Source organism: Subtercola sp. RTI3 (genome assembly GCF_035018625.1).
Taxonomy (GTDB): Bacteria; Actinomycetota; Actinomycetes; order Actinomycetales; family Microbacteriaceae; genus Subtercola; species Subtercola vilae.
Genome location: NZ_JASJXO010000018.1, coordinates 1 through 56,638 on the forward strand (window position 1 = coordinate 1; position 56,638 = coordinate 56,638).

Annotated in this window: 56 protein-coding genes, 3 tRNA genes and 1 pseudogene (1 of these 60 cut by a window edge); 28 read left to right on the forward strand and 32 right to left on the reverse strand. The window is 63.0% G+C overall.

The features are described from left to right. The 3 genes from QN358_RS08790 to QN358_RS08800 form a co-directional block, all read right to left on the reverse strand. Positions 1-1,165 (reverse strand): ice-binding family protein (locus QN358_RS08790; RefSeq protein WP_323512128.1); only part of this gene is annotated, 1,165 nt, incomplete at its 3' end. A gap of 11 nt (positions 1,166-1,176) precedes the next feature. Beyond that, positions 1,177-2,727, reverse strand: coding sequence for a polysaccharide biosynthesis tyrosine autokinase (locus QN358_RS08795; RefSeq protein WP_323512129.1), 1,551 nt, complete (start codon positions 2,725-2,727; stop codon positions 1,177-1,179). 225 nt (positions 2,728-2,952) lie between these two features. Further along, positions 2,953-3,909 carry a helix-turn-helix domain-containing protein gene (locus QN358_RS08800; RefSeq protein ID WP_136640221.1) on the reverse strand — a complete coding sequence of 319 codons (957 nt, stop codon included), beginning with the start codon at positions 3,907-3,909 and terminating at the stop codon, positions 2,953-2,955. Between the two features lie 132 nt (positions 3,910-4,041). On the opposite strand from QN358_RS08800, the gene QN358_RS08805 reads away from it, so the two are divergent. After that, positions 4,042-5,067 (forward strand): helix-turn-helix domain-containing protein, encoded by a 1,026-nt coding sequence (locus QN358_RS08805; RefSeq protein ID WP_323512130.1) that lies wholly within the window; start codon positions 4,042-4,044, stop codon positions 5,065-5,067. An 18-nt stretch (positions 5,068-5,085) separates the two neighbouring features. Here QN358_RS08805 and QN358_RS08810 read toward each other — a convergent pair whose 3' ends face one another. The 7 genes and pseudogenes from QN358_RS08810 to rpsF form a co-directional block, all read right to left on the reverse strand. Beyond that, positions 5,086-5,382: a hypothetical protein gene (locus tag QN358_RS08810; RefSeq protein ID WP_323512131.1), complete on the reverse strand. Its 297-nt coding sequence runs from the start codon at positions 5,380-5,382 to the stop codon at positions 5,086-5,088. Continuing rightward, a complete protein-coding gene (locus QN358_RS08815) occupies positions 5,379-6,026 on the reverse strand; it encodes a hypothetical protein (protein ID WP_136640218.1) in 648 nt (215 codons plus the stop codon). Before QN358_RS08815 ends, QN358_RS08810 begins: the two co-directional genes overlap by 4 nt. 78 nt (positions 6,027-6,104) lie before the next feature. Then, a complete protein-coding gene (gene dnaB, locus QN358_RS08820; protein ID WP_136640217.1) occupies positions 6,105-7,481 on the reverse strand; it encodes a replicative DNA helicase in 1,377 nt (458 codons plus the stop codon). Positions 7,482-7,801: 320 nt separating this feature from the next. Then, complete coding sequence (gene rplI, locus QN358_RS08825; RefSeq protein WP_136640216.1) at positions 7,802-8,254, reverse strand: 50S ribosomal protein L9; 453 nt, start codon at positions 8,252-8,254, stop codon at positions 7,802-7,804. Positions 8,255-8,263: 9 nt separating this feature from the next. After that, entirely contained in the window at positions 8,264-8,527 is a 264-nt protein-coding gene (rpsR, locus tag QN358_RS08830; RefSeq protein WP_136640215.1) for a 30S ribosomal protein S18, read from the reverse strand. A gap of 30 nt (positions 8,528-8,557) precedes the next feature. After that, entirely contained in the window at positions 8,558-9,088 is a 531-nt protein-coding gene (locus tag QN358_RS08835; protein WP_136640214.1) for a single-stranded DNA-binding protein, read from the reverse strand. Positions 9,089-9,276: 188 nt separating this feature from the next. Next, positions 9,277-9,627 (reverse strand): annotated as a pseudogene (rpsF, locus tag QN358_RS08840) (30S ribosomal protein S6); the annotation flags it as partial. A gap of 163 nt (positions 9,628-9,790) precedes the next feature. On the opposite strand from rpsF, the gene QN358_RS08845 reads away from it, so the two are divergent. Next, positions 9,791-10,990, forward strand: coding sequence for a glycosyltransferase (locus tag QN358_RS08845; RefSeq protein ID WP_323512132.1), 1,200 nt, complete (start codon positions 9,791-9,793; stop codon positions 10,988-10,990). Here the strand turns inward: QN358_RS08845 and QN358_RS08850 are convergent. Next, complete coding sequence (locus QN358_RS08850) at positions 10,965-12,389, reverse strand: CCA tRNA nucleotidyltransferase (protein ID WP_136640211.1); 1,425 nt, start codon at positions 12,387-12,389, stop codon at positions 10,965-10,967. The genes QN358_RS08845 and QN358_RS08850 overlap by 26 nt on opposite strands. A gap of 90 nt (positions 12,390-12,479) precedes the next feature. On the opposite strand from QN358_RS08850, the gene QN358_RS08855 reads away from it, so the two are divergent. Both QN358_RS08855 and murJ read left to right on the forward strand, forming a co-directional pair. Then, positions 12,480-14,816 carry a DUF6049 family protein gene (locus tag QN358_RS08855; RefSeq protein WP_323512133.1) on the forward strand — a complete coding sequence of 779 codons (2,337 nt, stop codon included), beginning with the start codon at positions 12,480-12,482 and terminating at the stop codon, positions 14,814-14,816. Beyond that, entirely contained in the window at positions 14,809-16,425 is a 1,617-nt protein-coding gene (murJ, locus tag QN358_RS08860) for a murein biosynthesis integral membrane protein MurJ (RefSeq protein WP_323512134.1), read from the forward strand. The genes QN358_RS08855 and murJ overlap by 8 nt, the downstream gene beginning before the upstream one ends. Here murJ and QN358_RS08865 read toward each other — a convergent pair. Beyond that, positions 16,417-17,220, reverse strand: a complete 804-nt coding sequence (locus QN358_RS08865) for an alpha/beta hydrolase (RefSeq protein ID WP_323512135.1) — start codon at positions 17,218-17,220, stop codon at positions 16,417-16,419. The two genes, murJ and QN358_RS08865, sit on opposite strands and share 9 nt — an antisense overlap. A 112-nt stretch (positions 17,221-17,332) precedes the next feature. On the opposite strand from QN358_RS08865, the gene trxB reads away from it, so the two are divergent. The 4 genes from trxB (at position 17,333) to QN358_RS08885 (ending at position 21,143) form a co-directional block, all read left to right on the forward strand. Further along, the gene (trxB, locus tag QN358_RS08870) at positions 17,333-18,292 is read left to right on the forward strand and encodes a thioredoxin-disulfide reductase (RefSeq protein WP_136640207.1); all 960 of its coding nucleotides are present in this window, start codon (positions 17,333-17,335) and stop codon (positions 18,290-18,292) included. Positions 18,293-18,386: 94 nt separating this feature from the next. Further along, the gene (gene trxA / locus QN358_RS08875) at positions 18,387-18,713 is read left to right on the forward strand and encodes a thioredoxin (protein ID WP_136640206.1); all 327 of its coding nucleotides are present in this window, start codon (positions 18,387-18,389) and stop codon (positions 18,711-18,713) included. Positions 18,714-18,843: 130 nt separating this feature from the next. Next, positions 18,844-20,166: a PLP-dependent aminotransferase family protein gene (locus QN358_RS08880; protein WP_136640205.1), complete on the forward strand. Its 1,323-nt coding sequence runs from the start codon at positions 18,844-18,846 to the stop codon at positions 20,164-20,166. Between the two features lie 2 nt (positions 20,167-20,168). After that, the gene (locus QN358_RS08885; protein ID WP_323512136.1) at positions 20,169-21,143 is read left to right on the forward strand and encodes a D-alanine--D-alanine ligase; all 975 of its coding nucleotides are present in this window, start codon (positions 20,169-20,171) and stop codon (positions 21,141-21,143) included. A gap of 16 nt (positions 21,144-21,159) precedes the next feature. Here QN358_RS08885 and QN358_RS08890 read toward each other — a convergent pair whose 3' ends face one another. From QN358_RS08890 to rpmH, 8 genes are all read right to left on the reverse strand, one after another. Continuing rightward, the gene (locus QN358_RS08890) at positions 21,160-22,137 is read right to left on the reverse strand and encodes a ParB/RepB/Spo0J family partition protein (RefSeq protein ID WP_323512137.1); all 978 of its coding nucleotides are present in this window, start codon (positions 22,135-22,137) and stop codon (positions 21,160-21,162) included. Beyond that, entirely contained in the window at positions 22,130-23,041 is a 912-nt protein-coding gene (locus QN358_RS08895) for a ParA family protein (RefSeq protein WP_136640202.1), read from the reverse strand. The genes QN358_RS08890 and QN358_RS08895 overlap by 8 nt, the downstream gene beginning before the upstream one ends. Positions 23,042-23,377: 336 nt before the next feature. Next, positions 23,378-24,004, reverse strand: a complete 627-nt coding sequence (rsmG, locus tag QN358_RS08900; protein WP_136640342.1) for a 16S rRNA (guanine(527)-N(7))-methyltransferase RsmG — start codon at positions 24,002-24,004, stop codon at positions 23,378-23,380. A gap of 340 nt (positions 24,005-24,344) precedes the next feature. Continuing rightward, the gene (locus QN358_RS08905; RefSeq protein ID WP_237280196.1) at positions 24,345-24,848 is read right to left on the reverse strand and encodes a protein jag; all 504 of its coding nucleotides are present in this window, start codon (positions 24,846-24,848) and stop codon (positions 24,345-24,347) included. Between the two features lie 140 nt (positions 24,849-24,988). Continuing rightward, a complete protein-coding gene (gene yidC / locus QN358_RS08910) occupies positions 24,989-25,963 on the reverse strand; it encodes a membrane protein insertase YidC (protein WP_136640201.1) in 975 nt (324 codons plus the stop codon). A gap of 8 nt (positions 25,964-25,971) precedes the next feature. Continuing rightward, positions 25,972-26,283: a membrane protein insertion efficiency factor YidD gene (gene yidD / locus QN358_RS08915; RefSeq protein WP_136640200.1), complete on the reverse strand. Its 312-nt coding sequence runs from the start codon at positions 26,281-26,283 to the stop codon at positions 25,972-25,974. Beyond that, entirely contained in the window at positions 26,280-26,708 is a 429-nt protein-coding gene (gene rnpA, locus QN358_RS08920; protein WP_136640199.1) for a ribonuclease P protein component, read from the reverse strand. The genes yidD and rnpA overlap by 4 nt, the downstream gene beginning before the upstream one ends. A gap of 25 nt (positions 26,709-26,733) precedes the next feature. After that, complete coding sequence (gene rpmH, locus QN358_RS08925; protein ID WP_055810406.1) at positions 26,734-26,871, reverse strand: 50S ribosomal protein L34; 138 nt, start codon at positions 26,869-26,871, stop codon at positions 26,734-26,736. A gap of 324 nt (positions 26,872-27,195) precedes the next feature. On the opposite strand from rpmH, the gene dnaA reads away from it, so the two are divergent. The 10 genes from dnaA (at position 27,196) to QN358_RS08975 (ending at position 38,070) form a co-directional block, all read left to right on the forward strand. Further along, positions 27,196-28,617 carry a chromosomal replication initiator protein DnaA gene (gene dnaA, locus QN358_RS08930; RefSeq protein WP_136640198.1) on the forward strand — a complete coding sequence of 474 codons (1,422 nt, stop codon included), beginning with the start codon at positions 27,196-27,198 and terminating at the stop codon, positions 28,615-28,617. Between the two features lie 353 nt (positions 28,618-28,970). Then, the gene (gene dnaN / locus QN358_RS08935; protein ID WP_323512138.1) at positions 28,971-30,116 is read left to right on the forward strand and encodes a DNA polymerase III subunit beta; all 1,146 of its coding nucleotides are present in this window, start codon (positions 28,971-28,973) and stop codon (positions 30,114-30,116) included. Between the two features lie 11 nt (positions 30,117-30,127). Then, positions 30,128-31,015: a phosphogluconate dehydrogenase (NAD(+)-dependent, decarboxylating) gene (gene gnd, locus QN358_RS08940; RefSeq protein WP_136640196.1), complete on the forward strand. Its 888-nt coding sequence runs from the start codon at positions 30,128-30,130 to the stop codon at positions 31,013-31,015. 30 nt (positions 31,016-31,045) lie between these two features. Continuing rightward, positions 31,046-32,230, forward strand: coding sequence for a DNA replication/repair protein RecF (recF, locus tag QN358_RS08945; RefSeq protein ID WP_136640195.1), 1,185 nt, complete (start codon positions 31,046-31,048; stop codon positions 32,228-32,230). Continuing rightward, complete coding sequence (locus QN358_RS08950; RefSeq protein ID WP_136640194.1) at positions 32,223-32,729, forward strand: DUF721 domain-containing protein; 507 nt, start codon at positions 32,223-32,225, stop codon at positions 32,727-32,729. Before recF ends, QN358_RS08950 begins: the two co-directional genes overlap by 8 nt. A 122-nt stretch (positions 32,730-32,851) precedes the next feature. Continuing rightward, positions 32,852-34,813, forward strand: a complete 1,962-nt coding sequence (gene gyrB / locus QN358_RS08955) for a DNA topoisomerase (ATP-hydrolyzing) subunit B (RefSeq protein WP_136640193.1) — start codon at positions 32,852-32,854, stop codon at positions 34,811-34,813. Between the two features lie 27 nt (positions 34,814-34,840). Further along, positions 34,841-37,402, forward strand: a complete 2,562-nt coding sequence (gene gyrA, locus QN358_RS08960) for a DNA gyrase subunit A (RefSeq protein WP_323512139.1) — start codon at positions 34,841-34,843, stop codon at positions 37,400-37,402. Then, entirely contained in the window at positions 37,395-37,802 is a 408-nt protein-coding gene (locus QN358_RS08965) for a DUF3566 domain-containing protein (RefSeq protein WP_136640191.1), read from the forward strand. The genes gyrA and QN358_RS08965 overlap by 8 nt, the downstream gene beginning before the upstream one ends. Positions 37,803-37,859: 57 nt before the next feature. Beyond that, positions 37,860-37,933: transfer RNA gene (locus QN358_RS08970), tRNA-Ile, on the forward strand. Between the two features lie 64 nt (positions 37,934-37,997). Next, positions 37,998-38,070: transfer RNA gene (locus QN358_RS08975), tRNA-Ala, on the forward strand. A 97-nt stretch (positions 38,071-38,167) separates the two neighbouring features. Here the strand turns inward: QN358_RS08975 and QN358_RS08980 are convergent. Next, the gene (locus QN358_RS08980) at positions 38,168-38,686 is read right to left on the reverse strand and encodes a hypothetical protein (RefSeq protein WP_136640190.1); all 519 of its coding nucleotides are present in this window, start codon (positions 38,684-38,686) and stop codon (positions 38,168-38,170) included. A gap of 142 nt (positions 38,687-38,828) precedes the next feature. Between QN358_RS08980 and QN358_RS08985 the strand changes: the two genes are divergently transcribed. Together QN358_RS08985 and QN358_RS08990 are read left to right on the forward strand one after the other, a co-directional pair. Further along, positions 38,829-39,368 carry a peptidylprolyl isomerase gene (locus QN358_RS08985; protein ID WP_323512140.1) on the forward strand — a complete coding sequence of 180 codons (540 nt, stop codon included), beginning with the start codon at positions 38,829-38,831 and terminating at the stop codon, positions 39,366-39,368. After that, positions 39,369-40,247, forward strand: a complete 879-nt coding sequence (locus QN358_RS08990; protein WP_323512141.1) for a rhomboid family intramembrane serine protease — start codon at positions 39,369-39,371, stop codon at positions 40,245-40,247. Positions 40,248-40,332: 85 nt separating this feature from the next. Here the strand turns inward: QN358_RS08990 and QN358_RS08995 are convergent, their stop codons facing one another. After that, positions 40,333-40,572, reverse strand: coding sequence for a cell division protein CrgA (locus tag QN358_RS08995; RefSeq protein ID WP_136640187.1), 240 nt, complete (start codon positions 40,570-40,572; stop codon positions 40,333-40,335). A 104-nt stretch (positions 40,573-40,676) separates the two neighbouring features. Here QN358_RS08995 and QN358_RS09000 point away from each other — a divergent pair, with 104 nt between their 5' ends. Genes QN358_RS09000 through QN358_RS09010 form a run of 3 tightly spaced genes read left to right on the forward strand, consistent with a single transcriptional unit; the run spans position 40,677 to position 42,373 of the window. Next, the gene (locus QN358_RS09000; protein WP_323512142.1) at positions 40,677-41,573 is read left to right on the forward strand and encodes a class E sortase; all 897 of its coding nucleotides are present in this window, start codon (positions 40,677-40,679) and stop codon (positions 41,571-41,573) included. Between the two features lie 3 nt (positions 41,574-41,576). After that, a complete protein-coding gene (locus QN358_RS09005; protein ID WP_162849192.1) occupies positions 41,577-41,738 on the forward strand; it encodes a hypothetical protein in 162 nt (53 codons plus the stop codon). Continuing rightward, the gene (locus tag QN358_RS09010) at positions 41,735-42,373 is read left to right on the forward strand and encodes an anthranilate synthase component II (RefSeq protein ID WP_136640185.1); all 639 of its coding nucleotides are present in this window, start codon (positions 41,735-41,737) and stop codon (positions 42,371-42,373) included. The genes QN358_RS09005 and QN358_RS09010 overlap by 4 nt, the downstream gene beginning before the upstream one ends. On the opposite strand, the gene pknB is transcribed toward QN358_RS09010, so the two are convergent. From pknB to QN358_RS09045, 7 genes are all read right to left on the reverse strand, one after another. After that, on the reverse strand, positions 42,370-44,067 hold the full coding sequence (gene pknB, locus QN358_RS09015) for a Stk1 family PASTA domain-containing Ser/Thr kinase (RefSeq protein ID WP_136640184.1): 1,698 nt from the start codon (positions 44,065-44,067) through the stop codon (positions 42,370-42,372). The two genes, QN358_RS09010 and pknB, sit on opposite strands and share 4 nt — an antisense overlap. Before the next feature lie 70 nt (positions 44,068-44,137). Then, positions 44,138-45,913 (reverse strand): serine/threonine-protein kinase, encoded by a 1,776-nt coding sequence (locus QN358_RS09020; protein ID WP_136640183.1) that lies wholly within the window; start codon positions 45,911-45,913, stop codon positions 44,138-44,140. After that, positions 45,910-47,364, reverse strand: a complete 1,455-nt coding sequence (locus QN358_RS09025; protein WP_136640182.1) for a penicillin-binding transpeptidase domain-containing protein — start codon at positions 47,362-47,364, stop codon at positions 45,910-45,912. Before QN358_RS09025 ends, QN358_RS09020 begins: the two co-directional genes overlap by 4 nt. Positions 47,365-47,368: 4 nt before the next feature. Continuing rightward, entirely contained in the window at positions 47,369-48,754 is a 1,386-nt protein-coding gene (locus QN358_RS09030; protein WP_323512150.1) for an FtsW/RodA/SpoVE family cell cycle protein, read from the reverse strand. 10 nt (positions 48,755-48,764) lie between these two features. Continuing rightward, complete coding sequence (locus QN358_RS09035) at positions 48,765-50,009, reverse strand: PP2C family protein-serine/threonine phosphatase (protein ID WP_136640180.1); 1,245 nt, start codon at positions 50,007-50,009, stop codon at positions 48,765-48,767. 16 nt (positions 50,010-50,025) lie between these two features. Then, positions 50,026-50,715 (reverse strand): FHA domain-containing protein, encoded by a 690-nt coding sequence (locus QN358_RS09040; RefSeq protein ID WP_323512143.1) that lies wholly within the window; start codon positions 50,713-50,715, stop codon positions 50,026-50,028. Then, on the reverse strand, positions 50,712-51,479 hold the full coding sequence (locus QN358_RS09045; RefSeq protein ID WP_323512144.1) for a DUF3662 and FHA domain-containing protein: 768 nt from the start codon (positions 51,477-51,479) through the stop codon (positions 50,712-50,714). The genes QN358_RS09040 and QN358_RS09045 overlap by 4 nt, the downstream gene beginning before the upstream one ends. A gap of 209 nt (positions 51,480-51,688) precedes the next feature. On the opposite strand from QN358_RS09045, the gene QN358_RS09050 reads away from it, so the two are divergent. Beyond that, positions 51,689-51,775, forward strand: a tRNA-Leu gene (locus QN358_RS09050). Between the two features lie 329 nt (positions 51,776-52,104). On the opposite strand, the gene QN358_RS09055 is transcribed toward QN358_RS09050, so the two are convergent. Together QN358_RS09055 and QN358_RS09060 are read right to left on the reverse strand one after the other, a co-directional pair. Then, a complete protein-coding gene (locus QN358_RS09055) occupies positions 52,105-52,320 on the reverse strand; it encodes a hypothetical protein (protein WP_136640177.1) in 216 nt (71 codons plus the stop codon). 53 nt (positions 52,321-52,373) lie between these two features. Then, entirely contained in the window at positions 52,374-53,081 is a 708-nt protein-coding gene (locus tag QN358_RS09060; protein WP_136640176.1) for a peroxiredoxin-like family protein, read from the reverse strand. A gap of 139 nt (positions 53,082-53,220) precedes the next feature. Between QN358_RS09060 and QN358_RS09065 the strand changes: the two genes are divergently transcribed. The 3 genes from QN358_RS09065 to QN358_RS09075 all read left to right on the forward strand — a co-directional run bounded on the left by QN358_RS09065 (position 53,221) and on the right by QN358_RS09075 (position 55,166). Further along, positions 53,221-54,081, forward strand: a complete 861-nt coding sequence (locus QN358_RS09065; protein ID WP_136640175.1) for an aldo/keto reductase — start codon at positions 53,221-53,223, stop codon at positions 54,079-54,081. 117 nt (positions 54,082-54,198) lie between these two features. Beyond that, a complete protein-coding gene (locus tag QN358_RS09070) occupies positions 54,199-54,531 on the forward strand; it encodes a hypothetical protein (protein WP_136640174.1) in 333 nt (110 codons plus the stop codon). A gap of 221 nt (positions 54,532-54,752) precedes the next feature. Continuing rightward, positions 54,753-55,166, forward strand: a complete 414-nt coding sequence (locus QN358_RS09075; RefSeq protein WP_323512145.1) for a hypothetical protein — start codon at positions 54,753-54,755, stop codon at positions 55,164-55,166. On the opposite strand, the gene QN358_RS09080 is transcribed toward QN358_RS09075, so the two are convergent. After that, complete coding sequence (locus tag QN358_RS09080; RefSeq protein ID WP_136640172.1) at positions 55,163-55,855, reverse strand: HAD hydrolase-like protein; 693 nt, start codon at positions 55,853-55,855, stop codon at positions 55,163-55,165. The genes QN358_RS09075 and QN358_RS09080 overlap by 4 nt on opposite strands. A gap of 165 nt (positions 55,856-56,020) precedes the next feature. Here QN358_RS09080 and QN358_RS09085 point away from each other — a divergent pair, with 165 nt between their 5' ends. Next, on the forward strand, positions 56,021-56,638 hold the 5' portion of the coding sequence (locus tag QN358_RS09085) for an SLC13 family permease (protein WP_323512146.1). Its footprint extends 561 nt past the window's final position; only the first 618 of its 1,179 coding nucleotides appear in the window; its start codon is at positions 56,021-56,023; its stop codon lies off the right edge, out of view.

Here is a 56,638-nt window from a genome sequence, read left to right on the forward strand (position 1 = left end):
AGATGTGTATAAGAGACAGGGCCGTGACGTTGCTGATGGTCACGTCGGCGATGGTGGTGAGCAGGCGGCCCACAACAGTAGCGCCCTCACCCACGGTGATGGCGGCGCCGCTGAGAGCTGTGCCGTAGAACGTGGCCACGCCGCCGATGTCGACCGCCCCCACAGACACCCAGAAGATATTGGCGGCCGATGCGCCATTCTTCAGAATCATCGAACTGGCCGCTGCCGTCGTGATGGCGCCGTCGCTCTGAATGATGAACGAGGCAGTGGGGTCTCCCAACGCATCGAATTTCAGAGTGCCGGTGAGGCCGAGCGCTGCCGTCTGGTGATAGACGCCGGGGCTCAGGGTGAGGCCTCCCATCTGTGCCGCCACCAGAGTCGCCGGCCCCGCCGCCCGAGCCGCGGCGTAGGCCGACTCGGTGTCGGTCTTCGCCTGGGCGTTCTGCGCGCTGGTGCCCTTGACGGCCACCACGGGCGGGATGTTCGTGTACGGCCCGTTCTCGACGCCGACCAGCCCACCGTTGAGTTTCGAGGCGGTTCCGACAACCGTCAACGCACCCTTGGCCAGAATCAGGTACGAGGCAGCCTCACCCAGCGCGATTGAACCGGGTGACGCAGTGGTCACGAACGGCAGCGACACGGCGTTCGAACCCGCGGTCTGCGGGGAGAGCTGCGCCGTCGAGCTGCCGCTGTAGGCGGCCTGCACGCCCTTGGTGACAGTCCAGGTTCCGCTGTAGAGATCTGAACTCGCGCCCGCGGCGAGGCCTGCTCCGAAGACGAAGACAAAGTCGTTGGCGTCTGCGGTCATGCTCCAGCCGCCCATCGTGGCCGGGCCCATGTCGTCAGTGAGTCCCGAGAAACCGGTGAGGCGCGAGACCCACACCGAGAGCGGGCCGGTCGCCACAGCGCTGGGGTTGGTCAGCTGCAGCGTGAAGGGTGAACTACCACCGCCGCTGGGGATGCTGCCGAGGTTGTCTGCGGTTGCCGCGATCTGAACGGCCGACGGGCCACTCGCCGCCATAGCGGGGCTCGCCACCGCCAGAGCGATCACGGGTACTGACCAGGCCGCCGTGGTGAGAACAGCGCGACGGCCGATAGGGCCGAACCCGCGTGGGGCGTCTGCAGATTCGGGAGCATCCGGGCTCTGGTCAAAAGGCCTCGTCACGGTGGTCATCCCTAGAGTGAGTGTGCGTGGGAGCGTGAGGTGGAGCGGGTGGCTGAGTGGGTGGCTGAGTGGGTGCCGCTCTGCTCGACTTCGCGCTCGCTTCGACTCGCGGCAGCGGTGGCTGCGCTCGTGGTCCGCGCAGTCGACTCGGCAACGTAGGAGCCGTAGTAGTAGCCGTAGCCGCGGCCGTTCGCGGCACCGCGCGGTACGCGGTTCAGAATGAGGCCGAGCACCTGACCGTTGGTCTTCGCGATGTTCGCGAGTGCCAATTCGAGTTCGTCGATGGTGGTCTTGCCTGCCGATGCCACGATGATGGCGCCGTCGGCGATGGTTGCCAGAATCGCCGCGTCGGTGACGGGCAGCAGGGGCGGTGCATCGATCAGAACCATGGCGTCTTTCGACAGTTCACGCAGCAGGGCTTCCATGCCCCTGGTGCCCAGAAGCTCACTGGGGTTCGGAGGAATGGCACCGGCGCCGAGCACCGAGAGATTGCCGCTGGTTCCCCAGTGCTGAAGCAGGTCGTCGATCTCGGCGCTGCCGATCAGAAGATCTGTCACCCCCACCTCGGCCACCAGGCCGAAGGCGGCCGCAACGGAGGGCTTGCGAAGGTCGCCGTCGACGACGATCACCTTCTGCCCTGAAGCGGCGAGAGCGACCGCCAGGTTGGCCGTGACTGTCGACTTTCCGTCGTTCGGCGACGGGCTGGTCACCACAATCACCCGCGGCGGGTTGTCGACGTGCATGTACCGCAGGTTCGTGCGGAGTTCACGAAACGCTTCGCCCAGTGCATAGTCATGCCTCGTCGGCGTACCGATCGGCGCGGCATCTGGGTCGGGCAGTATCCGATTCAGGTCGGTGAGACGGCGGTCGACCGGCAGCTTGCCGATGACCGACAAGCCGAACTTCTCTTCGACGGCGGATGCGCTGCGGATGCACCGATCGAACACATTGCGAACAAACGCATAGAGCAGGCCCAGAACGAGGCCGATCAGCCCACCGATCACCACTGCGAGCCTCACGTTCGGCCACACCGGCTCAGACGCGACAACGGCCGATTCGACCGGCACCAGAAAAGTGATGGGTGTGGCCGCGGCGGTGCCTGTCGTCGAGCTCTGTGCAAGCGCCTCGTTTTCAATGATGGCGATCTGTTTCGTCATCCCGGTGATCCACGCGTCAGCCAGTTCCTTCGCCTGTGTTCCCGTTGCCGCCCGCGCCGTCACGTTGAGGGTAGGCGTGTCTTTGATGTTCGTGACCGTGATCGACTGCACGAGCACCTCGGGCGTCGTCGCCAGGCCCAGCTGGGTGATCACCAGTTGAGCGACCGCTCGCGACTGGCCGATGCCCACGAATGTCGTTGCCTCAGACTTAGCCAGTGAATCAGAGGCAAGAGTCGCGCCGATGGTGTTGTCGGAAACCAGCTTGACGATGCCGCTCGAGTTCGCGTTGTAGACCCGAGTCTGAACGAGGCTCCAACCCCAGGCCGCACACGCACCGAGAATCACCAGAAGCACGAGAGCTATCCAGTGCGCGCGGATCACGCGCACATAGTCGTGGATAGTCATCGTCACCTTTCGCTGCGAGCGCCGAATAGTCGGTTCGCTGCACAGCGCCGGCAGCAGATAGAGAGTAGGGGTGAACCGCCGAAAAGCTTCGCTCAGGGCACTAAGGGAGGTCAGCTTGCCGCTTCTGGCACAGAACGTCGTAGAAACCCCCCACTCGGGGGCATCCGCCCTAGAATCAGGCGACGTTACAAAATCCACTCGCCAACATCACCGTGGTGGGGCACTCTATGGCCGGGTCGAGCTGCGATAGGAGCTCATGCTGACGCCGTATTTGCGCCGAAAGGCGCGGGCCGCCTGATCTGCACCGGTAAACCCCGCACGCACCGAGATGTCAGCGAATCTGTTGCGGTTCGATGGGTCAGTCAATGCTGCCGCGATCAACTCGAGCCGAGTGTCACGAATGAGCTCTGCGATGCTCACGTTCTCTGCTCCGAAGATGCGATAGAGGCGACGCAGGTCGACACCGGTGTCGTCGGCTACGTCGCGGGGGCCATAACCACGAGTCGAGGAATGTGCTGCGATCGACGAAGCAGCGGCCGCGAGCACTGAAGAATCGCTGGTCGGGCCGCGCTGACGAGAACCGAAATTCTCGACCAGCAGTCCTGAAATGAGAAGCAGAAGCTGTTGTTCGAGCTGTTTGGCCTCAACGCCGTTCGGTGTATTGATCGAGGCCGCGATCGCTTCGACGAAGGCGAGGGCCGAACGGGTGAGAACGGAGTCGGGCAGCGCTGTCGCTGTCACGTTCTTGAGCGTGCGCACCAGGCCCAGCGGCAGCGCGAGCGATGGGCTGGTCACCGAGACGAGAGAGACCCGCCCGCCAGCCGAGTAGTGATAGGTGGCACGCGACCTGAGGGCGAAGAGCGTTCCGGTCGGGGCGCGAAGCACGCGGCCGTCTTGGTAGACCGTCACAGCCCCCGAGCGAACGAAGATCAGACTCACACAATCGCGGTCGTCGGTTGCCATGAGTTTTGCCGTGCGCGCACCGCGATGGCGCGACGCGTCGAGTACGGCGAGGTCGACCGAACCGAGCGAAGAGACAATGAGTGCGGCCGAGAATGTCGACGCATCGCGTGCGCTGAGCTCGGCGTGGTTCGCGAACATGCCCGTTGCCGCGCTCACACTGACCCGCGAACGAACGCGCCAAGGAATCTCTGGAACGATTGCTCGGTGAGTGTCACTCATTATGGGCACATGATATCCCTTAGCTTCGATAGTCAGCCCCGTCGCAGTGATTGAAGACGACTTTGCGTGCCACACCCGACTTTGCGTACGAACGTTTTCGCGCGACGTGTGCTGTGTGGCGATGATAAGGCTATGCCCAATGTCAGGCAGTTTCGTGGCGCAGCGGGTGCCGCGCAGATGTCGCCAGAGGCGACCTGCACCGCACACACCCCAGCGACGTTTGCGGCGACCCTGACGACGGTGAAGTCAGCTTCGGTTGAAATCGCCCAGGTCGATGCCACCGCCTATGGTGCCAAACGCTCTCTGGCGCAGGTGGCAGCCGTGCCCGTCGACTTTGTTCGACTGATCATTGTTCTGCGCGGCGCCCTGCGCGTGCGGCAAGACGGCCGAACGAACATTGTCGATGCGGGCGCCGCGACGCTGGTTCGAACTGACGCACCGTATCAATTCGCTCTGAGCAATGAAAGCTCGATGGTGGTGGTGAGCGTGGCCCGCCCCCTGACCACCCCTCACGCACGTCGACATCTGCGCTCGGTGACCGCCGAGGTGATCTCAGATTCGATGCTGGTCGAGACCATTCTCGCCTTCGTTCGCCCGCGCCTCGACCGGCTGAGCCTGGTGGATCGCGCCGCGCCAACGGCGTTCGAATCGGTGGTGATATCGTCTCTGAGCGCCATCATCAGCAGTGCGATCGTCGGTGGCGACCCGTCAGGGAATGACCCACATCACGAGCCCGCCAGCATGCCGACGAGCTCCGCGGCACCGATTTTCGATGCCGGCACCACCACGGCCTCTGCCGCCGCGAGTGCACAACTCGTATCGAGCGCCACGACCCTGCTGATCGATCGCATCCGCTCGCCCGACCTCACAGCGGCCAGTCTGGCCGCTGACCTCGGCGTCAGCGTGCGCAACCTCTACCGCGCATTCGAGGCTGCGAACATCAGTGTGGGCGATCTCATTCGCTCGACCCGGCTCGACATGATCGCGGCGAGGCTCCGCGTGCACTCCGACAACCGAACCCTCGACCAGCTTGCGCGCGCGTACGGCTTTCGATCTGCCGATGTGTGCGCCAGAGCGTTCAAGTCACGCTTTGGAATGACGATGACGGCCTACGAACTGGCACGACCCCGGGTTCGATCGGGTTTCGCGGCTCTGTGATGGGGCTAGACGGCCTGATCAGTGGCCCTTGGGGCCCGGCCCGAGGTAGGGGCGGGATGCACCGCCAGTGCCTGCCTCGTCGTCGTCGTTCATCTCCTGGGTCTCGGCCTCGTTCGGCTTGAACGTCAGCGCGAACATCGCCGTGATGACAAGCGAGACGATGAACGCGATGCCGAAGAAGATCACCGCCAACAGGGGCTGGCGGGTCGACAGCAGCACCGTGAGCCCGACGAACGCAGCGAGTATCGCTGAGATGACGACGAGCTCGACAGGCTTCAGCACTTCGCGGCGGGTGGGGGGAGTGTGATCGGTCACGATGTCGTCTCTTGGTTCAGCGATTCTGTGGTTCGGGGTGCGGTACCGGATACGTGCCGCGTGGGTTGCGGCCCCCAGCGAAGCGAAAGACCGCCGATCACGAGGTAGAGGCCGAGCATCACGGCGTACCCGCCGAACAGCCCAATCGCCGTCACGACATCGAGCGGGATGACCAGAAAGACCAGTGCGAGCAGAGCGGTGAAGACACCGGCGGCCAGCCAGTCTTTTGCCAGCAGTCTCTGCTCGACGACAGCCGAGTTGCGCGAGCGCAACCCGCTGTACAACTCGATGAAGCCGGTGAGCGCCCCGAAAAGGCTCACCAGGTAGAGAAAGAGCGGTACTCCGCCGGTGTTGAAAACAAGGGCAGCGGCACCCAGAACGACCCCGATGAGGCCCTGCAGCACGAAGAGCCGCCGCGTCAGTCGCTCGACCACGAACCGAGCCGACAGACCGGCCACGAACAGGCCCGACACCACGGCGTAGCTGCCGAAGACGAAGAGGCTCACCTGCGACGAGTGATTTTCGGTGAACGTGAGGTAGGCGGCAACCACGAAGGCCGGAATGGCACGCGCGACCGGCACACCCCAGTAGGGCGAACGCCCTTGCGTGCGGTTCTGCTGGATGCTCACCAGGAGGGGCCTCATTTCAACGAGATGACCCTCTATTGTACGGCTCGCCACCTGAGTGCCGGCTCGCCTCGGAGCTTCACGCACCGAGAGCACTCAGGCGTGTGGCATGTCTGCGAACCGCGAGAAGTGGCCGTGGAAACCCACCGTCACGGTGGCCGTCGGGCCGTTGCGGTGCTTGGCGACGATGAGGTCGGCTTCGCCCGCGCGCGGGTTGTCTTTCTCGTAGGCGCTCTCGCGGTGCAGCAGAATCACCATATCGGCGTCTTGCTCGAGCGAACCACTCTCTCGCAGGTCTGAGAGGGCCGGTTTTTTGTCGGCTCTCTGTTCGGGCCCACGGTTCAGCTGTGAGAGGGCGATCACCGGAACCTGCAGTTCTTTGGCCATCAGCTTCAATGCACGTGAGAACTCGCTCACCTCTTGCTGGCGCGACTCTACGCGCTTTCCCGAGGTCATCAGCTGCAGGTAGTCGATGATGACCATCTTCAGCCCAACCCGTTGCTTCAGGCGGCGGCACTTGGCCCTGATTTCGACCAGCGTCATGTTGGGGCTGTCGTCGATGTAGAGCGGCGCGTCGTTGATGCGGCCACGTGTCGCAGCAATTGTCGTCCAGTCACGGTTCTCGACGGTGCCCTTGCGCATGTTCTGCAGGGGAACAGATGCTTCGGCCGACAACAGTCTCATGGCGATCTCGCTGCGGCCCATTTCGAGCGAGAAGAAGATCGAGGGCATGTCGTGTTTGATCGAGGCGGCGCGGGCGAAGTCGAGCGCGAGCGTCGATTTTCCGAGCGCAGGGCGTGCGGCGACGATGATCAGCTGCCCGGGGTGCAGCCCGTTCGTCAGCGAGTCGAGCTCAGCGAAGCCGGTCGGCACACCGGTCATCTGACCTTCGCGGCCTTTCGCCGCCTCGATCTCGTCGATGGCAGCGCTGACGGCCGTCGTGAGCGGAACGTAGTCTTCGACCTCGGTGTTGCCGTTCACGGCGTAGATCTCGGCCTGCGCGTTGTTCACGAGATCCATAACCTCGCCCTCGCTGGCATAGCCCATCTGCACAATGCGTGTGCCCGCCTCGACCAGCCGGCGCAGGATGGCCTTCTCGGCCACGATCGAGGCGTAGTATCCGGCGTTCGCGGCAGTGGGCACGAGACCCGTCAGGGTGTGCAGGTACTCAGCCCCGCCCGCGCGAGTCAGTTCACCCGACTTGGTGAGCTCATCTGTCACCGCGATCACATCGGTCGGCTCACCGTGCGAATACAGATTCAGAATCGCATCGAAGACGAGCTCGTGCTTCGGGATATAGAAGTCGGCGCCGCGAACAACCTCGACGACGTCAGCCACCGCGTCTTTGCTCAGCAGCATGCCGCCGAGGGCACTCTGCTCTGCGAGCAAATCGTGGGGCGGGGTACGCTCGTGGCCCCGGCTCTCGCCGCCGCCTCGCTGGTCACTCGTCAGACCGAGATGCGCAATCGACACCCGAACTCCTTACGTCTGGTACCTGTTTATCGGGGCCCACTGACATCGACAAATTGGGCTGTGGATAACTCTGTGGAATAAATCGGCGAAACGCCGCGTCTCTTGTGCAGAACCTGTTGAAACCGATGTGGATAACAAACGACTTTTTACGCCAAGCTAGCCGCTGATCAGGTTATTCACATTTCCACAGGGTGTGGATAATCGAATGTTTAGACCGCTGCTTGAATGTTGAACCAATCCACAGACCTGTGCACAAAAAGCTTGACAACGGGCGCGAAAAAGGGAGCCGTGCCGAAGGCACGACTCCCTTTAGGGGGGTACTACTTTGCAGCTACCACCTGAATGGTGATGGTGGCGCTGAGATCTTCACGAAGGCGAATCGACGCCTCGTGGGTACCGGTCACCTTGATGGGCGAAGTGATCTCGATCTTGCGCTTGTCGAGCGAACCGAAACCGGCAGCCGAAACCGCGTTGGCGATGTCGCTCGTCTTGACCGAACCGAACAGACGACCCTCTTTGCCGGCTTTGACGCTCAGCTTGACGGTGTTGTTCTCGAGAACCTGCTTGAGGTGCTGCGCTTCTTCGATCGTCGCGAGTTCGCGAGCGGTGCGGGCAGCCTTGATCGATTCGATCTGCTTTTCGCCGCCGCGGCTCCACGTCACCGCGAAGCCCTGGGGAATCAGGTAGTTGCGTGCGAAGCCGTTCTTGACCTCGACGACGTCACCAGCTGAACCGAGGCCGGAGACCTCGTGGGTGAGAATGAGTTTTGACATTGTGAGTTCCTACCTGCCCGAACCGGCGTAGGGCAGCAGGGCCATTTCGCGGGCATTCTTGACTGCACGGGCGATGAGGCGCTGCTCCTGAACCGAGACGCCGGTGATGCGGCGTGCGCGGATCTTTCCGCGATCGGAGATGAACTTGCGCAGGGTGTTGACGTCTTTGTAGTCGATGACGCCGACGCGAATCGACTTCGCCGGGGCGGCATTCTTGCCGTCTTTCCCCTTGCGGATCGGCTTGCGGCGGTCGCCGCTGCTCTTTCCAGCCATGGTTATTCTGCTTTCTGAAGAATGTGAAGTTTAGAAGGGGGTTTCGTCGCTGTAGCTGCCCGGAGTGTTCCAGACATCAGCGGCGGCACCTGAGGAGTTCGCCGAGGCAGGGGCACTTGCGGCCCACGGCTCGTCGCCACCGTTGCTCTGGCCACCACCGACCTGGCCTCGTTGGCCGCCACCGGATGCTCCCGATGACGACGCACGAGTGACCTGCGCCGTGGCGTACCGGAGGCTGGGGCCGATCTCGTCGACCTCGAGCTCGATCGAGGTGCGCTTTTCGCCCTCTTTCGTCTCGTAGCTGCGCTGACGCAGGCGCCCGGTCGCAACGACGCGAGAGCCCTTCGTCAGCGAGCCGGCCACGTGCTCGGCGAATTCACGCCACACGCTTGCACGAAGAAACAGCGCTTCGCCGTCTTTCCAGTCATTCGACGCACGATCGAACGTGCGAGGAGTGGAAGCGATGGTGAAGTTGGCAACGGCCAGCCCGTTCTGCGTGTAACGCAGTTCGGGGTCACCGGTGAGGTTGCCCACCACGGTGATGATCGTTTCGCCAGCCACGGTGACTACTCAGCGGGAGCGGCAGCAGGGGCCGGGGTGGCCTCGGTTGCAGCGGCGTCAGCAGCAGGCTTGGTCGTTGCAGCCTTGACAGCAGCGGCAGCGCGAGCGGCCGGAGCGACGGGTGCAGCAGCCTTGGCGGTGCTCGAAGAGGCCGGCGCGCTCGAGGCGGCAGCGGGTGCCGACTTGGGTGCAGAGGCGGTCTTCGGGTTGGCGGCCGCGCGGGCTGCCTTCTCTTCGGCGCGCTTTGCGGCTTCGGCAACCTGTGCCATGGCCTCTTCGGCGCGAAGCACCTTGGTGCGCATGACGGCTTCAGAAAGCTTCAGCTGGCGGTCGAGCTCCTTGGTGGAGTCTGCCGTAGCGGTCAGCTTGACGACGGCGTAGATGCCTTCGGTCTTCTTGTTGATCTCGTAAGCCAAGCGGCGACGACCCCAGATGTCGACGTTGTCGACAGTGCCACCATCTTTGCGGATGACGTTGAGGAACTTGTCGAGGCTCGGAGCCACGGTGCGCTCATCGATTTCTGGATCGAGGATGACCATGAGTTCGTATTTGTGCGTCACTAACCCACCTCCTTTGGACTAGATCGGCCACAGAATTTCTGTGGCAGGAGGGTGTGTGCATACGTCGGCACCCGCGTGGAAGATCTCCACTGAGTACAGACAACCTATAGAGCCTAACAGAAGCACCGGTAGAGTGACAGACGTGAGCGATCTGCGAGTGGCCCTGGTGTCACTTCATACGTCTCCGCTTGCCAACCCGGGCTCGGGGGATGCCGGGGGTCTGAACGTCTATGTTGTCGCGCTCGGCGAGGCTCTGGCCCGCCAGGGCGTCGAAGTCGAGCTCATCACGCGCTCATCGAGCGAAGACCAGCCGGCCACCGAATACACGGCAGGCGGCCTGCCCGTGCGCTTTCTGAAGGCCGGCCCTCCGCGGGTCGTACAGAAAGAGGAGGTACCCGCCGTCATCGGCCGGTTCCAGTCGGCCCTCGCCGAGCTGCCGCGTTTCGACGTGCTGCACTCGCACTACTGGCTGTCGGGTCTCGCCGCGCTGCCCGTGGCTGTGATGGAGAGCATCCCGCACATCCAGACCCTGCACACCGTGGGGGCCGTGAAGAACGCCGAACTGCCCCCCGGTGACGAGCCCGAGCCCGAGAGCCGGTTGAACGGTGAGCGGCTGCTCGTTGCCAAATCGCTCACCACCATTGTTTCGACCAGCGCCGAACAGGATGCCCTCATCGAGTTGTACGGAGCCCAGGAGCCCCGCATCCGCATCATCGAGCCTGGTGTCGACGGCGCACTGTTCCACCCCCTCTCCGGTCTCCCCGGGCCGGCGCGCCCCTTTCTCGTGCAGCTCGGCCGGTTGCAGCCGCTGAAGGGGCACGACCTCTCCATTCGGGCGCTCGCGCTTCTGCCCGAGCACCTGCGCCCCGACCTCGTCATCGCCGGCAGCGCAACGCCCGGCCAGGAGCACTACGCCACCGGGCTCGCCGAACTCGCCGCGTCACTCGGTGTCGCGTCGCGCGTGAACTTCACCGGAACGCAGTCGCGCGCGCAGTCGGCCGCACTGCTCCGCGAGGCCTCGCTGGTGCTCATGCCCTCGCACTCCGAGACCTTCGGGCTGGTCGCGCTCGAGGCGGCCGCGTCGGGCACGCCGGTGATCGCCTTCGACACCTCAGGCCTGCGGTCAAGCGTCGCCGACGGCGTCAGCGGCATACTGCTGGCGAGCCGTCAACCGAGCGACTGGGCTGCTGCGATCGGCGCACTGCTCGAGCATCCGGCAACCCTCAGGCGGCTGTCGAACTCGGCCGCCAAATTCGGGGCACGGCACACCTGGGAGAAGACCGCCAAGGCGACGCTTCGCGCGTACCGAAGCGCGGTCAGCGCGTCGACCACCACTCGGTGAGTCGGCGGGTGGCCTCTTCTTCGCCCAAGGCACCCTCTTCGAGTCGCAGCTCGAGCAGAAAACGGTAGGCCTCGCCCACCTCGCGCCCCGGCGAGAGGTTCAGGATGCCCATGATCTGCTCCCCGTCGAGGTCGGGCCTGGTCGAGTCGAGTTGCTCCTGCTCTGCGAGCTCAGCGATACGCGATTCGAGGTCGTCGTACGCGAATGACAGGCGATCGGCCTTTCGCACGTTGCGAGTGGTGACATCGGCGCGCACCAGCATGTGCAGTCGTTCGAGCTGGCTGCCGGCGTCACGCACGTAGCGTCGCACGGCCGAATCTGTCCACGCACCGTCGGTGTAGCCGAAGAAGCGCAGGTGCAGCTCGATGAGGCGCGCGACGTCGGCAATGGTCTCGTTGTCGTAGCGCAGCGCGCGCAGGCGCTTTTTGGCGAGTTTCGAACCGACAAGATCGTGGTGGTGAAACGAGACCACGCCGCCCGGTTCGAGTCGGCGGGTCGCAGGCTTTCCGATGTCGTGCAGCAGCGCGGCCAGGCGCAGCGTCAGGTCGGGTTCTTCGCCGGCGTGGCGTTCGTGCTCGAGGTCGATGGCCTGCTCGAGCACGGTGAGGCTGTGCTGGTAGACGTCTTTGTGATGGTGGTGTTCGTCGATCTCGAGGCGGAGGTCGGGCACCTCTGGCAGAACGTACGCCGCCAGTCCGCTGTCGACCAGCAGCTCGATACCCCTCCGAGGTTCGGGTGAGCGCAGAAGCTTTGACACCTCTTCATTCACCCGCTCGGCCGAGATGTTCTCGATGCGCCCGGCCATCTCGCCGAGCGCCACGCGGGTCTCCTCGTCGACGTCGAAACCCAGCTGCGCGGTGAACCGCACGGCCCGCATCATGCGGAGGGGGTCGTCGCCGAACGAGACCTCGGGGGTAGAGGGAGTTCGTAGCGTGGAGGCGAGCAGATCATCCATGCCGCCCGATGGGTCGACCAGAATCTGGGCGGGCAGGGTGAGGGCGAGGGCGTTGACCGTGAAGTCGCGGCGCAGCAGATCGGTTTCGAGCGACGTGCCGAACTCGACAGCGGGTTTGCGGGTGACCTGGTCGTACGTGTCGGAGCGATAGGTGGTGATCTCGACCGTCTCGCCGCCGATGCGGGCGCCGATGGTGCCGAAGGCGCGGCCGATGTCCCAGTGGGCATCGGCCAGCGGGGCGACGATGGCCAGAATCTGGTCGGGGGTCGCGTCAGTGGTGAGGTCGAGGTCGTGCACCGCTCGGCCGAGAAACGCGTCACGCACCGGCCCACCCACCAGAGCAAGCTCGTGACCGGCCGCCGCGAAGGCTGCCGACACCACCGAAACGGGCGGTTTTGTCGCCAGTTCGGCGAGGGCTTTGAGGGAATCCGCGACCGATTGCACCTTGACACTGTACTTGGCCGACCTCTTCTTTCGTGCTGGCTCCGGCTCGCCTGAGCGAGCCCCCAGCCGCAAGACCCTAGAATCGGGCGTATGGAGCGGTCAGTGTATTCGGGCGTTCATCGCCGCCTGAAACTCCCGTTCGGGCAGGGCGGCGCCGCGCAGGCTGGCCGGTTCGGGGCCTCGTTCGTGCTGGCCGCGGGCCTTCTGTTGGGCTCGATCGCCGGCGGCGGTGCCGCGCTGGCCGACGACACCCCGGCCCCCACTGCGTCTTCGACAGGCTCGGCAGACAGCGCGCCGACAAGCTCGGCCGCAGCCGACCCCGGGTCGGTCACGCTCACCGTCGCGCCCGATGACGCGGGAACCCTCGCCGCGGGCCAAGACCTCGGCATCACGGTGGCCCTGGCCAACACCACGGCCCACAGCGTGCCCGCGGGAGCGATGCACGTGTGGCTCGACCGCACCCCCCTCAGTACCCGCAGCACTCTCTCGGCGTGGCTCGACCCGGCCACCGCTGTCAGCCAGGCCAAAGACAGCGTTGCAGTCGACGTGGCGACCCCCGCCGCGGCCGCCGGCCAGACGGTGAGCCTTCGCGCGGTGATTCCCGCGGCCCAACTCCGCCTCTCTGCGTGGGGTGCGTACGGCATCGAGGCGTCCCTGGCGGCAGGCCAGAGCGTCGTCGGTTCACGCAGCGTCGTCGTGTGGTCAGTGGGTGCGCCCGCTGTAGAGGCCTCGCTGGGTGTCATCATGCCGCTCACGGTGCAGCCGAGCAGCTCGGGCCTGATCAACGCCGCAGACCTCGCGAGCGCCACCAGCGAGACCGGGGTTCTCACCAAGAAACTCGACTCGAGCCTCGGCCGCCCGATCACACTCGCCATCGACCCCATGGTCATCGTTTCGATCAGGGTGCTCGGTACGGCGGCTCCACAGTCGGCGCTCGACTGGCTGGCCCGCCTGGCCGCAGCACCCAACGCGACCTTTCCCCTCACCTACGCCGACTCCGACCCGGCCGTGCAGCGCGCGGCTGGTGCGCCGAACGTGCTGAGCCCCATCTCGTTCTCGTATGCGCTCTCGAGCGCGAACTTCCAGTCGCTGCCGAGCCCCGACCCGTTCGCCCTGCCCGGGCAGGCGGTTCCTCCCGCCGCGGGTACCGGGGCCGCCGCGGGCGCCGCAACAGCTGCCGGCACGCCCGCGAGCCCTGTACCGACCCCCTCAGCCACTCCCTCGGCCGGGCAGCTGCCGAGCCAGAGCGACCTGACCTCGTGGCACTACACCCGCACCGACATCGCGTGGCCGCAGTCGGGCACAGCGAGCACTGCCGACCTCGACTTCTTCGCTGCGAGCGGCATGCCCACGAGCATCCTGAGCTCTGACAATCTGACTCAGCCCGATTCGAGTGTCGTTCCGAACGCTGCCTCGAACGTGGGCGACAAGCGGGTGATCGTGCTCGATTCGTCAGTCAGTACCGCCCTGCAGAGTGCCGCCGATGCGGCCAACGAGGTGCCGCGCGATGCGGCTCTGGCCGCGGTCTCCGCCACTCTCGCCGTCATCACGGCCACCGCCCCCGCGGGCACGACACCGACGGTTGTCGCGAGCCTCGGCCGGGCCGAACCCGCCTCCACGTTCGGCGTCAGCCGAGCCCTCGACACAGTGGAGGCGCTGCCCTGGGCCGTCGAACGCCCGCTGGCCGAGGTGCTGAGCACCCCCGGCAAGGGCGTGAGCATCAGTGACAGCCCTGAACCCGCCGACTGGGTGGCGAACGTGGCCACCATGATTCAGACCGAACGTGACGTCAGTGGATTCTCTGTGGTCGCGCCGAAGCCCGAACTGATCACCGGCAGACAGCGTGTGAACCTGCTCGCCGTACTCGCCCAGTCGTGGTCGACTGACGTCGATGACCGAACGGCCGCGGCTGCCGACTATGCCAAGGCCTCGACGACCCTGCTCTCCTCGGTGCAGATCGTCGACGGCAGCAACATCAACCTCGTCGCGGCTGACGCCAATGTGCCGGTGCTGATCAGCAATGCCCTGAACCAGTCGGTCACCGTCTCGCTGCACGTCACGCCGTCGAACGGCCGCCTCGTGGTCGAACCGAACACCATCGAGGTGACGGTCGCGGCGAACTCGCAGAAGACGGCCCAGGTTCCCGTCAAGGCATCGGTCGCATCGGGCGAGGTGAGCCTGCGGCTCGAGCTCTACAACTCGGGCGGTGTGTTGGTCAGCAGCGCCGCGCCGAAAGAGATCAACGTGAGCGCCGACTGGGAGGGCATCGGCACCCTCATCGTGGCCATCGTCGCCGGCGCGTTTGTGGTGTTCGGCGTGGTGCGCGTGGTGCTTCGGCGTCGCAATGCCCGCACGGCCGCTCAGCAATCGACCCCCGAGCCATCGGGCCCCGAGCCGTCGACACCGGATGCCCCCTCCCATGACTGAGCGCAGCATCGGCCGCTCGAGCGCGCTTCTGGCCGGCGGCACCATCGCGTCGCGCATCCTCGGCTTTCTCAAGGCCATCGTTCTCATCCAGGCCATCGGCACCTTTGCCAGCGCAGACGCGTTCGCCGTAGGAAACCAGCTGCCGAACACGATCTATGTGATCGTCGCCGGAGGCGCCCTCAGCGCGGTACTCGTGCCCCAGATCGTTCGCAGCGCCCGGCACAGCGACGGCGGAACCGCGTACATCAATAAACTCGTCACCATCGCGCTACTCGTGCTGGCCCTCGCGGCCGCGGTGGCCACCCTGTTCGCGCCCCAGCTCGTGGGCCTCACCTCCTCGTTCGGCCCAGAGAAGGCGGGGTTGGCGACGGCGTTCGCCTATTGGTGCCTGCCGCAGATCTTCTTCTACGGCGTCTACACGATTCTGGGCGAGGTGCTGAACGCACGCAATTCGTTCGGGCCGTTCACGCTCGCCCCCATCCTGAACAACTTCGTCGCGCTCGGCGGCCTCATCGTCTTCATCGCGATCTTCGGCTCCGACCCCGACTCGCTCAGGCAGGTCTCGTGGTGGAGCCCCTCGGCGATCGCCGTGTTGGCGGGTACCGCAACCCTCGGCATCGCCGTGCAGGGCCTCGTGCTCTTCGCGTTCTGGCGCCGTGTGGGCCTACGCTACCGCCCCGACTTCCGCTGGCGCGGCGTCGGGCTCGCGGCCACCGGCAGGATCGCCGGCTGGTCGTTCGGCATGATTCTCGTCACCACCGCGGCCGGAATCGTCGAGACCCGCGTGGTGTCGACAGCGTCAGGTGTCGACAGCCCCTCGGTGGCAGCCCTCGGAAACGCCTGGCTTGTCTTCATGCTGCCGCACTCGGTGGTGGCCGTGTCGATCGCAACCGCGTACTTCACCCGCATGAGCGAGAGCGCCGCGGCGGGTCAGTTCGAGAGGGTGCGCCGCGACATCGCCGCGTCGATCCGCCAGATCACCGTGATCATGGTGCTCGCCGGTGTCGTGCTCATGGTCGTGGCCTACCCGTTCGGCCGCGTCATGTCAGACACAGCCGGCGGTTCGGCGGGCATCGGTGACGTGTTGCTTGCCTTCCTCGTGGGCTTGCCTGCCTTCAGTATTCTGTTCGTGCTGCAGCGTGCCTTCTTCGCCCTTGGCGACACACGAACGCCGTTTCTCACCACCATCTTCCAAGCGGTGATCTTCACCATCGGCAGCCTTCTGGTGCTGGCGTTCGTGCCGAAAGACCAGGTGGGCGTCGGGGTTGCACTGATGCTGTCGTTCGCCGGCATTCTGCAGGCCGTGCTGGTGGGCATCCTGCTGCGGAGAAAACTCGGTGGGCACGCCCGCCGCACCCTCGTCAGTTTCGCGAAGGATGCCCTGGCCGCGCTACCCGCGACGGCCGTCGGCATCGTGGTGTTCGCTCTCTTCGGTGGTATCGACGACGGCAGTTTTGCGCTGTCAGGGCGTTTTCAGTCGATCGTGACGATGGCGGTGGTCGGGGTGGTGATGGCTGCGGTCTACGCGGGCACGCTACGGCTGCTGCGTTCGTCGGAGCTCAGCGACGCGCTCGTGCCGATCCTCGCGCGGCTGCGCCGCTCACGCTGACGCGCGGTCGACGCTCGCCAGAAACTCGCGCACAGGCTCGATGACTCCGGTCGACGGCCGAAGGGTGTCGCCGTGGCCGCGGCCCGGCAACGCCACGAAGCACGCATTCGGCATGATGGCCGCCGCGTGCTCTGAGTCGAGGTAGCGCTGCCGGTCATCCGTGCCCGCCAGCAGCAGTGTGGGGGTCGAAATGGCCCGGATGCGCTCGTCGTCGAGCCCCGGCTCGGCCTCGACCTGCCGAAAGTAGGCGCGGATGGCTTCGCCGTCGTTCGCCAGGAAAGCCGCGGTCGTGGCGGGGTCGAGGGTGATGCCGGCACTCTTCTCCCAACCGTCGACGAAGGCGCGCATGCCGCCCGATCCCAGCGCGGCGTCGTAATCGTCGAAGAACAGGGCTGCCACACTGCCGGCTGGCGTTCGGTAGGTTCCGCCCGCCGAAACGAACGACAACAGGCGCTCGGGGTGACTCGCGGCGAGCGAGAAGCCGGCCCTGGCCCCGAACGAGTACCCCATGAAGTGCGCCCGGTCGACGCCCGCGGTATCGAACACGGCCAGCAGGTCATCCAGTACCAGCTGCATTCGATAGTCGGCCTGCCGATGCGGCTTGTCGCTCAGGCCGTGACCACGCAGGTCGACCAGAATCAACCGGTACTCGTCTCGCAACGCCTTCACGTAACCGAAGCCCCGCCAGATGGCCCGCGACAGGGCCGAACCGTGCACCAGCACGAGCGGAACACCGTCACCAACCTCGGTGAACGCTATGCGCGTGTTGTCGACAGGGTTGAAAGCTTCGCTCATGCTTACATCTTGCCCGGCCGCCTCGCCCACGGAATACCCGCCACGTAGGATGTGTTGAGGTGTTCAGTAACCACAATCGGTGCAGAGTGTGCCGCCTACAAGGAGCTTGTCGATGAGACAAATCATCATTATCGGGTCTGGCCCTGCCGGTTTCACGGCGGCCATCTACGCGGCTCGTGCCGGCCTTCAGCCCCTGCTCATCGCGTCGAGCGTCGAGGCGGGTGGCGAGCTCATGAAGACGACCGAGGTCGAGAACTTCCCCGGTTTTCCCGAGGGCATCCAGGGCCCCGACCTGATGACCCGCCTGCAGGAGCAGGCCGAGAAGTTCGGCACCGAGGTTCTGCTCGACGACGTGACGAGTGTCGACTTCTCCGGTGACATCAAGAAGGTGACCACCGGGTACAGCGGCGACTTCGAAGCGCAGGCCGTGATCTTCTCCACCGGTTCGGCGTACCGCAAGCTCGGCATCGACGACGAAGAGCGTCTCTCCGGGCGCGGGGTGTCGTGGTGTGCCACCTGTGACGGGTTCTTCTTCAAGAAGAAGAACATCGCGGTCATCGGCGGCGGCGACTCCGCAATGGAAGAGGCGACTTTTCTCACCCGGTTCGCCGACAAGGTCACCGTCATCCACCGCAAAGACACGCTGCGGGCATCCAAAATCATGCAGGAGCGCGCGTTCGGCAACGAGAAGATCGACTTCGTGTGGAACGCGGCCGTCGTCGGCATCGACGGTGAGAACTCGGTCGAAGGGCTGCGGCTCGAAGACACCGTCACCGGCGAGCTGAGCACGCTGCCCGTACAAGGGCTTTTTGTGGCCATCGGCAACGACCCCCGCACGCATCTCGTGCACGGCCAGCTCGAGCTCACCTCGGCGGGCACCATCGCCGTCGCTGGTCGCTCGTCGAAGACCAACATCGCCGGCGTGTTCGCTGCCGGTGACGTCATCGACGACACGTACCGCCAGGCCGCCACCGCGGCTGCCTCCGGAACGGTTGCCGCCCTCGACGCCGAGCACTACCTCGCGGGTTTAGAACAGGCTCGGCTGGCAGCTGAGCTCGTCAGCGCCTCCTGAGGCGGCCCGCCCCTCCCCCTTCAGGCGGCGCACCCCGCTCTGCCTGAGATCACCATCGTTCCCCGCTTAACCTGAGATTTGAAAGAGAGCCATCATGTCAACTGCATCAGCCGTAACCGATGCCAGCTTCGAAGCTGACGTTCTGAACTCCGACGAGACGATCCTCGTCGACTTCTGGGCCGAGTGGTGTGGCCCGTGCCGCGCCGTGTCACCCATCCTCGACCAGATCGCGGCCGAGCACTCCGACAAGATCAAGATCGTCAAGCTGAACGTCGACGACAACCCGCAGATCGCCGCGAAGTACCAGATCACCTCGATTCCGGCCATGAAGGTCTACCGCGGCGGCGAGGTCGTCAAGACCATCATCGGCGCCAAGCCGAAGGCCGCCCTCGAGCACGACCTGGCCGACTACCTCAGCTGAACCGCTTCTCGCGGGCTGTGACGGGCACTTCTCGCTCACAGCCTCCGGCACCTGGGTCCGAGCCACTTCTGGCTTCGGGCCCTTTTGCTTTTCGATACCATAGAATTTCGCCTCTCTTCTGGAAGTGCACGTGAGCAGCCAACCGACTCCACCGTCAACAGGAACAAACCTCGACCCCTGGTACAACACCTACGCCGACAGGGCCGCCGGCCTGTCTGTGTCTGAGGTTCGAGCCCTGTTCGCCGTGGCCTCGCGGCCCGAAGTCGTCTCCCTTGCCGGGGGAATGCCCTACGTCTCTGCTCTGCCCCAAGATCTCGTGGTCGACGCCATGAACCGTGTGATGGTCGAGCAGGGCCCCATTGCCCTGCAGTACGGTTCGGGCCAGGGCGTGCCGAAGCTGCGTGAACACATCCTCGAAGTGATGGCTCTCGAGGGCATCAGCGGCAGTGTCGACGACGTCATCGTCACCACCGGCTCGCAGCAGGCACTCGACCTGGTCACCAAGCTCTTCATCAACCCGGGCGATGTGATCCTCGCCGAGGCACCCAGCTACGTGGGCGCCATCGGGGTCTTCCGCTCGTACCAGGCTGATGTCGAACACGTGCTCATGGATGACGATGGGTTGATTCCGGATGCCCTGCGAGACGCCATCGCCCGAGTGCGCCGTGACGGCAAGACCATCAAGTTCCTCTACACGATTCCCAATTTCCACAACCCGGCTGGCGTCACCCTTTCCGCACCCCGGCGCGAAGAAATTCTTCACATCTGCCGGTCAGAGGGCATTCTGGTACTTGAAGACAACCCTTACGGTCTGCTCTACTTCGATGGCCCGCCGCCGGCGCCCCTCCGCAGCACCGAAGACGAGGGCGTCATCTATCTCGGTTCGTTCTCGAAGACCCTAGCCCCCGGTTTTCGCATCGGATGGGCGATAGCACCGCACGCCATTCGTGAAAAACTCGTTCTGGCCGCAGAATCTGCAATTCTGTGCCCCAGCGCGTTCAGCCAGCTGGTCATCTCCGAGTATCTCGAGACCGCCGACTGGAAGAAGCAGATCAATACGTTCCGTGGGGTGTACGAAGAGCGCAAGAACACCATGATCGCGGCTCTCTCTGAACACCTTCCCGACCTTTCATGGACAAACCCCAACGGCGGCTTCTATGTCTGGGTCACCCTGCCCGACTACCTCGACTCGAAGCAGATGCTGCCGAGAGCGGTGAAAGAACTCGTGGCCTATACGCCTGGCACGGCGTTCTACGCCGACGGTGGTGGGCGCAACAAAATACGTCTGTCGTTCTGCTACCCCACTCCCGAACAGATCAGGCTGGGCATCCGGCGCCTCACCACGGTCATCAACGGTGAGATCGATCTGCTCGAGACCTTCAACGCCACCGGGCCGCTGCAGACCATGCGCCCCGAACGCAGTTTCACCGCCCCGCCACCGAACCTAGGCTGATCATGACTGAAGTTTCGCCTCACCGCACCGTCGTCGTTCTCGCCGGCGGCATCTCCCACGAGCGAGATGTGTCGCTCCGATCGGGTCGCCGGGTCGCCGACAGCCTCCTGAAGCGCGGGCACACCGTCATCGTTCGAGAGCCCGATGCGTCACTGCTCAGTTACCTCGCCGATACCACGCCCGACCTCGTCTGGCCAGCCCTGCACGGTGCCAGTGGCGAAGACGGCTCGCTACGTGCGCTGCTGGGTGCCCAAGGTATTGCCTACGTGGGCTCTGAGACGGCTGCGGCCCAGCTCGCCTGGCACAAGCCAACCGCCAAGGTGCTTGTCTCCCGTGCCGGCTTCAAAACACCCGACTCCATCACGCTGCCGCGCGAGACGTTCCGTGAACTCGGGGCCTCGCAGGTACTCGACGGAGTGCTCAAATATCTCGGCACGCCCGTCGTGGTGAAGCCGGCCATGGGCGGTTCAGCGCAAGGTGTCACGGTCGTTGAAATCGAAGGCGACCTGCCGCGCGCGGTCGTCGATGCGTACACCTATGGCGAGACGGCTCTCATCGAACGCAAGGTCGTCGGCGTCGAGGTCTCCGTCGGCGTGCTCGACACCGGCGACGGGCCATTTGCCCTTCCAGCAGTCGAAATCGTGCCCCGATCAGGGGTTTACTCTTTCGAGGCCAGATACAACGCGGGCGAGACGCAGTTCTACACGCCGGCGCGGCTCGACGACGAGGTGGCGTTGCGCGCCACCGAGGCGGCCCTGGGCATCCACCAAACCCTTGGCCTTCGCCACATCTCGCGCATCGACCTCATCATTGATGAGACAGGCACACCCTGGTTTCTCGAGGCCAACGTGCTGCCCGGCCTCACCGAAACCTCGCTTGTGCCGCAGGCCATCGTCGCTGCTGGGCTGAACCTCGGCACCGTCTATGAAGCACTCGGCGAGGTCGCCATCAGCGACCTCGCCCGCAGCGCTTCTTAGAGCGAGACCGAACGGTCTACTCGAACCGAGGGCGTTGCTGCGCCTGCTGACCAAAACCCGGGTCACCCATCTCGGTGAGAATGCGATTCAGGTCTTGAATCGTGGCGAAGTCGATGACGATCTGGCCGCGGCTGCTGCCGAGGCTCACTTTTACGCGAGTGTTCAACCGGTCGCCGAGACGCTCAGCGATTTCGTCGAGATGATCATTTCTGCGCCCCGCCGTGGGTCGTACCCGCTTGGCCCGAGGCGCCCGCGAAGCCACGGCCTCAGCTGCTCGCACAGACAGGTCTTCATTCACAATCTTGTCAGCGAGAAGGGCCATTTCTTCAGGATCGACGACCGAGAGAATTGCACGTGCATGACCGGCGCTCAGTACTCCGGCGGCAACGCGCTTCTGCACAGCCGTCGGAAGCTTCAGTAGCCTGATTGTGTTGGTGATCTGCGGGCGGGAACGCCCGATGCGGGTCGCGAGCTGCTCCTGCGTGATACTGAAGTCCTCCAGCAGCTGTTGGTACGCAGAAGCCTCTTCCAACGGGTTCAGCTGCGAACGATGCAGGTTCTCCAGAAGAGCATCGCGCAGCATATTCTCGTCGGCGGTATCTTTGATGACGGCAGGAATCGTTGCCAGACCGAGCTCTTTGCTCGCGCGTAACCGGCGTTCACCCATTACCAACTCGTACTGCTGGACTGCGCCCGTCTCGAGCGGCAGTTCCCGCACCACGATGGGCTGCAGTACCCCCACCTCGCGAATAGACTGCACCAGTTCGGCGAGGTCATCCGCATCGAACTCTATACGTGGCTGCTTTGCGTTCGGAACGATCTTCTGCGGGTCAAGGCTCGCCAGCTTTGCGCCGGGAACGGAGACCAGTTCACTCTCCCCCTCGCCTCGGTCGGCGAAGAACACGTCGACCGGGCTACCTGAGCGTGACTCCTCAATTGTCGGGATCAGCGCGCCAATACCGCGGCCAAGGCCGGTGCGTTTCGGGTTAGCCATGAATGAATTCTCCTCTGCGTGCAATTTCTGATGCGGCCTCGAGGTACGAAAGCGAACCGGGAGACTGCGGGTCATAACTGATGACGGTCTGCCCATAGCTGGGCGCCTCAGAGATCCGTACCGAGCGCGGAATCACAGCGCGAAGCGTCTCTTTCGGAAAATGTGTGCGCACATCGTCTGCAACCTGAGATGCCAGGCGAGTGCGGCCGTCGTACATCGTCAGAAGAATGGTGGAGACACCCAACTTGGGGTTGAGATGCCGCTCGATCAGCGCGATATTCGACAACAGCTGGCTCAGTCCTTCCAGTGCATAGTATTCGCACTGGATCGGGATCAATACTTCCCTGGCGGCGACGAATGCGTTTATCGTGAGCAGCCCAAGCGAGGGGGGGCAGTCGATGAAGACGTAGTTGTACGGCGCACCGACCTCAGCTTGGCGTTCCAAATAGCCATTCAGGCTCTCACGGAGCCTCAACTCGCGGGCTACGAGCGGTACCAGCTCGATTTCTGCGCCAGCAAGATGAATCGTCGCGGGTGCACAGTAGAGTCCATCGAATTCGGGGCTCTTCTGAACAACATCTTCAAGCGCGGCGTCGCGAATCAAGATGTCATAGACACTGGGTGTGTCCGCTCGGTGATCGACCCCGACAGCTGTGGATGCATTGCCTTGCGGATCGAGATCAACGACCAGCACTTTCGCCCCAGTTTTGGCCAGGGCTGCCGCAAGATTCACTGTTGTCGTGGTCTTACCGACCCCACCCTTCTGATTTGCGACAGTAAAAACACGCGTATTCGCTGGTAAGGGGAACTCTGCCAGTGCAATTGCCCTGCGCCGCTGGGAGAGATCGGCTATCTCGCGCGCCAGTGGCGTTGAGGCGTCGTATCCGACTGATTCGCTCGTCATTCGTTCTCTCTGCGATGTGTTCGGGGGATCTCTTGCAATTTGTGCGATTTATGCCATTTGTGCGTGCTGAATATGCTGAATATGCGACTGTGGCGGATAGCTTCAGACAGCTCTTGTTGTGTATGTTTCACGTGAAACACTCCCAATTTCGGCCAACGACGTCAGAGCCGTTGCGTCAGACAGCCTAGTTTCATGCGCTACAACGGCCCATCTCTAAGGTACCTGCCGCGCTACAAATATCGAAGCCGAGCGGCATGTCGGTGAGAAGTTTCACGTGAAACAATGAGGTCAGTGCCTCTGGACGCCCGCATCGATCGGCTATCGCGAAATTCAGACCTAACCTACGGTTGCGCGGATGACACGAGTGCTTTCGGCCAGCACTCCCACACCGAGATCCAGCACCTCGACATTGGTGAGCCTGAACTTGCGAATCGGTTTCGCAGCGGCCTCGATTTCGGCCTCGGCGCCGCTCCCCTTCATGAGAACCAGCTCGCCGCCGTGCTTCACCAGCGGAGCACACATCGGAATCAGTTTTCCGAAGGCACTCACAGCTCGAGCCGTAATCTGGTCGAGTCCTCCCGTGAAGCCAACGTCTTGGGCACGACCCCTGATTACGGTCACGTTCGCGAGCTCGAGTTCGGATGTCTGTTCATTCAGCCACTTCACGCGCCGCTCCATTGGTTCGATCAGAACGAACTCCACATCTGGACGAGCAATGGCGAGCACCAGGCCAGGCAGGCCGGCGCCACTGCCGATATCTCCCACTCGACCATGCTTCAGCAGGGGAGCGACCACAGCGCAATTCAACACGTGTCTCGTCCATAGACGCGGTAGCTCCATCGGACCGATAAGGCCGTATTCGTCACCGAATCTGACGAGGTTGGTCGTGAACGCGCGCGCTTTGGCTATATGTGGGCCGAATATCGTCGCGGCCGCTGCCGGCTCTGACTCGACGGTGTCAATGTCATAACGAACCCGTCCTGACTCATCGGGTGTGACGGCCGGTGAAGCAGCCACGGTCTGGCTGTCGTCGCCCAAGTTCTCTTCGTTCATTCGAAACCCACCGCTTTCTCTTCAGATCGCACCGTCCGCGCACTATCTAAACCACACCACGCACGATCTAAAACCACACCACGCACTATTAGTACTCAGCCCACGCACTATCTATACTCGCGCCGAGCGCCCGACCAATACCTCAGCCTACGCAGCGAACACCTCAGCTCGACCCGGCCTCACCACCCGAGTCTCGGGCAAAAAAATGGTGTGCCACCGATCAGATGCCACACCAATGTTTCACGTGAAACTACGCAGCCGAAATCACCGTGTGCCGGTCGCGGCCCTCACCCTCCGACGCCGACACGAACCCTCGTTCGGCCACGATGTCGTGAACCACCTTGCGTTCGTATGACGACATCGCTTCGAGAGAGACCGAGGCCTCCCCACCCACCTCGATACGATCAATGGCAGAACTGACCAAGCGTGCAAGCTCGGCCTCACGAATCTGGCGACTGCCGCCGACATCCAGAATCAGCCGAGAGAACCCGCCCGTCTTCGTCTGCACAGCCAGTCTGGTGAGTTCTTGGAGCGCCTGCACCGTGTCAGGCTGCGACAGGAGCCGAAGATTGCTGTCTTCTGAGGAGTTCACCGACACGTATGCCCGGCCACCGCGCGCATCGATGTCGATATCCCCATCGAGGTCGCAGATGTCGAGAAGCTCTTCGATGTAATCGGCCGCAATGTCGCCCTCTTCTTCGAGGTTGGCGGCAGAACTGGGTGCTACATGAGACTCGGCATCAGTGCCAGGAATCGATGCATCAATAGAACTGGTATTCGAATCTTGCCCGTCAAACGAATTCGAACGGATGTTCGAATTCGCTGATGGCACAGCCGGCGAGCCATCTGCCGCCCGAATGTCTTCGACTTCGGTAGTGATGTCAGTCACGTCACTCACTTCTTCTCACCTTGCTTCTTTGCTCTGTTTTTTCCTACCGGCTGCTGCCGTTGTGTCGTCTTCGGCGCCTCGAGAACGACATGGTCGATAGACCCGTCAGATGCCGTGGCGATGTTCAACTTACCCTTTTTGGCCAGCCGGATCTCTCGCGCCTTCGCGGCCTCACTACCGGGGGTGGGCATATTGCGAATGACCAGGAACTGCTGCCCCATGGTCCAGAGGTTGGATGTGAGCCAATAGAACATCACGCCCAGCGGGAACGAGAAGCCGGAGAACGCGAAGACGAGGGGAAGGATGTACAACAGAATGCGCTGCTGCTTGAACATCGGGCTGTTCTTAGCTTCGGGCGACTGATTGCGCGACATGATCTGCAATTGGGTGATGAACTGCGAGCCTGTCATCAGAATCACCATGATCACAGCGATCACCATCACCGCGACATTGCCGGTTCCCGTTGCCTGCTGGAAGCTCATGTGCAGGGGAGCGATACCGAACAGCTGTGCGTCACCGAACTGTCGAGCGAGTTGTGTATTCAGCAGCCCAACGCCAGCGTTGCCCTTCTGGGCATCATTCAGCACCGAGAACAGCGAGAAGAAGATAGGCATCTGAAGCAGAAGCGGTAGACACGAGCTCAGCGGGTTCGTTCCGGTGCGCTTGTAGAGCTCCATGGTCTCGCGAGACATCGCCTCGCGGGAGAACTGGTCTTTCTTGCCTTTGTACTTGTCTTGAATCTTCTTGAGCTGCGGAGCAACCTCGAGCATCTTGCGCTGACTCTTGATCTGCCGCACAAACACGGGGATCAACGCGGCACGAATGACAAGAACCATGCCAACGATGGAGAGAACCCAGGTGAGACCTTCGGCCGGATCCATACCCAGTGTTCCGAACAGGGAGTGGAATGACACGAGCAGCAGCTCGACGACCCATTTGATGGGCCAGAGTATGGTGCTGATGAATCCTGGAATGTCCATGCTTCGGGCTAGCCCTTTCCTTGGCTACTGGCTACGACGAAACCGAATCTGGTGACACGGAAGTGCGGTTTGCGAGCGGGAGGAACGTCGTCGATTCCTCCAGCGGCCCACGGGTGGCATCTGATGATGCGATAGATGCCCAGCACCGACCCCATCACCAGACCGCGTTGTTGGATTGCCTGCAAAGTGTAAGACGAACAGCTGGGGTAATACCTGCAAACGTCACCATAGAGCGGAGATATCACCGCTCGGTAGAAACGGAGGAAGAGCACTGCAAGATTGCGGGGTACAAGAAACACCCACAGGGCCACTGCCTTCATGCCGCCGAACCATTCGCTGAGTCGGTGGGCACTGAATCGGCAGCCGCAAACTGAGCAGGCGAGTCCGACGCCGCAGACAACGACGCCGTCGATAAAACAGACGCCTTACCCAGCGATTTGATCAGCTCGGCACGTAGTTGAGCAAATGAACGGGTTGCCGCCCCGGGAAGCGCCCTGATGACGACATCCGAGCCCGGAATCACCGTCGGCAGTAGCGAATAGCAGGCCGCCTTCAACCGTCGCCTCACACGATTACGTACGACAGCGACCCCGACCGACTTCGCAACGATGAATCCGAAGCGCGTGGGCGACCCGGAATCGCGACGAACGTACGTGACGGAATTGGGCGCGACGAACCTGGCACCTCGGCGCACAGCAGAACGATACTCATCTGCTGTGGTGATGCGAGAGGTTTTAGCCAGCACCGGAGCCCGAAATCAGGACTGTGTACTAAGCGGAGAGCTCGGTGCGACCCTTACGACGACGAGCCGAAAGAATCGATCGGCCGGCACGGGTGCGCATGCGAAGTCGAAAACCGTGCACCTTGGCGCGACGACGATTGTTGGGCTGAAAAGTTCTTTTGCTCATGATCTGTTTCTCCGTGGCCCAGCCGATATTGCCGGGAAGCTTTGTAAGGTGTGCCAACGCACACAAGTCAACTGATTAAAACTACGGCTTCGAACGCCAATGGTCAAACCGAAGCGGCACAAACGCCCAATTATCCACAGTCGCCTCGACGCCCTGCGATATGACACGCGGTTAGAGGAGACAATGAACTTGATCTAACTCATGCCAGTCATTAGCTTAGATGCTTAGGTTTGTGCCGGTGTTGTCAGGGGAATCGGTTACGCACACTTTGATCTTTCCCTCGCATTCGCCCGGGGCGGACCGATCCTTTTCGACAGGAGTTCCATGGCAGACGATTCCGCATCTCCGGAGGCGAATTGGCGCACAGTGTTGCATGCCCTATCGTCTGACGAACGCATCACCCCACAACTACACGGATTCCTCGGCCTGGTCGTTCCCAAAGGCATCATGGCCGGGTCTTTCTATCTCGAGGTTCCCAACGATCTGACCCGGGGAATGCTTGAGCAGCGTATCCGGGTGCCACTGCTCTCGGCTCTCGGAAAGCTCGACGATTCGTTCGGCGTCACGAACTTCGCCGTCGTGGTGAATCCCGACATCAATGGCTCCGACTACATCCAACCGGCCGAGATCGCCGTCGAGGCAGCTCCGGTGTACATCGAAACGAGCCCGGTTCAAGAAACCGTGGGCCCGCTGCGCAACAACGACACCAGGCTGAATCCGAAATACAGCTTCGACAACTTTGTCATCGGCGGCTCGAACCGATTCGCACACGCCGCTGCCGTCGCAGTGGCCGAGGCCCCGGCCAAGGCTTATAATCCGCTGTTCATCTACGGCGACTCCGGGCTCGGCAAAACACATCTGTTGCATGCCATCGGTCACTACGCCATGAGCCTTTACCCAGGGGTGCGGGTTCGATACGTCAGTTCAGAAGAGTTCACGAACGACTTCATCAACTCGATCGCCAACAACCGCGGCGCCGCCTTTCATTCGCGCTACCGCGACATCGACTTGCTGCTCATCGACGACATCCAGTTTCTGCAGGGCAAGGCTGAGACCCAGGAGGCGTTCTTCCACACCTTCAACACACTGCACGACCACAACAAGCAGGTGGTCATCACCAGCGACCTGCCGCCCAAGCATCTGACAGGATTCGAAGACCGCATGCGAACCAGGTTCGAGTGGGGCCTGATAACGGATGTTCAAACTCCTGACCTCGAGACCCGCATCGCCATCCTGCGAAAGAAAGCGCAGAGCGAGAAGCTGCAGGTTCCCGACGAGATTCTCGAATACATGGCAACGAAGGTGTCGTCGAATGTTCGGGAACTCGAAGGAACCCTGATCAGAGTCACCGCGTACGCGAGCCTCACCCGAAACCCTGTCGACCTCGCCCTGGTGCAGACTGTGCTGAAAGATCTCATCACACTCGACGACGACAACGTCATCGCACCGGTCGACATCATCGGCCACACGGCCGAGTACTTCAAATTGTCGGTAGACGACCTGTATGGCTCGTCACGTTCACAGGCCATCGCGACGGCCCGCCAGATTGCCATGTACCTGTGTCGGGAGCTCACCAGCCTCTCACTGCCCAAGATCGGCCAACTGTTCGGTGGACGCGACCACACGACCGTGATGTATGCGAACAATAAAATCGGCAAGTTAATGACCGAAAAGCGTTCCATTTACAACCAAGTGACCGAGATCAGCACCCGAATCAAACACAACCAGCGCTACAAAAGCGTGTGAACAACCAGTTTCCACATGTTGTGCACAACCCTGTGTATAAACCCTCTCGAAGTGTTGATGAGCTGTGGACGAGTGTGAGTAGTGCGTCAGCCCTCACTCGCTCACACAGGGTGAATTACAAGAAGTTTGTACTGCGTTTCAACAACTCACACGGTTGTAGTTCCCGCAGAATTACAGTGAAGTTCACGAGTTCTCCACATATCCACGTCGGTTAAGAAGATTAATCATTAATCAATTAATTAACTGGCCAATAACTTTTACCGCCGTCACAGCTGCACGACACGAACGTAGAGCGAGACGACTCAGCACCGGATAGCATTGACCGACCATTACGTAAACCTGAGGTGAAGCGCGTGAAGTTTCAAGCCAACAGAGACGTTTTCAGCGAGGCTGTGTCGTTCGCTGTGAAGCTTCTTCCCCAGCGCACCACGCTGCCGATTCTGAGCGGTGTTCTGATCGAGGCAAGCGGTGACGGTCTCACGCTTTCGTCGTTCGACTACGAAGTCTCATCTCAGACGCAAATCACCGCTGACGTCGAAGAACCGGGCCGGGTTCTCGTGTCGGGTCGACTGCTCTCAGACATCGCGAACCGGCTGCCGAACGCACCGGTGCGTTTTTACACGGAAGACAACCACATCATCGTCACGGCGGGTTCGGCGAAGTTCACACTTCTGAACATGCCTGTCGAGGAATATCCGAGCCTTCCGGTCGTGAACGAACAGTCCGGGCTCCTCAAGGCAGAAGACTTCTCGACTGCCATTGCCCAGGTCGCTGTTGCAGCTTCACGCGACGATGTCACACCGGTGATCACCGGTGTTCAGCTCGAAATATCGAACAACAGCCTGTCGCTTGTGGCGACAGATCGTTACCGCGTTGCCGTTCGCACGATCGAATGGGATTCAGGCACCTCGAGCATCGACACCGCAACGGCGCTCGTGCCGGCGAAGACGCTGCAGGAGATCGGCAAGACCTTCGGTAACAGCGGCACGATCTCTGTCGCCATCACCAACACAGACGAGCGCGAACTCATCGCGTTCAAGGCCGATCGCAAAACCGTCACGTCACTTCTCATCAAGGGCAACTTTCCGCCCGTCAAGCGACTCTTTCCCGAGACGGTCGATAACTACGCGGTCATCAACACCGCTGATCTCATCGAAGCCACTCGGCGTGTGTCACTCGTGCTCGAGCGCGAGGCCGCGCTGCGCTTCACCTTCACCATCGACGGGGTCACCCTCGAGGCCATCGGTTCAGAACAGGCGCAGGCCTCCGAATCGATCGACTCACTTCTCACCGGTACAGACACCGTTGTCTCTCTCAAGCCGCAGTTCCTTCTTGACGGTCTGGGCGCCGTGCACTCCGAATACGTGCGCATCTCGTTCACCAAGACCGACAACCCCAACAAGCCGGGACCCGTTCTCATCACCAGCCAGTCATCGAAAGACCAAGCTGGCTCCGATGACTACAAGTACTTGCTTCAACCCAACCTGCTGCTGCGCTAGGAGACACGAAGATGAACATCGGACTTATCGGCCTCGGAAAAATGGGGAACAACATGCGCGAGCGCCTGCGCAATGCAGGCATCGACGTGGTTGGCTACGACAGTAACCCCGCGGTCAGCGATGTTCCCGACCTGGCGGCTCTTGCGGCCGCGCTCACCGCTCCCCGCATCGTGTGGGCGATGGTTCCCGCGGGCAAGATCACCGATTCTGTGGTCAACGACCTCTCCGCGGTTCTCGAAGAGGGCGACCTCATCATCGATGGCGGTAACTCCCGCTTCACGGAAGACTTCAAGCATGCCGAAGAGCTTGCCCCCAAGGGCATCAGCTTTGTCGACGCCGGCGTCTCCGGCGGCGTGTGGGGCCTGAAGAACGGCTACGGCCTCATGGTGGGTGGCAAGAAAGAAGACATCGAACGGGCGATGCCCATTTTCGACGCGCTTCGCCCCGAGGGCCCGCGCGAAGAGGGCTTCGTGCACGTCGGCGAAGTCGGTGCAGGCCACTACGCCAAGATGGTTCACAACGGCATCGAGTATGCCCTCATGCAGGCCTATGCCGAGGGTTACGAGCTGCTCGACACCAAGAAAGACATCATCAAAGATGTCACAGGAACATTCAAGGCCTGGCAGCGCGGCACCGTCGTGCGCTCCTGGTTGCTCGAACTTCTCGTGCTCGCGCTTGAAGAAGACCCTGAATTCGTCGACATCGAAGGCTACGTCGAAGACTCCGGCGAGGGGCGATGGACCATCGAGGAAGCCATCGCGAACGCGGTACCCGTGCCCACGATCAGTGCATCGATCTTCGCTCGTTTCGTATCACGTCAAGACGATTCACCCGCGATGAAGGCCGTCGCGGCACTTCGCAACCAGTTCGGTGGTCACGCCGTGAAGAAGAACGACTAGTCGTTCACTCACGACCGCCACTGCCCTGAAGTGCTAGTTCGCCACCTCAGCCTCACCGACTTCCGAAACTACTCGGCGGCTGAGGTGGCGCTCCAGCCCGGTGCTAACCTCTTCGTCGGCAGCAACGGGCAGGGTAAGACGAACCTGGTCGAGGCGCTGGGGTACCTCAGCACACTCGGCTCGCACAGGGTGTCGAGCGATCAGGCCCTCATCCGGAGCACGACGCAGGCGGCGATCATCCGGGCCCGACTCGAACACCAGGGCCGCGAGGTTCTCGTCGAAGTGCAGATCAACAAGTCTGAGGCCAACCGGGCGCAGGTGAACCGCTCGATGGTCAAGATCCGCGAGATTCCGCGGTTCTTCTCCAGTGTTCTGTTCGCGCCAGAAGACCTCGCCCTTGTGCGGGGCGACCCGTCGGTGCGGCGAAAATTTCTCGATCAGCTTCTGGTGGCCCGAACTCCACGGCTTGCCGGCGTCGCCAGCGACTACGACCGTGTGCTTCGGCAGCGCAACACGCTGTTGAAATCTGCACGCAATTCCGGGGTGAAGGCCAACCAGCTGTCGACGCTCGAGATCTGGGATGATCGGCTCGTTGCTCTCGGTTCAGAGATCATCGCCGAGCGCGACGCCCTTGTCGCTCGGCTGCGGCCACACGTCGAGGCTGCGTACCTGGCGGTTGCCGGAGCAGATCACTCACCCCGGCTGATGAGTCGGTTGAGCATCCTCTCGTCGAATTCGACTGATGACGACACCGCCGACGCTGACGAAGCGTTGGTCGCCACCGATTCCCCCGTTATTCGTGCCGATATCGAGAGCGATTTTCGTGCAGCTCTCGTGCGATTGCGGCGACAGGAACTCGATCGGGGCATCACGCTCTGTGGGCCGCACCGCGACGATGTGGTTTTTCAGCTGAATGGCCTGCCCGCCAAAGGCTATGCGAGCCACGGTGAGTCGTGGTCGTTCGCGCTTGCTCTGAAAATAGCTTCCGCAGACCTGCTACGGGTCGATTCAACGAGCGGCGATCCGGTGGTGATTCTCGATGACGTCTTTGCAGAACTCGACCAAGCGAGGCGAACACGGCTCGCGGCCGCGGTGGCCGACTACGAGCAGGTTCTCATCACCGCCGCTGTCTTCGACGATGTGCCACCCGCGCTTGCCGCCCACACCGTGCACATCTCCGCCGGAACCATCGTCGACCCGGCCGCCGATGCCTGAGTCAGAGAAACCTGCCCCCTCGACCGAATCACAGTCGGTCTACTTGCGGTTCAAACAGGCCTTCGGCGATTCGAAGTCGATGAGCCGCCTAAAACTTCGGCAGAGCCGCATTCCCACGGGCGAATCGGTGCCGTATGGTCTGGGGCGCGACCCCAGGGGCATCAGTTCGGTTCTGGATGCCCTCACCGGCGACCTCGGCTGGAACGGTGCTCTGGCCAAGTCAGACCTGATGCTCGCGTGGAAAGAGATTGCCGGGGTCGACACGGCTGAGCACAGTCATCCGACAGGCATCACCGACTCTGTTCTGACCGTTCAATGTGACTCCACGGCGTGGGCGACTCAACTGCGTCACATGCGAACGATGATCATGACGCGCATCGTTCAGGAGTTCCCCGAAGCGGGCATCGAGTCGGTACGCTTTCTCGCCCCCGACGCCCCTTCGTGGAAAAGAGGCTCCAGATCAATTCCAGGGCGGGGCCCACGCGATACATACGGCTAGGGAGGCAAAACTGGTCACCCACCCGAAATAAACGCCCCAGATCGCCTTCAAAGCTCGGAAAGCGAAGTTAGTTTGGTAGAATAAATAGTCGCAATCCTTCTTTTTTTGGAGCCTATTTATATATGACATCCCCACTCGACCAGGCCGACTCCGAATCAGAATACGGTGCCGATGCAATCCAGATCCTCGAGGGTCTCGAGGCGGTTCGCAAACGGCCCGGAATGTACATCGGTTCGACCGGCCCACGGGGGCTGCATCACCTTGTCTACGAGGTGGTCGACAACTCGGTAGACGAGGCCTTGGCCGGCTACTGCGACACCATCGGCATCACGATGCGTGAAGACGGTGCCATTCGGGTCGTCGACAACGGTCGCGGCATTCCGGTCGACCTGAACAAGCACGAGAACAAGTCGACGGTCGAAGTGGTGCTGACCATCCTGCACGCCGGCGGCAAGTTCGGCGGCGGCGGCTACTCGGTCTCGGGTGGCCTGCACGGCGTGGGTATCTCCGTCGTGAATGCCCTGTCGGCAGAACTCGACGTCGAGGTTCGCCGCCAGGGTCACGTGTGGCGCCAGAGTTACAAGCACGGCGTGCCGCAGGAGCCGCTCGAAATGGGCGAGGCCTCGACCGAGACCGGTACGACGGTGACGTTCTGGCCGAGCCGCGAGACCTTCGAGACCGTCGAGTTCGACTACGAGACGTTGCGCGCCCGTTTTCAGCAGATGGCGTTTCTGAACAAGGGCCTCCGCATCACGCTCACTGACGAGCGAGGCGAAGAAGATGTGGTGGTCAGCTACCTCTATGAGAATGGCCTCGTCGACTACGTCGAATACCTGAACCGTACGAAGAAGAACGAGTTGGTGCACGACGAGGTCATCTCGTTCGAGAGCGAAGACACCGACCGTAAGATCTCGCTCGAAGTGGCTATGCAGTGGACGAACGGGTACACCGAGAGCGTTCACACGTATGCGAACACCATCAACACCCACGAGGGCGGTACCCACGAAGAGGGTTTCCGCGCCGCACTGACGTCGCTGGTGAACAGGTATGCACGTGAGAAGACCATCCTCAAGGAAAAAGACGAGAACCTCACGGGCGACGACGTACGTGAGGGTCTCACGGCGGTCATCTCTGTGAAGCTCGCCGAGCCGCAGTTCGAGGGCCAGACGAAGACGAAGCTCGGCAACACCGAGGCGAAGGCATTCGTTCAGCGGGTGGCCGGCAAAGAGCTCGCCGACTGGTTCGACCGCAACCCATCGCAGGCGCGCGAGATCATTAGAAAAGCCATCCAGGCCTCGCAGGCACGTATGGCCGCACGCAAGGCTCGTGAGCAGACCCGTCGTAAAGGGCTTCTCGAGGGTGGCGGCATGCCCGGCAAGCTCAAAGACTGCTCGAGCCGAGACCCCGCCAAGAGTGAGATCTTCATTGTGGAGGGCGACTCGGCCGGAGGTTCGGCCATTCAGGGCAGAAACCCGGAGACCCAGGCCATCCTGCCGCTGCGTGGCAAGATTCTGAACGTCGAGAAGGCGAGGCTTGACCGAGCCCTCGGCAACAACGAGGTTCAGGCCATGATCACCGCCTTCGGCGCGGGAATCGGTGAAGACTTCAACCCGGAGAAGGCCCGGTACCACAAGATCGTGCTGATGGCCGATGCCGACGTCGACGGCCAGCACATCACGACGTTGCTGCTCACGCTGGTGTTCCGCTACATGCGACCGCTCATCGAGCTGGGCTACGTCTACCTCGCCATGCCGCCGCTCTACCGCATCAAGTGGTCGAACGCGCCGCACGAGTATGTATACACCGACGCTGAGCGCGACGCGATGCTCGCGCACGGTGCCGCGTCGGGCAAGCGCATCCCCAAAGAGAATGCCATCCAGCGGTACAAGGGCCTCGGTGAGATGGACTACCGCGAGCTGTGGGACACCACGATGGACCCCGACACGCGAACCCTCCGCCAGATCACCCTCGACGACGCCGCTGCGGCCGACGAGGTCTTCTCAACACTGATGGGTGAAGACGTCGAATCGCGGCGCAACTTCATTCAGAAGAACGCCAAAGACGTTCGCTTCCTCGATATCTAATTCTTCTCCAACAGATCAAAGAGAACCATGACTGACGAAACCCCCACCGGTGACTCGATTGCGCCCGACTCACGCGGAATGACAACAGACCGCATCGAGCAGGTCGACCTTCAACTCGAGATGCAGCGCTCGTACCTCGACTACGCGATGAGCGTCATTGTCGGGCGCGCTCTGCCTGACGTGCGCGACGGTCTGAAGCCGGTTCATCGCCGCGTGATCTACGCGATGTACGACGGCGGCTACCGGCCCGACCGCGCGTTCTCGAAGTCTGCCCGTGTGGTGGGCGAGGTGATGGGGCAGTTCCACCCCCACGGTGACGCCTCCATCTACGACGCGCTGGTGCGTCTGATCCAGCCCTGGAGCCTGCGGTATCCGCTCGCACTCGGGCAGGGCAACTTCGGTTCGGCGGGCAACGACGGTGCTGCGGCCCCGCGGTACACCGAGACGAAGATGGCTCCGTTGGCGCTCGAGATGGTGCGCGACATCCAAGAGGAGACCGTCGACTTTCAAGACAACTACGACGGTCGTACGCTCGAGCCCATTGTGCTGCCGAGCCGTTTTCCGAACCTGCTCGTCAACGGGTCGGTGGGTATTGCCGTCGGCATGGCCACGAACATCCCACCACACAACCTGCGCGAGGTTGCCGCCGGTGCCATCTGGTACCTCGAGAACCCCGATGCGACGCGCGAAGAACTACAAGACGCGCTCATGCAGCGCATCAAGGGCCCCGACTTTCCCACCGGCGCTCAGATTCTCGGCGTGAAGGGTATTCACGACGCGTATCGCACGGGCCGTGGCTCGATCACCATGCGCGCTGTTGTGAGCGTCGAGGAGCTGCAGGGGCGCAACTGCCTGGTGGTCACCGAGTTGCCGTACCAGGTCAACCCCGACAACCTGGCCATCAAGATCGCCGAGCTCGTCAAAGACGGCAAGATCGGTGGCATCGCCGACATTCGCGACGAGACCTCCGGCCGCACCGGCCAGCGCCTCGTCATCGTACTGAAGCGCGATGCGGTGGCGAAGGTCGTGCTCAACAACCTCTACAAGCACACTTCACTGCAAGAGAACTTCGGCGCGAACATGCTCGCCATCGTCGACGGCATCCCCCGCACGCTGCCGATCGACGGGTTCATCACCGAGTGGGTCACGCACCAGATCGACGTCATCGTGCGTCGCACCCAGTTCCGCCTGCGCCGCGCCGAAGAGCGCATGCATATTCTGCGCGGGTACCTGAAGGCTCTGGATGCACTCGACGAGGTCATCGCGCTCATCCGCAGTTCTGACACTGTCGACGACGCACGCACCGGCCTCATGGCGCTGCTCGAGATCGACGAAGTTCAGTCTGACGCCATTCTGACCATGCAGCTGCGTCGGCTGGCTGCCCTCGAACGCCAGAAGATCGCCGATGAGGCAGCCGAGCTCCAAGTCGAGATCGACGCATTCCACGTGATCCTCGGCAGCCCGGCTCGCCAGCGCGAGATCATCACCGAAGAGCTCACCGAGATCGCCACGAAGTTCGGCGACGACCGCCGCACCGAGATCATGTTCGGTTTCGACGGCGACATGAACATGGAAGACCTCATCCCCGAAGAGGAGATGGTGGTCACCGTCACGCGCGGCGGCTACATCAAGCGCACGCGCAGCGACAACTACCGCAGCCAGCACCGCGGTGGCAAAGGCGTGAAGGGTGCCCAGCTGCGTGCAGACGACGTGGTCGAACACTTCTTCGTGACCACAACGCACCATTGGCTGCTGTTCTTCACCACCACAGGGCGCGTGTATCGAGCGAAGGCCTACGAGCTGCAGGAGGCCGGCCGCGACGCGAAAGGCCAGCATGTCGCCAACCTGCTGGCCCTCGGGCCCGATGAGCAGATCGCCCAGGTTCTCGACATTCGCGACTACAAGGCTGCGACGTACCTGGTACTCGCCACTCGGGATGGCCTGCTGAAGAAGACTGCGCTCAGCGAGTACGACACCAACCGCTCGGGTGGCATCATCGCCATCAACCTGCGGGAGGGCGACGAGCTGGTCTCAGCACTGCTCGTCGAAGAAGACTCCGATGTGCTCCTGGTGTCGAAGAAGGGCATGTCGATTCGGTTCACCGCCTCGAACGAGGCGCTTCGGCCGATGGGCCGCTCGACGGCCGGTGTCATCGGTATGAAATTCAGAGACGAAGACGTTCTGCTCGACGCGTCTGTGGTTTCAGAGGCCGGGTTCGTGTTCGTTGTGACCGAGGGCGGTTACGCCAAGCGCACGTCAGTGGAGCAGTACCGGCTACAGGGCCGGGGGGGCCTTGGCATCAAAGTCGCCAAGCTTCAGGATGAACGGGGCGAACTTGCGGGTGCGCTCATCGTCGACGAAGAAGACGAGGTCTTGGTGGTTCTTGCCAGCGGCAAGGTGGTACGCTCTGCCGTGGCCGAAGTCCCGGCCAAAGGCCGAGACACCATGGGTGTTGTCTTCGCGCGATTCGCCGATGAAGATCGCATAATCGCGCTGGCCAAAAACACCGAACGCACCGTAGTTTCAGACCCTGACGCAGAACCGCAGACGTCTGAAGATGCCGGAGAGGAAGCACCGACCGATGAGTAACGTAGCTGAAAAGCTTGCAAAGAAGTCATCACGGCCCACACAGACCAAGCAGGTGCGCCTGCGCCTGGTGTACGTCGACTTCTGGTCGATTCTCAAGATCTCGTTTCTGTGGTCGATCGTGCTCGGTATCGTCACCGTCGTCGCCGCGTTTCTGATCTGGTCGCTGCTGCAGCAGACCGGTGTGTTCGACTCGGTGAACAAGCTGCTGGTAGAGATTGCCGGAACGGGCAATGTGAGCGTCGACCAGTTCGCCTCGCTCGGCCAGGTGATGGGGTTCGCGGTGATTGTGGCCATTCTCGACATCATCGTAATCACGGCTCTTGGCGCGATCTCGGCTGTTCTCTACAATCTGACCGTCAAGATCACAGGTGGAGTGATGCTCGGTTTCACGAATAAGTAGGTTTTGGGTAGTATTACAAAGTTGCGTTTTACGAAAACGAAACGCAACTGCCCAAGCGGGGGTATAGCTCAGTTGGTTAGAGCGCTTCACTGATAATGAAGAGGTCCCAGGTTCAAATCCCGGTACCCCCACTGTGTTAGCTAAATAGTGCGTCTCAGAACACGGTGTGCTCTGAGACATGCGTTTGGCGCATTGGGGGCCTTAGCTCAATTGGTAGAGCGCCTGCTTTGCAAGCAGGAGGTCAGGAGTTCGATTCTCCTAGGCTCCACTGAATTATTTGTCTCGCCGGGCAGGGACCGGCGAGACTGAATTGCACAAAAGAAGCCCGGCACCTCGATGAGGGCCGGGCTTCTCTTGTGTTTGAGCTACGAGGCGGGGGTGGCGTCGATCTCGTCTTCGCTGATCCAGAGCTCGTCATCGGCGCGGAAGGTCTGCCAGACGGCGTAACCGATGCCGACCAGTGCCACCGTGCCGGTGATGATCGCAGCATAGGCGCCGAGGTGCGACGATTTCTTGGCGGGCTTGGGGGCGACTTTGGCGATGGCCTTCTTCACCGAAGTGTTGTCGCTGACGTGAAAGACGTCGGCGGCCGATGTGAGTGTGCTGCCGAGCGCCGGCAGAACGTCGGAGGCCCACTTGGAACGCACCTGGTCGCCGGCAACCTTGGCTGCAGCGATGTTGCGGGCAATGGTCGGTGCAATGGAGTCGGTCGCGGTCTTCACGCGCGGCACAACTTCTTCTTTGGTCAGCTCGCCGAGCTGAAGCTTCGCCTCACGCGCGACGTGGTTGGCACGGTCGAGAATGCTCTGCTGGTCGAACCAGAGATCCTCGGCGCTGCTGCGCAGACGCTTGAGTGCCTTTTGGCGCTTACGGGTGAGACTCATCAGAAACCTCCATCGGCTACGAACGCGGTAGATCACAATCTTGCCACGGTCTAGCTTGGCACCAAACATCGCAGCCTGACTATCCTCCTTCTTTACGCTGACCCTTGACTGTATGAGCGGGGCACTGTGTGAGAATTGATCCATGGCCAAGCACACCCACGTCGCGACGTTCCACACCAACCTCGGCGACATCTCTGTCAACCTCTTCGGCAACCATGCCCCCCAGACCGTCAAGAACTTTGTCGGCCTTGCCGCGGGCGAGCGCGAATGGACCGACCCGAAGACGGGCACGGCCACCACCGCCAAACTTTATGACGGCAGCATCTTTCACCGCATCATCCCGGGCTTCATGATTCAGGGTGGCGACCCGCTCGGCAATGGCACCGGCGGCCCCGGCTACCGCTTCAACGACGAGATCAACCCTGAGCTCGGCTTCGTCGAGCCCTACATTCTGGCGATGGCGAATGCGGGCATCCAGGGTGGGCAGGGCACCAACGGTTCTCAGTTCTTCATCACCGTCGGCCCGGCTACCTGGCTGCAGGGCAAGCACACCATCTTCGGTGAGGTCGCAGATGACTCGTCGAAGCGCATCGTCGACAAGCTCGCTGCGGTGGCAACCGACGCGTACGACCGCCCGCTCGACGCTGTTGTCGTCGAATCAGTCGAGGTCGCTGAGGTTTAGTTGTCAACCATTCCGGAGACGGATGCGAACTTCTGCTACCGTCACCCGAACCGGCAGAGCTACATTCTCTGCCAGCGCTGTGGCAAGACCGTCTGCCCCGAGTGTTCGGTGCAGGCGGCCGTAGGCGTTCACTGCGTCGACTGCGCCCGTGAGGGGCGCCGCAGCCAGGAATACAACAAGCGCCCCGCGCTGATTCGGGCAGCACGGGCCACTTCACGTTCGTCGAATGCTCCCGTCGCGACCTACTCACTCATAGGTTTGACGGTATTCGTCTACGTGCTGCAACTCATACCCGGGCTCGGGGTGACAAACGCCCTGCAGTATGCCGGCGCCTACAGCCAGCCGCTGTTCGGTATCGGTGTTGAGCCGTGGCGCATGCTGACGTATGCATTCGTGCACAATCCATTCACGATCAGCTCGCCATTTTCACTGCTGCACATTCTGCTGAACATGTATTCGTTGTACATCTTCGGCCGCATTCTCGAACCGATGATCGGGCGGCTGCGCTTTCTGGCGCTCTACCTACTGGCAGCGGTGGGCGGCGCGGTGGCGATGGATGTTCTCGCCACTGCCGGGCAGCCGGTGATCGGAGCCTCGGGCGCGATATTCGGTCTGATGGGTGCGTTCTTCATCATCTCGCGCACGCTGGGTGGCAACATGCAGCAGCTCGTTGTGCTGCTGGTGCTGAACCTGGCGATCGGCTTTCTGGTACCGGGAATCGCCTGGCAGGTGCACGTCGGCGGGCTGGTGGTCGGTGGCCTCGTGGGGTTCATCTACATGAAGACCAGGCGCCCACAACAACAGGCTGTTCAGATATTTGCATCAGCGGCTGTGCTGGTGTTGCTGGTGATCGTTACGGTTGCACGCAGCTTTTACTAACAGGCAGAGCCGTGAGTTATACACAGGCTTATACACATTGGGGATAATTACACCCGTGTAAGTCTCGCCGTTGTGAAGGGCTGGATCAGCGCCAGCGGGTGGTCATGAGAAAACCCACGAAGGCGATACCGAAGCCGATGAGGATGTTCCAGCTGCCGAGATCGGGGATGGGCAGGATGCCCTGGCTGACGTAGAACACGATGATCCACACAAGACCGACGAGCATGAAACCGAACATGACCGGCTTGAACCAGACGGGATTCGGGGTCGACTCATCACTCGACGCTTTCGCGACTTGCAGGGAACGTGTTTTCTCGCGGGCCATGCCGATGATTCTAGCTGGGAATGCTGGTCGACCGCCGAAAACGAGACTTGATACCCTTTTGGTAACTCAGCTTCTGGTCATTTTCACCTCATAGTATGGATGCCGTGTCAGAGATAAGCTCACTTTTTAACGACGATCCCGAGCCGGAGCAGCCGGGAGACGAGTCGCGCCCGCCGCGCGAAGACGAGTCGCCGCGCCATGAGCCCCAGCACCGCCGCCCGAGGCATCATCCGGCCGAGCGCCGCTCGATCGTTCGAAGCGTCATCGGAGTGGCTGGTGAGGTGCTCATCACCGCCGGCGTTCTCGTCTTCCTCTTTCTCGGCTGGCAGCTGTGGATTCAAGGCATCGCGTTGAACAGCACCCAGACCAATGAGGCCTCTGGCCTCTCACAGCAGTGGAGTGCAGCCACTCCGGCTCCGACCGCCGTAGCGCCGACGGGTGCAGCCGGCTCGACCCCGACCCCGCCTGCTGCCGGTTCTGGTGCTGCCCCCGTCGTGATGGTGGCTCCCGCAGACACGAAGCAGTTCGCCGTTCTGTACGTGCCGCGCTTCGGGGCGGACTACAAGCGCACCGTCGCACAGGGCGTCGACGCCAAAACCGTTCTGAACGGCGGAGGTGCCGGCCACTATGACCAGAGCCAGATGCCGGGCGACATGGGCAACTTCGCCATTGCCGCACACCGCGACGGTTGGGGCAGCCCCTTCATCAAGATCAACGAGTTGCAGATCGGCGACCCGATCTACGTCGAGACGCAAGACGGCTGGTACACCTACATCTACCGCGATACAGAGTACGTGAGCCCCGACGGCGTCGACGTGTTGAGCGCGGTTCCCCAGGCCCCGACGGCTGCTGCAACTGACCGCCTCATCACGCTGACAAGCTGCAACCCGCTCTATATCGCGTCTGAGCGCATCATCGCCTACGGTGTGCTTCAATCGTTCACTCCCCGAAGCGATGGGCCTCCGGCCGCCATCGCCGGGCTGACCGGAAAAGGGGCCTGACCCGTGTACTCCGCTCTGTGGCGCGTTCTACCGGGGCCCCTGTGGGCCCGTATCCTGATTCTGCTCGTAGGCATCGCCGTGCTGCTGTTCGCGCTGTCGACGTGGGTTTTTCCGCTCGTCGACAATCTGTTGACACCCTCGCAACCCGTTACGGTTGACCAATGACCCACGTTCTCGTCATCGACAACTACGACAGCTTCGTCTACACGCTGAACGGCTACCTGCACCAACTCGGGGCAGAGACCACTGTCGTTCGCAACGACGCCTTCACCGACGCAGAAGCGGCGACGGTGCTCGGCGCCTATGATGCGGTGCTCATCTCACCCGGGCCTGGCAAGCCGTCAGAAGCCGGCGTCTCCATTGCCGTGGTACGAGCCGCGCTGGCGAGGCACACCCCGCTGCTCGGGGTGTGCCTCGGCCACCAGGCCATCGCCGAGGCGATGGGCGCCACTGTGACGAACGCTGAAGAACTCATGCACGGCAAGACGTCGGTCATCGTTCACGACGAGAGCCTCTTCTACGACGGTGTCGCCCAGAACTTCACGGCCACCCGGTACCACTCCCTGGCGGTGGTCGACGGCACCGTGCCAGCAACACTGGTGGTGACGTCGCGCACCGAAGGTGGGGTCATCATGGGCCTGAGGCACGCCAGTGCACCGATCTTCGGCGTTCAGTTTCACCCGGAGTCGGTGCTGACCGAGGGTGGTTATGTGATGCTGGCGAACTGGTTGGCGACGGCCGGTCTCACCTCGGCGAGAGCGGCGGCCGTGCCGCTCAACCCACTCGTGCGCGCGGTCTAGCCCGTGCAGTAGGTCAAGGTGACAGCTGAACCCTGGGGTCTGTCACCGGCGGCCAGAGACTGTTTCGTCACAGGGTTCGATGATGCCGTCTTGCACGACGGGTCTACCGCTGCCGTGACCGTGAGATTCAACGCAGACAGCGTCGAGGTAGCTGAGGTGAGTGGTTGGTTCACGACGTTCGGAACCGTCACGAGCCCGTTCGACACCACGAAGTTGACCGTGTCGCCGACAAAACTCGATGCGCCGGCAGCGGGGTCTGTGCGAATGATGACATCGGCCGCGACGGTGGCAGAGTTCTCTTTGCTCGTTGAGCCGACGATCAGCCCGAGGGCCGTCATCTTCGGGGTTGCCGCCGTGACGGTCGACCCGGCCTGGTCGGGGATCAGCACGGTCTTCTTGCCGAGTGACACGTAGATGCCGATGATGGCCTGCGGCTGCACGACCGTGCCCGACGGCGGGTCGGTGCGAATGACCTCGCCCTCGGGAACCGTGGGGCTGTTCTCGTTGAACCGCTGCGTGACGAGGTTCAGTTGCTGCAGTGTGGAGTTCGCACTGTCGTACGTTTGGCCTGTGACCACCGGAATGATGCGCGACGAGTCGGGAATGATTGTGGTCTCGCGGAGCCCGACCACCCAGAACAGAATCGCGACGAGAATCACGGCGACGCTGGCGATACCCGCCCAGATCCAGATGACCGGTGGCCTGGACTGGGTTCGAACGGCGTATTCGTCGTCTCCCGCCAACTGGGTGAGAGCGGCATCAGAGCCGGCAGTGAGAGTGGGGGGTGCCCCGAAGAGGGAGGCCTGAAAATCTTCGGCCGGCAGTCGTTTGGAGGGGATCTTTCCGGCGCCGGCGATCTGCAGGTCGATCTTGAAGTCGGCGGCGCTCTGGAAGCGCGCGAACCGGTCTTTGGCCAGGGCGTGAGCAACCACCTGGTCGAGTGCGGGTGACACTTTCGGGTTGATCGAGCTGGGCGACACCGGTGCCTCGCTCACGTGCTGGTACGCCACGGCCACGGGGGTCTCGCCGCGGAAGGGCGCACGCCCGGTGAGAAGTTCGAACAGCACGATGCCGGTGGAGTAGAGGTCGGTTCGAGCATCCACTGACTCGCCGCGCGCCTGTTCGGGCGAGAAGTACTGCGCCGTGCCCAGAATGGCGGTGGTCTGCGCCACGGTTGCCGACGAGTCGGAGATGGCCCGGGCGATGCCGAAATCCATTACCTTCACCTGGCCTGAGTGGGTGAGCATGATGTTGCCCGGTTTGATGTCGCGGTGAACGACCCCGGCCCGGTGCGAGTACTCGAGCGCCGTGAGAATACCGTCGGTGATGCGCACGGCCTCGGCGGGGTCGACCGGCCCCTGCCTGATGAGATCTTTCAGCAGGATGCCCTGCACATACTCCATCACAATGAACGGCACGATCGCTTCACTGCCGCCGGGTTCGGCCACCCGCTCTTCTCCGGCATCGAACACCCGCACGATGGTGGGATGAGCCATGCGCGAGGCCGCCTGGGCTTCTTGCCTGAACCGCGTGCGGAAGATGGGGTCGCCGGCGAGCGACGACTTCAGCAGCTTGATGGCCACCGGTCTACCGAGGCGCTCGTCGCGACCGACGTACACGTTCGACATTCCGCCGCGCCCGATGATGTCGCCGATGCGGTATCGCCCGGCGAGCAGGCGATTGTCATCGGTCACAGTAGAGCTCCAGGGTCTGCTGGCGGTGAACCAGGGTCGGTAGGTGTTGGATGAGCGGAAGCGGTTGGGTTCAGGGTGCCAGAGGTGCGGGAGTCGCACTTGTCGTCGGGGGTGTGGTTGCCGGAGCAGTGATGACGAGCGCCAGAGCAGGTGACGAGGCCGACTGCAGACCGCTCGACGCTCCGGTTGCCGAGCAGGTCACCTTGTACGAGATGTTGATGGTCTCAGCCACGGCGGGAGCGATGAGGGTTGCAGCCGGATTGGTGCCGGGGGCGATGGCGACCGTTGCGCCGCCTGCATCGAGGTCGTAGCTCGTCAGGTTGTACCCCGACGGGCAGCTGTACGCGGCCCATGACACCACGAAGGTGGCATTGGTGCTGACCTTGGCCGGTGTCGACGTGGGAGTCGAGGTGGGCGCGGGCGGTGCGACGGCATCGCCGTAGACGGTGAGGTCGACGGTGGTACCCTTGGCGATGTTGCCGACAGGGGTGGCCTGATAGACGACATCGACCATGTCGGCGCTCGGAGCCGCGTTCTTCACCACGCGATTGGCGCTGAGACCCTGGCCGACGAGGATGGCAGAGGCCGCATCGAAGGTCTTGCCGATGAGGTCTTTGTCGTTCACAACCACCGTGTTCGAGGTGGCGGTGGGCGTGGGTGTGGGTGTCTTACTGGGTGTTGCCGGAGCGCTCGAGCTGGGCGGCGCGCTGGAGGTTACCGGCGTGCTCGTCTTGTTGCCCGTGGCGAGAGCGTAGATGGTGCCCGCCAGTACCAGAGCGAGAATGATGATCAGAACGATGAGCGGCCAGGTCCACGGAGAACGCTTCTTCGTGGGTACGACCTCGCCGTCGATGTTCTCGTCGGGCGGGAAGGCCAACGGATTGGCCACTGTGGCACCCGCGCCAGCCATGCCGAGCACGGTGGTCGCCTGGGTTGCGCCAGCTGACGGCATGAGCATGGTGGCGGTGTCGATCGGTGCGGCGCGGTTGCCGAGAACGGCGGGCACAGCGGCAGCAGCCAGGGCGACATCACCCTGGCGAAGCGCCGTCGCAGCACGCGCGAGGGCGGCCGTCGAGGCGGGCCGGTCTGCTGGCTTCTTGGCGATGCACGAGAATACGAGATTGCGCACCGGCTCGGCGATGGTGACGGGCAGGTCGGGCGGAACATCGTTGATCTGGGCCATCGCAATGGCTACCTGCGACTCGCCGCTGAACGGACGCTTGCCCGCGAGGCACTCGTAGGCGACGATTCCGAGAGAGTAGATATCGGTGGTCGACGACGCCGACTGGCCGCTGGCCTGTTCGGGCGAGAGGTACTGCACCGTACCCATGACCTGCCCGGTGGCGGTGAGCGGAACCTGGTCGGCGATGCGGGCGATTCCGAAGTCGGTGATCTTGACCCGGCCATCCGGCGTGATCAGCAGGTTGCCCGGCTTGATGTCGCGGTGAACGAGGCCGGCGTTGTGAGCGGCCTGCAGGGCCGACGCGGTCTGGGCGATGATGTCGAGAACGCGGTCGGTCGACAGCACGTGCTCACGGTCGAGGATGACCGACAGGGCTTCGCCCGGCACGAGTTCCATGACCAGGTACGCGCTGCCCTCTTCTTCTCCGTAGTCGAAGACGTTCGCAATGCCTTCGTGGTTCACGAGGGCAGCGTGGCGCGCTTCAGCGCGAAAACGCTCGAGAAACCCGGGGTCGCCGAGATACTCGTCTTTCAAGATCTTGATGGCGACATTGCGGCCGATGACCAAGTCGGTCGCCTGCCACACCTCGCCCATGCCGCCGATCGCGATACGCGTCGACAGCTCGTACCTTCCCCCGAAGGTGAGCCCTGCTGTGGGTCTCATTTATTCAGCACCGCCTCAAGTACTTTTTTGGCGATCGGGGCAGCAACATCGTTGCCCGTCCCGGATTCGCCTAGTCCGCCGCCATTCTGTACCACCACTGCAACCGCAACCTGAGGGTTGTCTGCAGGAGCGAAACCTGTAAACCACAGGGTGTACGGGTCGCCCGCCCCGTTCTCTGCAGTTCCTGTTTTGCCGGCCACTTTGACTCCATCTATTCTTGCATTAGTCGCCGCGCCCGAATCGACAGCCTCGACCATCCACGACGAAAGTGTCGAAGCTGTTATAGAAGTGATGGGGGTTTGGAGGGTTTTCGCCTCGAACTGCTTCAGAACGGTGAGGTCGGGTGCCCGAACGCTGTCGACGAGGTTCGGTTGCATGATCACCCCGCCGTTCGCTACCGCCATCGACTGTTCGACGATCTGCATGGGGCTCGAGCGAACGCTCGCCTGGCCGAACGACGAGAGTGCGAGCTGGGCATCGTCGCCGATGTTCGGAAACTGGCTGGCTTCGACGGGGATGGGTGAGTCGAAACTGGTGGTGTAGCCGTAGGCCTTCGCCATGTCGGTGAGCTTCTGCCGACCGATCTGTACGCCGAGTTCGGCCATCGGAATGTTGCACGAGAGCACGAAGGCGGTCTGGATGCTCACGGTGGCGCCGGGCCCGCAGGTGCCACCGCCCGCGTTGTGCACAATCGACGAGCTGCCCGGCAGCGGGTAGCCGTCGAGATTCGGCAGCTGATAGTCGGCGCTGAGGCCGGCGGCCTGCAGTGCGGTCGATGAGGTGACGATCTTGAAGGTCGAACCGGGCGGGTCGAGGTCGCCGTCGAGGGTGCGGTTGATGAGGGGCGAATTCGCGTTGTTCAACAAGTCGTTGTAGGTGCTGATGACCTTGTCGGTGTCGTGCACCGCCAGAATGTTCGGGTCGTAATCGGGCTTTGACACCATAGCGAGAATGCGGCCGGTCTTCGGGTCGACGGCGATGACGGCGCCTTTCAGACTGCCGAGGGCGTCGTAGGCGGCCTGCTGCACCTTGGGGTCGATGGTGAGTTCGACCGACGCGCCCTGCGGGTTCTGACCGGTCACGATGCTGTTGAGCTGGCTGAGAAACTGCGAGTCTGACGTGCCGCTCAGCTCCTGATTCATGGCGCTCTCGATGCCGGTGGTGCCCTGGTCGAGTGTGAAATAACCGGTCACTGCGCTGTAGAGCGGGCCGTTCGTGTAGGTGCGCTGATACTTGTACTGGTCGTTCGAGGGCACCGACTGGGCGATCGGTTGGCCGGCGACAAGGATGGGCCCGCGCTGCTTCGAGTAGCTCGCGTTGATGGTGCGAGCGTTGCGAGCATCGTTCGCCAGGGCATCCGCTGAAAAGAACTGGATGGTCGTGACCGAGACGAAGAGGGCGGCGAACATGGCCAGAATGACGATGGTCACGCGTTTGAGTTCACGGTTCATGGCCCTAGACCACCAGCCTTGGCTGATTGCGCACTGTGTCTGAGAGCCGCAGCAGGAGGGCCACGATGATCCAGTTGGCCACCAGAGACGAGCCGCCGGCGGCGAGGAAGGGTGTGGTGAGGCCGGTGAGGGGGATGACGCGGGTGACGCCGCCGACAACGATGAAGCACTGCAGGGCGATGACGAATGTGAGGCCGATACCGAGCAGGCGGCTGAAATCGTCGGTGCCAGAGAAGCTGATGCGAAGGCCCCTGGCGATGAACAGCAGGTAGAGGCTGAGGATGGCGAACAGGCCCGCCATACCGAGCTCTTCGCCGAGGCTGGCCACGATGTAGTCGCTCTGGGCGAGCGGGGTGATGCTCGGTTGGCCACCACCCAGGCCGGTGCCGATGAGACCGCCGTTGGCGAGGCCGAAGAGGCCCTGAACCAGTTGGTAGCTGCCGCCGATCTCGTCGTACGTGCTCTGTGCAAATGGGTTCAACCAGTTCGAGAAGCGGTCGTTGACGTAGGTGAGCACCTGGCTGGCGACGAGGGCACCGGCCAGAAAGAGCCCGACGCCGAGGATGACCCAGCTGAGCCGCGCGGTGGCCACGTAGATCATGACGACGAACAGGCCGAAGTACAAAAGCGCCGTGCCCAGGTCGTGCTGAAAGATGATGACGCCCATCGAGGCAGCCCAGATGACAAGAATCGGGCCGAGGTCTCTGGCGCGCGGAAACCGCATGCCGAGAAACTTGTGACCCACGAACGAGAGGCTGTCGCGGCGCGAGACGAGGTAGCCGGCGAAGAAGATGGCGAGGGCGATCTTGGCCACCTCACCGGGCTGGAACGAGAGCGGGCCGATGCCGATCCACACCCGTGCGCCGTAGACCTCTTTGCCGATGCCGGGCAGAATCGGCAGCAGCAGCAGAATGCCTGAGATGACCATGAAGACGTAGGTGTAGCGCTGCAGCACCCGGTGGTTTCGGAGGGCCACAATGACGGCGAGGGCAATGGCGATGGCGAGGGCGCTCCACACGACCTGCCGAACGGCCGTGCTGTCCCAGCCGGTCTGGTTCATTTCGATGTCGATGCGGTAGATCTCGGCGATGCCGATGCCGTTCAGCAGCGTGGCGATCGGCAGGATGAACGGGTCGGCGTTCGGCGCCACGAACCGCAGTGCGGTGTGGGCGCCGATGACGAGTATCGAGAGGCCGGCGCCGAGCAGCACAAGTTGGCCGACGTCAATGCTGCCGAGCGCGCCCAGCTGCACCATGACCACGGCCCCAGCGTTGATGGCGCACGAGAACAGCAGCAGAAAGAGTTCGAGGTTGCGGAGCTTCTCGGGCACACGGATGCGCCGAGGCGGCCGCAGCCCCGTCGCGGGCTGAACGGAGTTCACGATCGTCATGACGCCCGGGTCAGCCATTGCCGGCCGCCTGCTCGAGGTTCTGCACGACTTTCTGGGCGGCGGCGATCGAATCGGCACTGATCGTGTTCTGCACCTGCGACTTGGTGTAGCTGGGCAGATTGTCGACGGTGATGGTCGTCTCCTGGTACACGTGTGACAGGGAGATCGGGCCGATCGACTGCTGGATGCCCTGGTAGACGGCCACATGGCCGTTCGACTCGCCCACGAAGTAGCGGCTCTGGGTCCACTGGTAGCTGATGAACAGACCCAGAGCAATGGCGAGCACCACGACGATGCTGCCGATGAGCCAGGTGAGCTTGCGCCGACGGCTTCTTCTGCGGTCTTCGTCGATGAGCTCGTCGAGGTAGTCGTCAGACTGGGCTTCGAAGTGCGAGGGCTGGGTGGGGCCCACGCGCGGGTGCAGGCGGAGGCCGGGCATCCGGGTCGAACGGCGACCACTGCCACCGCCGAACGCGATCGGCCGCGACGCCGCCCCCACGGTCTGGGCGATGTAGGTGCTGCCGGTGAACGACTCGCTGATGTCGACGATGACGACGGTCACGTTGTCGGGTGCGCCGTGGTCGAGGCTCTCTTTGACCAGAACATCGGCGACGGCCTGCGGAGACGGGTTCTCGGCGAGGGCCGCGGCGATCTGGTCGTTGTCGACCACGCCGGTGAGGCCGTCGGAGCAGAGCAGCCAGCGGTCGCCCGGCCGGGTGTCCATGACCTGCAGGTCGACATCGGGAGTCGAATCGACGTCGCCGAGCACGCGCATGAGCACCGATCGGCGCGGATGCACCTTCGCCTCTTCGGCGGTGATGCGGCCGTTGTCGACGAGCCGCTGCACGAAGGTGTGGTCGGTGGTGATCTGGGCGAGCTTGCCGTCGCGAAAACGGTAGATGCGGGAGTCGCCGATGTGTGCCAGGGCGACGCTGTGGCCGACGCGCACGAGGGCGCTGAGCGTGGTGCCCATGCCGGTGAGCTCCGGATGCTCGTACACGGCCTCGGCCAGAATGGCATTCGCGCTGACAATGGCCTCCTGCAGCGCGAACTCGGCGTCGACGGCCGAACTGTACTCGCCGTCGATCTCGAGCAGCTTGTTCAGTGCGAGAGCACTCGCGACGTCGCCGCCCGCGTGGCCCCCCATGCCGTCGGCGACCGCGAACAGAGACTGCCCGGCGTACCCGCTGTCTTGGTTGTTCGAGCGCACCTTGCCCACATGGGAGACGGCCGCACTTTCGGTCACTAACGCCATTGTTCTGCCCGTGCCCCTAACGCCTGAGCTCAAAACTGGTGGAACCGATCTTGATGGGCGTGTTCAGCGCAACGGCAGTGGGTTGGGTGACACGTTTTCCGTCGAGAAACGTGCCGTTAGTTGAGTCGAGGTCTTGAATGACCCACTCGTTGTTCCAGTTCAGAAGGCGTGCATGGTGAGTTGAGGTGTAGTCGTCGCGAATGACCACGCTCGAGTCTGTCGACCGGCCGATGGTGAGCGGGTCGACGCCCAGCTCGATCTCGGTTCCGGCCTTGGCGCCGGAGGTGATGACCAGCTTGTGCGCATTGCTGGTGGTGGCACGCGGATGCACGCCGGCGGTCGATCCGGCGAGGGGGGTGAACACGGGAATCTTCGACTGCGGGGCCGGGGTCGGTGGGTGAGTCGACGGCAGCGGGGTGTTCGTGGCGGCGGCACCGACGACTTTGCCGGCCGGGGCGAGAGTTGCGGCGGCCCCGGCTACGGCGCCGCCTGCTGCGCCCGCCCCGCCTGCGGCGGCCGCTGCGTTCTGCGGAAACGGGCTCGACGCCTGCCCGGCCTGGCCCGACTGCGCGGCGCTCGGCTCGCGCATCTTGCGAACGCGCTGCCCGAACAGGTCTGATCGCATCGCATACACGATGACGAATACGAAGACCCAGAGCACGGCGAGAAAGCCGAACCGCAGAATGAGAAGAGTGAGTTCACTCATAGATCCCACCTGAACGGTTCTGCCGCGGGGGGCGGGCCGTCTGCCAGCGCGGGTGCGGAGGGCGATGGCGACGCTGGTGAGCCGGCGGCCGAAGCCGAGGCCGACTGCGCCAGCACCCGGAAGACGACCCGGGTGCGGCCGATCTGAATCACTGAATCGGGCTCGATGACGGCTCGTTTGAACGCCTGGCCGTTCAGCTGCGAACCGTTCGTCGAGTCGAGGTCTCGTGCTTCAGCACGTTTGCCATCCCACACCACCTCGATGTGTTTGCGCGAGATGCCGGTGTCTTCGACGGTGATGTCAGCATCGTGGCCTCGCCCGATGACCGTGCGCGACTGGGTGATGGGGTAGCGCTTGCCCGCGACGTCGAGCACGGGCATCCACGTCACGTCGCGCTGGATGGTCGAACTCTCGACCTCGAGCAGACCGGCGCTCAGCCGCGGCACCTCGGCGAGGGTCACACTGATACCGCCGGCGAACTGGAAGCTCTGCGCCGTGGCGTGCTTCTGAACGATCTGCACGAGGTCGTCGATGAGGGTGGCCCCGAGCGCGCTCATGCGCTCGAAGTCGCTTTGCCCGAGGTTCACGACGAAGCTGTTGGGAACCAGAATGCGCTCGCGCGAGACGACGGCGGCCTTCGTGTCGAGCTCGCGCTTCAGAGCGGAGCCGATCTCAACCGGCTGCAGCCCCGAGCGAAAAGTCTTGGCAAAGGCGCCGTTGACGGCACGTTCGAGACCCTTCTCGAAGTTGTCCAGTATTCCCACGCGTCTCCCATGTTCGGTGGGCGCAACAGATCGTCGCGCACACTCTGCAGGCATGAATGCTACGTCAGATGGTACCTGTCTGGGGTGTTAATGCCCTGCGGGGTGACATGCGAGGCGGTTTATTGGCCCGCTTTGCCGTGCAGTGTCGGGTGAACGCACTGCCCTCGGTTTTCACAAACCGCCCCAAGGGTGCTAACCTCGCTGAGTTGGCGCGAGTGGCGGAATTGGTAGACGCGCACGGTTCAGGTCCGTGTGTTCGTAAGGACGTGGGGGTTCAAGTCCCCCTTCGCGCACCAGCATTGAGAGGCTCATCTGCAGCACTGCTGCGGTGGGCCTCTCGTCATTTCGTCGAGAATATCGGTGGCGGCCCAGACCTGATTGCGCTTTCGATGCGTGACGTCATGAATGATTCCCGCGGCGACGAGACGCTTCAGGGCGGCGTAGGCGCTTGACCCTGATGCGCCCGTCAATCTCACGGCGTCGTCGGCCGAGATCAAGGCCGCTCGTGCCGCTCTCTCTGGCGCTACAACTCTATGATCGCGCGATCCCGACGTGGTCACGTGACGCCACAACCGGCAGGGGCATCCCCTTAAACGGGCATCCGGCCGTCATAGGGCCCGAAGAGTTACGAACGTACGGCGAAGTAGAAGAGAAACGCCCCGAATGCTGCGAACATGCCGCCGAACGCGGCAAGGGCGAGGCCCAGAGCGGTGAGCCCGGGAGCGAAGACGAGGCCCAGCACGGTGACGAGCAGGCCGAACGCAATGACGATCGAGCCGTAGGCCACGAGTGTGGCGTAGGCGGGGCGTCGGAGGGTCGAGGCGGGGTCGAGTTCGGTCATGACGCGAGCCTAGCCGCCCCGCGCCGCCGTGCCCCGCCCCGCGCCTGCAGGAATCAGAGTGTGAGGGCATCCACCGCGTCGAGAATGGCGGCGACCTCGGTGCGGGTGGTGTAGTCGACGTGAATGTCGGCGAATGAGACCACGCGGCCGGCATCGATGACGAGAACGGTGGGGAAGGGGATGTCGCCGGTCGCGTCGGCATTGCTGTCGGCCACGTCGAACCCGAGCGCGGTGTGGGCTGCGCGGGCATCGGCAGTGGGCTCGGTGACGATGCCAAGCTGACGCACGAGCACATTCGAGGCGTCAGAGAGCACGGGAAAGTCGAGTTCGGCACTCTCGGTGATGGCCTTCGAGCCGTCGGGGGTCTGGGGGCTGATGGCGATGAGCCGGACGCCCCGCTCACGCAGTGCGGGCAACAGGTCGCGCTGGTACGTCTGCAGGGTGATGTTGCAGTACGGGCACCAGGCTCCGCGGTAGAACACGAGCACGGCGGGGGTGCCGTCGAGCGACTCGGCCAGCGTGGTGGTGTCGCCCCCGGGGGTGAGCAGACGAGCATCCGGAACCGTATCTCCCACGGCGACGGTGCTGGCCGGGATGCCGTCGGTGGTGAGGGCTGCCTGCTCGGCGGCGAAGACCGCTGAGAGGTCGGGGCCGATCTGGGCCTCGAACCCGGTGTTGAATTCGGCGACCTGGGCGGCGATGCTGGCGGGGATGGTACTGGCTGGGGCGGTCTCGGTCGGGGCGGCAGCGTTGGTGGTCATGGGGTTCCTTCGGGGCACGGAGCTGGTGTGGGGATTCGAGGGTAATCCGGGCGGCCGCGTCAAGCCTGTGCGCACGTCACGGAACGTCACATAGCATCGAATGCGGTCGATTCGCGGTCGCAGAGAGCGGGAAAAACCTATGAAGAACCGCACAATCGGAGATGTCACGGTGAGTGCGATCGGGCTCGGCGGCATGCCGATGTCGATCGAGGGACGGCCTGACGAAGAGCGCTCGGTGGCGACGATCCATGCCGCGCTCGAGGCGGGTGTCACCCTCATCGACACGGCTGACGCGTACCACATGACCGCCGATGACGACGGGCACAACGAGTTGCTCATCGCGAAGGCGCTGAAGAGCTACGGCGGCGACACGTCGGGTGTTCTGGTGGCGACTAAAGGCGGGCACCTGCGCCCGGGTGATGGCAGCTGGACTCTCAACGGGCACCCCGACTACCTGAAGGAAGCGGCGAAGGCTTCGGCTTCACGGCTCGGCGTCGACAGCATCGGGCTGTACCAGCTTCACCGACCCGACCCCGCTGTGCCCTACGAAGAGTCGGTTGGGGCGCTGCGCGACCTACTCGACGAGGGCGTGATTCGCATGGCTGGCATTTCGAATGCTGATGTGAACCAGATTCGCCAGGCAAACGAGATTCTGGATGGTCGGCTGGTCTCAGTGCAGAACCAGTTCTCACCCAAATTCAGGTCGAGCCAGGGCGAACTCGAGCTCTGTGACGAACTGGGCCTCGCGTTTCTGCCGTGGAGCCCCCTCGGCGGCATCACGGGGGCGTCAGACCTGGGCGGTAAGGGCGATACGTTCGCGCGCATCGCCGGGGTGCACGGGGTGAGCCCGCAGGTGCTGTGCCTTGCATGGGAGCTGGCGTTGGCGCCGGTGGTGGTGCCGATTCCTGGCGCTTCACGGCCAGCGAGCATCCGCGACTCGGCAACGGCGGCCGACCTCGAGTTGACGGCCGACGAGGTTGCGGAGCTGTCGGGTCTGTAGAGCCGGGGTGAGGCGTGGGGTGCGCACGTGCGCGCCCCCGCCTCGCACGGGTGTCGGGGATGAGTGGTGCCGGTGCGAGACACGGCCAGTGTCAGTGGCTCGGGCGAAAATGATCCCATGATCAAATCTCACGTTCGCGCAGCGGTCGACACCGTCTCAGCCATGCTCAGGCCTGTGCCCATTGAACCTCTGTACCTTGTCAGGGGGTACTCTCCTGCGTTTCGGCGCATGGGCTTCGCCTACGCGCTTCTCGGGGTGAGCGGTGCGGTCATTCCGGTGATGTTGTTGTGGGGCAACTGGCTGGGCGTCGTGTCGCGACCGTGGTTCGGCCTGTTGCTTGCAACAGACCAGCTCCTGGTGGAGATCTCATTCATTGTGCTCGTTCTCAGCGCGCAGCGATTCATCTTCTTTCGCCCCAGGCTGATGGCCTCGGGGAGGGCGCAGCTGTGAGCCCGGCAGCACAGGCGGTGCTCGGCCTCCTCTCACTGATCGGTATTGTCTGTTTCTGGCGGGCGGCACTCTTCAGCAGGGCGGCGAGAGAGCTTCGGCGGGAGAGAAGCCGACGGCTGGGTGCGCTTCGTGCCCAATTGCCAGCAGGTGAGGGGGGCGAGGAGAGCCGGTTTCGACCGCACGCGCTTGAGCTTCTCACGCCCGGTGAGCTTCAGACGGTCGTGACAGAAGAGAGCGTCTCGGCCCGGTGGATCGGCAGCCGTTCGCTGGGTGACCTCAGCGACGTGCAGGCTCGAACCATGGCCAGCATGGCTCGCAGTCACGCGCGCCAGTGCGCCGCCGCCGGGCAGGTGCTGATCATCGCTGCGACGGTGGTGCTCGGCAGCTACCTGCCGGCCTGGGTTGCAAGTGTGGCCAGTTTCGACGGGTCGAATGAAGCCTCTGGCAGCTTCATCGGCCCGATTCTCGCCGTTGGTGGGCTGGCACTCGCAGTGGTGTTGGGGCTGAGGCTCGGCGATAGCGCCGAGCGGTCTCGCCGTGATGCTGCAGTGTTGGTTCGGGTTCACGTGCGTGGCGGGCCGGTCTCGGGCGAGACCGAGCTGAGGCGCACTGACCCGTCGGCCGCTGCAGGTTAGAGGAGCAGTGAGCGCAGCTGGTCGACGGAGTGCACGATGGCGATGGCGCCGGGGGCTTCGGCGGGAGAGCCGTACCCCCACTCCACCATGATGGGCGGGATGCCGTGCTCGGCGGCGCCCTCCATGTCGTGGATGCGGTCGCCCACGAGAACGAGATTCGACAGGTCGACGTTCAGCTCACGCAGCCGCAGGAGGGCCTCGGCGATGACGTCTCCCTTGGCGCTTCGGGTTTCGTCTTCGCTGGCTCCGGCGATGACCACGAAAGCGTGCTGAAGGCTCAGGTGCTCGAGAATGCGGTTTGCCTGCACCTCCGACTTCGAGGTGGTGACGGCCAGCGGAATGCCGGCTTTGAACAGAAACTTCACCAGCCCGACCATGCCCGGGAAAGTGACGGCGTCGTCTTGCGGGCCTTCGCTGGCCGCGAGATCGCGGTAGATGACGAGGGCCTGGTTGGCCTCAGCCTCGTTCATGTTGGCGACGAGCTCGAAGCCCTGCAGGATGGGCGGCCCGATGAACTGCATGAGATCGGCGGGGGCAGGAACCGGGCGGCCCAACGCGAGAAGCGTGCGTGAGAGGCGGCCGATGATGCCAGGGGCCGAGTCGGTGATCGTTCCGTCGAGGTCGAACAAGACGCACGACCAAGGTTTGTGGGGCGCGACCGCTGCGGTTGAAATCTCTTCAGTAGACATTGGGGCAATTCTAGGGTGCCGAGGATTACCTGCCCTGTCGGGGGCGTTTCGCGGCTCGCGCCGGGCGCCTGGGCGAACTACGATCGGTTCATAAACGATGACGCCCTGACCCCAGAGACCACGGCCCGGGATGCCCGACCCAGTGACGAAGAACCCCGAAAGCGGGTGACTCCGGGACGGGTGTTCGTGTTGGCGCTGGTGGTGGCCGCGGCGATTGTGGTCGCCACGGGCATCCTGCCCGCCCCCTCGTCGCTCGCCCTCGTCGAACGGGTGGGGCCGGTGCTCGGGTTTGTGGTGGCGATCACGATCGTCACCGAGCTGGCGTCGGAGGCCGGGCTGTTCGCGGTGCTCTCCGACCGGCTCGCTGGCTGGGGCAGACGACGGGTCTGGATGCTCTGGCTGTTCGTTCTCGCGCTCGCGACGCTCAGCACGATCTTCTTGTCGCTCGACACGACCGCCGTGCTCGTGACACCGGTGGTGGTGCTGCTGGCGTTGCACGCGGGCATACCGCCAGTGCCGTTCGCGCTGGCGACGGTGTGGCTCGCGAACACGGCCTCGCTGCTGCTGCCGGTGTCGAACCTGACGAACCTGCTGGCGGCGAGTGCGCTGCGGTTCGGCGGTCCGTTCGACTATGTGGCGCTGGTGTGGGCTCCGGCGCTGGTCGGGGTGCTGGTGCCGATCGTGATTCTGACGGGGGTGTTCTGGCGGCGGCTGGGCGGGGTTCGGGGGCGGTATGAGGTGCCGGAACGGGCATCCATCGCCGACCGGCGACTGCTCGTGGTG

Coding starts and splice junctions, on each gene's coding strand:
- QN358_RS08795 (WP_323512129.1), bottom strand. CDS start 2,727: ATGACTATCCACGACTATGTGCGCGTGATCCGCGCGCACTGGATAGCT.
- QN358_RS08800 (WP_136640221.1), bottom strand. CDS start 3,909: ATGAGTGACACTCACCGAGCAATCGTTCCAGAGATTCCTTGGCGCGTT.
- QN358_RS08805 (WP_323512130.1), top strand. CDS start 4,042: ATGCCCAATGTCAGGCAGTTTCGTGGCGCAGCGGGTGCCGCGCAGATG.
- QN358_RS08815 (WP_136640218.1), bottom strand. CDS start 6,026: ATGAGGCCCCTCCTGGTGAGCATCCAGCAGAACCGCACGCAAGGGCGT.
- rplI (WP_136640216.1), bottom strand. CDS start 8,254: ATGTCAAAACTCATTCTCACCCACGAGGTCTCCGGCCTCGGTTCAGCT.
- rpsR (WP_136640215.1), bottom strand. CDS start 8,527: ATGGCTGGAAAGAGCAGCGGCGACCGCCGCAAGCCGATCCGCAAGGGG.
- QN358_RS08855 (WP_323512133.1), top strand. CDS start 12,480: ATGGAGCGGTCAGTGTATTCGGGCGTTCATCGCCGCCTGAAACTCCCG.
- murJ (WP_323512134.1), top strand. CDS start 14,809: ATGACTGAGCGCAGCATCGGCCGCTCGAGCGCGCTTCTGGCCGGCGGC.
- QN358_RS08865 (WP_323512135.1), bottom strand. CDS start 17,220: ATGAGCGAAGCTTTCAACCCTGTCGACAACACGCGCATAGCGTTCACC.
- trxB (WP_136640207.1), top strand. CDS start 17,333: ATGAGACAAATCATCATTATCGGGTCTGGCCCTGCCGGTTTCACGGCG.
- trxA (WP_136640206.1), top strand. CDS start 18,387: ATGTCAACTGCATCAGCCGTAACCGATGCCAGCTTCGAAGCTGACGTT.
- QN358_RS08885 (WP_323512136.1), top strand. CDS start 20,169: ATGACTGAAGTTTCGCCTCACCGCACCGTCGTCGTTCTCGCCGGCGGC.
- QN358_RS08890 (WP_323512137.1), bottom strand. CDS start 22,137: ATGGCTAACCCGAAACGCACCGGCCTTGGCCGCGGTATTGGCGCGCTG.
- QN358_RS08895 (WP_136640202.1), bottom strand. CDS start 23,041: ATGACGAGCGAATCAGTCGGATACGACGCCTCAACGCCACTGGCGCGC.
- yidC (WP_136640201.1), bottom strand. CDS start 25,963: ATGGACATTCCAGGATTCATCAGCACCATACTCTGGCCCATCAAATGG.
- yidD (WP_136640200.1), bottom strand. CDS start 26,283: ATGAAGGCAGTGGCCCTGTGGGTGTTTCTTGTACCCCGCAATCTTGCA.
- rpmH (WP_055810406.1), bottom strand. CDS start 26,871: ATGAGCAAAAGAACTTTTCAGCCCAACAATCGTCGTCGCGCCAAGGTG.
- dnaA (WP_136640198.1), top strand. CDS start 27,196: ATGGCAGACGATTCCGCATCTCCGGAGGCGAATTGGCGCACAGTGTTG.
- gnd (WP_136640196.1), top strand. CDS start 30,128: ATGAACATCGGACTTATCGGCCTCGGAAAAATGGGGAACAACATGCGC.
- QN358_RS08950 (WP_136640194.1), top strand. CDS start 32,223: ATGCCTGAGTCAGAGAAACCTGCCCCCTCGACCGAATCACAGTCGGTC.
- gyrB (WP_136640193.1), top strand. CDS start 32,852: ATGACATCCCCACTCGACCAGGCCGACTCCGAATCAGAATACGGTGCC.
- gyrA (WP_323512139.1), top strand. CDS start 34,841: ATGACTGACGAAACCCCCACCGGTGACTCGATTGCGCCCGACTCACGC.
- QN358_RS08965 (WP_136640191.1), top strand. CDS start 37,395: ATGAGTAACGTAGCTGAAAAGCTTGCAAAGAAGTCATCACGGCCCACA.
- QN358_RS08980 (WP_136640190.1), bottom strand. CDS start 38,686: ATGAGTCTCACCCGTAAGCGCCAAAAGGCACTCAAGCGTCTGCGCAGC.
- QN358_RS08985 (WP_323512140.1), top strand. CDS start 38,829: ATGGCCAAGCACACCCACGTCGCGACGTTCCACACCAACCTCGGCGAC.
- QN358_RS08995 (WP_136640187.1), bottom strand. CDS start 40,572: ATGGCCCGCGAGAAAACACGTTCCCTGCAAGTCGCGAAAGCGTCGAGT.
- QN358_RS09010 (WP_136640185.1), top strand. CDS start 41,735: ATGACCCACGTTCTCGTCATCGACAACTACGACAGCTTCGTCTACACG.
- QN358_RS09020 (WP_136640183.1), bottom strand. CDS start 45,913: ATGAGACCCACAGCAGGGCTCACCTTCGGGGGAAGGTACGAGCTGTCG.
- QN358_RS09025 (WP_136640182.1), bottom strand. CDS start 47,364: ATGAACCGTGAACTCAAACGCGTGACCATCGTCATTCTGGCCATGTTC.
- QN358_RS09030 (WP_323512150.1), bottom strand. CDS start 48,754: ATGACGATCGTGAACTCCGTTCAGCCCGCGACGGGGCTGCGGCCGCCT.
- QN358_RS09035 (WP_136640180.1), bottom strand. CDS start 50,009: ATGGCGTTAGTGACCGAAAGTGCGGCCGTCTCCCATGTGGGCAAGGTG.
- QN358_RS09040 (WP_323512143.1), bottom strand. CDS start 50,715: ATGAGTGAACTCACTCTTCTCATTCTGCGGTTCGGCTTTCTCGCCGTG.
- QN358_RS09055 (WP_136640177.1), bottom strand. CDS start 52,320: ATGACCGAACTCGACCCCGCCTCGACCCTCCGACGCCCCGCCTACGCC.
- QN358_RS09060 (WP_136640176.1), bottom strand. CDS start 53,081: ATGACCACCAACGCTGCCGCCCCGACCGAGACCGCCCCAGCCAGTACC.
- QN358_RS09065 (WP_136640175.1), top strand. CDS start 53,221: ATGAAGAACCGCACAATCGGAGATGTCACGGTGAGTGCGATCGGGCTC.
- QN358_RS09070 (WP_136640174.1), top strand. CDS start 54,199: ATGATCAAATCTCACGTTCGCGCAGCGGTCGACACCGTCTCAGCCATG.
- QN358_RS09080 (WP_136640172.1), bottom strand. CDS start 55,855: ATGTCTACTGAAGAGATTTCAACCGCAGCGGTCGCGCCCCACAAACCT.